Here is a 57,671-nt window from a genome sequence, read left to right on the forward strand (position 1 = left end):
TCGACGGGGCTCCGTTATTCCATACGGGCGGTATCGTTGGACAACGCAGCTTCTCCGCAGGCGACATGCTTATGCCGGACGAGATTACGGCGATTTTACGTCAAGGCGAAGTCGTGCTTACTCCGCAGCAAATTGCGGGTATTGTCGGAGGTCGCGGCGGCGGGACAACGGTTAATATCGAAAAACTCGTCGGCGTGGAAATGAACGATACAACGCTAGAAGACGAAATCGATGTACGTGCGATCGGACGGACTGGCGTCGATATGGCTACGGAAATGGCACGGAATCAATTTATGGGAGGTGGCGGATAGTGTCTATCGATACAACTTACGGCTTTACGTATAAAGGACGGCATTGCTCGGAGTTAGGCGTCCGCCTCCTCCGGTATACCGTTAATAGTCCGAACTTGCGAGAGTACGAGGATGAGCCAGCCGGAACGCCCGGCGTGATAGACTACGGGACCGAACTCGGTAAGCGCGAAATCGAGATAACGGTCGATATCGTCCCTGACTCTCGTATGTTTAAACGGAGGCAATCCGAGATATTATCGTGGCTTAAGCCGACAACAGCGGCGGGTATGCTCGTTTTTGACGATGTGCCTGACCGCTTTTTTACCGCCAAATTATCGGGCAACTTGACGCCGGAGCAGATTGGTAAATACGGCGAGCTACGTTTTGCGATGAAGTGTACGGACCCGTATTCCCGGTCGGCTACGTTGTCCGATAACGTTATACTAGATTCTACTATCGTACTAGACACGGAAATCCGTTTAGATGATACGTGGAGTTACCGTATTGACGGGACGCAAACCGTTGAGGTAAACAATTGGGGATACGAAGACGTTACGCCTACGATTACCATTACAGGGAGCTGCGCAAACCTCTCCATTTCCGCAGGCGACAAAACGTTCGTGTACAGCGGTACGTTAAACAACGAAACCTTAATCGTTGACGGCGAACGAATGACCGTCAAAAAGGGCGGGTCGAGTACGCTTCAATATTCGGACGTTGAGTTTATAACGCTAGAACCCGGCATTAATTACGTGACTATACAAGGGACGACGCTTAATTGCGATGTCTCTTTTTCATTTCGCGCAAAATATTTATAAGGAGGTACGTCCTTGGCTGATTTACAACCTATTGATGGCTCGATGACTCTCGAAGAGGCGTGGCCCAAACTTCGCGATAATGATACCGCTGTAAACGTTGAAATAGTGGAGCATAAAGCATCCGAGCGGGCGCATTCCGCCGAACATATCACGTACGAAGGAGATATTGCGGCAGAAACCGTCAGTCATGCGCTAGACGCCATAAACCAACGTGTGGAGAATATCGTAGCGGAGGCTGGCGACAGTAATACGGAAATAGTAGACGCGAGACAACCAGAAGGCGGAGCCGCATATTCAACGCTAAAAGGTCGATTAGATGCGGCCGATGGTGTCGTAACTGAGGGTGGACTAGATCGCGTTGGAGCTACGTCAAAGTTTGTATCGACGATGCTTTCATGGATCGGGATCGTTAATACGAAATTTTCCGATAACGCGACGCGGTTTTACGTCTTAGCAAAAAGCAAAGTTACGACAGGTGTCGGCGGATGTATAAAGCTATTTGCGGATGCCTATCATTTGGGCCAAGCCTATCGTGACCTCGGAATCTACTTTCACGCGGATCAAGAGGGCGATAAAGGGTATCACGGCAACGGTGTGTTTTGGGTTAATGGTAAAGTTCTCGAAGGTAGCGAATATGACAATAAAAATCCTGATATCGGATTCTCTTTCCAAGACGGGAGAATTATTGGTGGCCGCTGGGTCGCCTTGTTTAATTCTATTGCACGTGCCGTACTTATGATCGGACCGGGATTACCGAAACATGCGCCGTCAAATCCGGAGATCGGACTGGAATCGTCGAAGTCAATCGCGTTACAACATGGTCAAATGCTTTACATGTATTCAGATGATGGAGTATACGCGAACAGCGTCCGAACTCAGGGAAGAAAATACTTATGGTCGATCGCACCGAATGGCGGAGAGGAAAAGTATATAGGAGGCGTTAAGAAGTATGAACTCGATGACGCTAAATTTGAAGTCACAAACGCGTTTGTGACAGCTAGTAGGCGTAATATCCAAAGTAATACGTCAACAATCGACGCAACCGCCGTCAATCGAGTTGTCATGAATCAGCCGGACGCTAATACAATTACGTCCATTACGGGTATTGACGGCCAGGTAGTTACGATACTTAACGTTGCTGGTAACGCCAGCCCGCAGAAAACGACGATTGCCAATAACGCAACTATCGTATTGAAGGGCGGGGCAAATTTACCGTTGGCGTACAATCAGACGTTAAAACTCGAAAAGATCGGCGCATCGTGGTACGAGGTATAGGCCAACAAAACGGTGTGTCCTCGCGACATGCCGTTTTTATTTTGCGCGAAAGGAGGTATGCGACATTACGACGAAGTTTAGAAGCCGATTACAGCTACGGGCGATAGTCGGCGAAAACGCCGTGCATTATCTTCCGGCCGCAGCCGAAGTAACCGTAAAGGAGTCGCTGAATGGTCCGTTTTACGTGACGTTCACATATCCGAAATTGTCGGACGATAACGAACGTTATGCCGCGATAATCGAACGTAATGAGGTCCGGTTTCCCAGCGATCTACCTGACGTCGGGCTCGCCGGGCAGATATTCGTTATTAAACGAGTGGACGAGGAACGGCGCGGCCTCCGGATTTATAAACGTGTCGAGGCGCATCACGTCGCGTTTGAACTTAACCGTTACTATCTCGATTATTACGTAGACTTTACGGCTAACGTGCCGCCTACCTATCAGCTCGGACTTATCGGAAATAATACGCCCTTCGCCTTCGCGGTGGAGGGTTCTTTTAATTCAGCGGATGTATTCGAGTTCGGGGAGAAGCGGAAACACGAACTCCTTAACGACGTCCGGACGTTGTATAACGGCGACTTATCGTATGACAACACGGCCATTACGTTAGCCACTCGCAAAGGGGCGAACAACGGCGTCGTAATCCGCTATCGTAAAAACCTTACGGGGATCGTACGTAAGAGTCACGACATGGAACGTATTACGCGGCTGTACGGTTACGGGAAGAACGGGCTTACAATCGAAGGTTTGCCGGGCCACTCCGTTAAGTATATCGATAGTCAATATATTGACGTCAACCATATATTCGAAGGGTCTATCGACTTCCCGGAAATCGAGGATCAAAGCCGTTTGTTGGCGGAGATGCAACGATATATCACAACGGTTGAGCTACCGAAGGTGTCATACGAAATCGATTTCGTGGAACTCGAAAAAGTTGACCCCGAATTTAAGTCCGAAGCAACCCGCGAGGTAGGCGACACGATAACGGTCATTGACGAGTCGATGGGATACCGGTTTGACGCGAGGATAACGGAGTACGAACGATATCCGTTTGAACCGAAACGCGGCCGTGTAGTATTGGCCAACTTCCGCGAGATGAAAACGTCAGACTACATCTTCCAAGCAACGGTCGGCTCACGGAAGGCAATGGTGTATACGTCTGAAAACGCCGTACTGAAGGGCATCAAATACGACGACTCTATAACGTTAGTCGACGGTATGGGTATGCGGGTAGCTGACGCGCAGGACCGGACAATGGTGCGGCTTGGACAGACGGCACCGGGCGAGTACGGGTTAGCGTTGTTTAATAAGTCTGGCGTACGGACAATATGGCAGGATTCGGCGACAGGTAACGCGTACTTTTCGGGGACGTTGCAAGCGGCGGTTGTTAACGGCTCGGTAATCAACGGTAGTACGATTAATGCCGGTACAATCAACGGTACCACGGTTACAGGATCATTAATTCAGACAATCGCTTCCGGTAATTATCCACGTGCGGAGATGTCGAATACATCAAGTATGTTCAAGGTAGAAGCTTCAAACGCCGCTCGAATAGAGATGCGATCGTACGGAAGTACCTCGCCCTCGCCGAGTTTAGAGTTCAGTAATGGCGGCAGTCTTGTATCGATGACGCCCACAAATGACCCGGCTACGGGACTTTACATCAATGGACCAGCACTTCATGCTGAATTGAACCGTATTACGTTACGCGGATACAATGGCGTCTACTTTTTGAATTGGGCTAGCATTCGTAGTGAGGGACTTGGGGGAGGGGTATCTCAATCTCTACAACAAGCGCTTGATGCAAAGGCAACGTGGTCTTATGTTCAAATCTTAGAAACGCGAGTCTCCGCTCTCGAATCTGCATAGTTAACGTCATTATACTTCCGTGGTATAATGTTCCAAAACAAACGGAGGTATAAACCTATGAAAAAATTACTGATATTTATTGCGGGGGCTATCGTAGGCGCGGTAATAATGACGGCCGGTTCCGCAATGGCTGGCGGATTCAAAGCGCTGGTTAACGAAAAAGTAGGCAGCGTATGGGAATTATACGTTGATAATAAGTCCGTCGGGGATGTACCGATCATCAAGGGCAGCAGTTACGGTCCGATTCGTCAAATAGCGGAGATTGCTGGTATGGACGTAGACTTCGAGCCCGGCAAAGTGTATTTATCGACTAAGGAGGAGTCTGTTATCGAGAAGGACGCAGAGTTCTTAAACCTTCAAATAGCACACACGAAAAGACTGCGAGATGCCCTCGTAAATGTTCGTAACGAGGACAAGGCACGTCTTCAGGAAATGCCCACTGAAGAGGCAAGAAAAAGTTTAGAAGAGGCGATCGCTATTAAAGAAGAAGGTATCGCCGCATACGAAGCGGAAATCACCGCACTCGAAGCCGAACTCGCTGCGTTAGAGTCCGCTAAGAAATAACCCGAATAAACAACGTAAGCCCTAGCCGTAAATGGCCGGGGCTTTTTTGCGTTCAAATTTAATCACACGGAGGTATCACGTTACATGGCGAAAGTCACGCACAAACTCGAATTTCTCGTTAACGCAGCCGAACCGGTTCCGGAAATAAACAACGTCATCCTAGCGTTCCTACAGCTTCATCCCGGTAAGGAGTCGCGGATTCTAACGGAGTTGCAAACGGAAATCGGCAAGGCTCTTGTTCACTATAATGCAGACGGTGATCCGGCTGTGACGGCAATTAAACATTATTCCACGGAGGCGGATGCGCAATGAATCTCGTAACTATTAACGGTATAACAGGGTCGGTAGCAAGCGCGGCCGGAGCGGTCATTGCGTATGCGTTCGGACATTGGACGGAGGCTCTTTCGTTTCTACTTGTCGCGTTCGCTATCGATATCGTAACGGGCGTTTACGCAAGCAGAGCGGAGGGGCGCGGCTTATCGTCATCGGTCGCAAGTATTGGCGCGGGCAAAAAAGGGCTGGCGCTACTCGTTATCATCCTGGCGCACCGAATCGATATCCTACTCGAACTCGAAGCCATTGTAATGACGGCGGCCGTCTACTTCTACATCGCGAATGAACTCGTCAGCATTACGGAGAATCTCGGCCGGTCCGGGATGAAGCTGCCGGGTAAATTGCGTGACGTAATCGACGTACTGAAAACGAAGGGGAACGATAAATAATGACGTATATAGTCGATCATATTCCGAAGTCTACTCCGTGTAATCGGCGTCCGGGAATCGTAATGGTTCCGACATATATTACGATCCACAATACTGGAAATCCGACGTCGACAGCACGCAATGAGCGTAATTGGCTGACGAACCCAGGGAACACCGCGACAGCTTCCTATCACATCGCAATAGATGAGCGCGAGACAATCGAATGCCTACCGCTCAACGAGGTCGGTTGGCATGCGGGAGACGGCGGTAGCGGCCCGGGGAATCGTTCGTCTATCGGAATTGAGATTTGCGAATCCGGTGATTACGCGAAGACACTCGATCGGGCAGCGGAGCTAGTGGCGAGTCTGTTACGGGAACGCGGTTGGGGAATCGATAAGCTGCGGCGTCACTACGATTGGAGCCGTAAGAATTGTCCGCGTCTTATGAACAAGGACGGAAAGTGGACGGGGTGGACCGAATTTAAAACGATGGTTTCCGCCAAACTTGCGCCAAAACCAACAGAACCGGTTAAACCGACCAAACCAACGGAGCCGTCGTTGCCTTCCGTTCCGATTACAACGAAGACATCCACGTTATCGCCCGTAAACGTCATCGTCAATGGTACGAAGCTAAACGACGGTCATATTACGAATAGTACAACGTACGTTCCCGCCCGGGAAATTGCGGCGGCGATCGGCGGTATGTGCGGCGTGGACGTTAAGGTGACGTGGGAGGCCGCGACGAGGACCGTAAGTATTGATAAATGACGGAGGTGGGCGTGTGACACTAGCGGAGTATAGTACGAAGGAATTAACGGAAGAATTAGCGAAACGTGAGGGCGTGCGAACAACGGTAGTCGAACCGTACGAGGACGTGAAAATCAGCGTAAACGGTCCGGCTATTGTTGTTGTTAACGTCGATTAGCGAACTAAAGTAAGTACGTTGGGCGTAGTTGATTGCGGAAATAATCCGTTGTCATCTGCGCCCTTTTTTCGTTTGAAATCGGCCTGTAACTCCGTTAAAATAGGTGTACGTGGAGTTATCGCAAAAACCGTGCGCCCTCGCTGAGTGTCCGAACATAGATACGATGCGGCTTACGGCCCTTATACGTCCGGTTAACGTTTCCTAAACGTGGTGTCGGATGTTCGATTCATCTCGGGGCCGCCAGTGTTGCCGTATACTACAAGAATAAAGTTAAGGGGTTGGCCATAATTCGGCCAACCCCTTTTGATAGGTTTTATGCTTCTACTGTAACGGAGCCGACAGATACGGATGCTTCCAACCGAGGTCCTTTCGAGCCGATTGTGCCCGTTATTTCTCGTTTGGTATTCGCGGTGTATTCAATCGTCTCCAAATTGCTGGTAACGTTGCCGACCTCGCTCTTCAGGCTTACGTTAGCTGCAGCGGGAGATTCATTCAATTGAACACGAATGGATCCTACCTCCGTCTTGGCAGTAAGGTCGTTATTCAGGCTAACACCATCGATTTGAATATCGCCGGTAGCTGTTTCGAGATGCATCGCCCCTACAATGCTGCTCAATCGGATTGAGCCTACATCGTTTTTAACTTTAAGCGAATTCACATGCAGCTGCGAACCCTCAATCGCACCGAAGTTATTGTTGATAGTAACCTTGTCATACTGTTTCTCAGGCAGCGAGATAATCAACCGGCGCTCTCCGCGATTATCACCGATGATTTTGCTGTTCTTTTCCTTTGTTTCAATTTCGAGCACGTCATTTTTGATCGCGACATTAAAGGTAATATCCTTCTCCACCTTGCTGTCAGCCATCAATTCAACTTCAGCTTGCTCGGATTTGCTGCGCACGATATCAATTAACATGGCTTCTGTAGCGACTTTTATGTTCTCAAATTCATTAGCTTCAAATGTATGTTTGCCCTTGGAGACGACTTCCCCTGAGCCAGATCCTTCACCAATAACGACTTTATCCGTAAGCTTGTTAACAGTGCCGCTGCAAGCGGTCAGAGCAATGGCCAGCATGGTAGCCGTAACTAGCAGACTTATTTTTTGATAACTTTTCATAATAGATCCCCATTTCCACTCTAATTGTTTATAACCACTACGAGGGCTTGCTCGCCCCCAACGTATCCATAATTTAACTCATGCTATTTATTATAGAGAAAAGCATCCTCCAGCAAAACAGACCTCCGTCGGTGAATGGTACTAGACTTAAGGCTTGGTTATGAAGAAAAAGTAGAAATTATTTGACGCGGTTAAAGCTCGTTTAGAAATGAGGGGATTCTAACCGCCATAAGTCGACAACCACCCTCCCAGAAGGTATCATGGAAGAGGACTAAATGCCTTATGAAAAGGCATAGTTTTCCTTTGCTGTCGGTATAGTAGGGGAATAGGTTCGCCTATGGTAAAATGGTATGGATATGAACATAGAGGTGAAATAATATGTGCGGTTTTGTCGGATATATAAAAGGAAAAAATACAATTGATCATTCATCTGTAATGGAACATATGCTTGAAACAATTATCCATCGCGGGCCGGACAGCGGCGGCGTGCATGAGGATGAAGGCGTCGTGCTCGGCTTCCGCAGACTGAGCATTATTGACCTGTCTACGGCTGCGAACCAGCCTCTGTATAGCGAAGACGGCAATATTGTGCTCGTCTTCAATGGAGAGATCTACAACTTCCAGGAACTTCGCGAGGAATTGAAGGCGCAAGGCTACAACTTCCGTACATCCTCGGATAGCGAAGTGCTTATATATAGCTATCTCGCTTACGGTACAGAGATGATGCAGCGTCTGCGCGGCATGTTCGCATTCTGTATATGGGATAAGCGCAACGATACGACGTTTATTGCACGCGACGGGTTCGGTATCAAGCCGCTTTACTATACGCGTCATACCGTGGATAATACCTTTATCTTCGGTTCGGAGATTAAGTCGTTCCTGCCGCATCCTTCCTTCGTGAAGGAACTGAACAAGGACGCGCTTCGGCCGTACCTGACATTCCAATATTCATCGATGGACGAGACGTTCTTCAAGGGCGTGTACAAGCTGCCGCCAGCTCACTATATGATCATCAAGAACGACGAGATCAAGATCGAGAAGTATTGGGACAAGGCGTTCCACGAGGAAGAGAATACGCTGGAGCATTACGTAGAGGAAATCCACGAGACGATGAAGGAATCGGTAGCGACGCATAAAATTAGCGACGTGAAAGTCGGCTCCTTCCTGTCTGGCGGTATCGACTCCAGCTATATTACATCGCTGCTTCGTCCGAACAAGTCGTTCTCCGTCGGCTTCGCCGACTATGAAGCGATGTTCAATGAGACGAATCTGGCCAAGGACTTGTCCGAACAACTGAATGTACAGAATGAGCGTAAGATGGTGACGGCGGAGGAATGCTTTAACGCGCTGCCGACGATCCAATATCATATGGATGAGCCTCACTCGAACCTGTCGTCTCTTCCGCTCTACTTCTTGGCGGAGCTGGCGCGCAAGGACGTTACGGTCGTGCTGTCGGGTGAGGGCGCTGATGAGATATTCGGCGGTTACCCATGGTATCAGAATTCGCCGAAGATGGAGAAGTACGAGAAGCTGCCGTACGGCATCCGCCGTGCAGCTCACCATCTCGGGAGGAAGCTCCCGAAAAACCGGATTACTGAATTCATGGTCAAGGGTGGCCAGAAGGTGGAGGAGCGATTCATCGGCGAAGCGGTTATCTTCAGCGAAGAGGATGCGCTGGGCGTCTTGACGCCGGAGTTCCGCAAAGGACCTTCTGTATCCAGCATTACCGGCAAGGTGTACAACCGGGTGAAGGGCGCGGACGACGTGACGAAGATGCAGTATCTCGATCTTCATCTGTGGCTGCCGGGCGATATTTTGCTTAAGGCGGACAAAATGAGCATGGCCCACTCCATCGAGCTGCGGGTGCCATTCCTGGACAAACGGGTGATGGAGCTCGGCAAGAAGCTGCCGTCACGCTACCGGGTCAATGCAATCGATACGAAGTATGCGCTTCGTCAGGCAGCGCTCAAGGATCTGCCGGAGGAATGGGCGAATCGTCCGAAGCTGGGTTTCCCGGTGCCGGTCCGTCACTGGCTGCGCGAGGAGCGGTACTACAACCTGGTGAAGGAAACCTTCTCTTCGGAATATGCCAAGGCATTCTTTAATACCGAAGTATTGATCGGCTATCTGGATGACCATTATCATGGCCGCAAGAACCGTGCTCGTTATGTGTGGACGACATATGTATTTTTGGTATGGTATAAGCGATTTTTCATTGATATGTAGGAAATGGGGGTTGATCTCGTGGCAAAGCAGGATTTCATCCCGGTAATTTTGGGCACAGATATTAACGCGTACGGGATGGCGCGTTCCTTCCATATGGAATACGGCGTTACGAGTCGCTGCATCGGCAAGGGTCGTCTATTCATGACGAACTTCTCCGATATTACGACGATTAAGGTCGTCGAGAACTTGGATGAGCCGGACGTATTCGCGGATGCGATGATCGACTTTGCAAGCGAGCTGAAGCAAGAGGCGGAGAAGCTTGTGCTGATCGCCAGCAGCGACAGCTACGCAGAGCTGGTCATCCGCAATCAGGACAAGCTGGCCGCCCATTACGAGCTGCCGTTCGTCGCGGAGAAGTGGATTGATGAGTTGCTCTACAAGGACCGTTTTTACGCGATGTGTGAACAGTACGGTCTCGACTTCCCGGCTACGTACCTAGTAACGAAAGACAACAAGGATAAGGTGGAGCTGCCGTTCGGCTTCCCGGTTGCCTTGAAGCCAGCAGACAGCATCGCTTACCTGGAAGCATCCTTCGAAGGAAAGAAGAAGGCTTATATTATTAAAGACCAAGCTGAGCTGGAACGCACGCTGAAGTCGATCTACAGTTCGTCGTATACGGGAACGATGATTGTACAGGACTTTATTCCGGGCGATGATTCTCATATGCGCGTATTGAACGCCTATTCGGATCAGAATGGCAAAGTTCGCCTCATGTGTCTCGGCAGACCGCTGCTGGAGGATTGCACGCCATCACTGGTAGGCAACTACGTGGCCATTGTCAACGAATACAACGAGGACATCTACAAGCAGTACCAGCAGTTCCTGGAAGCCATCGGTTATACGGGGCTAGCCAACTTTGACATGAAGTATGATGCGCGAGACGGCAAGTACAAAATCTTCGAGATTAACCTTCGCCAAGGCCGGAGCAGCTTCTTCACAACAGGAAGCGGGTACAATCTGGCCAAGTTTATCGTAGACAGCCTGGTCTATGGCAAGGATGAGCCGGCTGTGTATGCGCAGACTGAGCATCTGTGGCTTGGCGTGCCGAAGGAAGTAGCGCTGACGTATACGGAGGACAAGGAAGCAGTCGCCTATATGAAACGGCTGATCAAGGAGAAGAAGTACTGCATGACGCTTCAGTACGATGCCGATAAAGCCATTAAGCGCTGGTGGCATGTGCGCAAGTATTACAAAAGCTACGAGGACAGATACAAACAATTTTACGAGCAGAAAGGAAATTTGTAATGCCAATCGTAGACATCACGAATGAAGCGGATTTGTCACGTTATGAGCACTTCGTGCGCACATCTCCATTCGCGACAACCACACAGGATACAGGCTGGTCCGAGGTCAAAAACAACTGGATTCCGCTATACGTCTACCTGGAGGAAGCGGGAGAGATTATCGCTGCGATGTCAGTGCTGATGGTGAATGCGGTAGGCGAGCAGAAGTTAGCTTATTGCTGCAAAGGGCCTGTATGTGACCCGAGAGACACGGCGCTCGTAGACCGTCTGATTCAGGAAGCCGAGGCAGCCGCACGCGATCATCAAGCCTTTGTGCTGCGAATCGATCCAGAGACTGCTTATGATGAAGAACTGCATAAGCAATATGCGGAGCTCGGCTATGTGCTGCGCAACCGGAATGTATCCTCCAAGGATACGACTCAGCCGCGCTACAACATGGTGCTGGATCTATTGGGCAAGACGGAGCAGGAGCTGCTGGAGAGCTTCCATTCCAAAACACGCTACAATATCCGTCTGTCGGAACGCAAGGGTGTGACGACCCGTTATAGCGCCGAGACTTCCGATCTGGAGCTGTTCCATCAGCTGTATGTGGTCATGAGCAACCGTCATGGCATCTCGTATCGTCCGTATAACTATTTTGCTAGAATGCTTGAGGCGTACAAGGATTACACCCGCGTCTATCTGGCTGAGCATGAAGGGGATACGATTGCCGCTGCCGTTGCGATCAGTTATGGCGACAAGACCTGGTATATTTATGGTGCCAGCGCGAATGAAAAACGCAATCTGATGGCTCCTCATTTGCTGCAATGGGAAATGATCAAGTGGGCGGTGGAGCAAGGCAAGCAGCGTTATGACTTTGGCGGTGTATTCAAGCTCGATCAATCAGACGGGCTGTACCGGTTCAAGGAAGGCTTCTGCTACCCGGATCGTTACTCCGAGTATATGGGCGAGATTGATCGTGTGCTGGATGAGGAAGCTTACCGGACGTTTATTAGCAAGTAGAGCTTATCCAAACAATATAGACAGAAGCATGGAGGTACAGACGATTGAAGAGGCTTTTATTGATTGCTATGACGGCAGGATTGGTGGCGCTGGTCGTTCTGATTGGGAAGAGCGGGTTCCAATGGGGGAGCGATGGAGCCAGCAAACCAGGCACAAATGACGGCAAGCAAGCGGAGAGCACTCCGGCAGTTGTCGAGAAGGTGAAGCAGGGGGTCATCACGATCTTGCATACCGACAGCACAACGACCCTGCCGATCAAAGGCACGGAATTTACGATTGTGAACGGCACGACGGATGCTGTCATCGAGAAGGTGACGACAGATGCAGATGGAAGAGCCGTATCTTCCAAGCTGAATTACGGGACTAATTATTTGATCAAGCAAAGTAATATTATGGAGCCGTTCGAGCTGGACAACCAGGCGGTGGGCGGCGCTGTTAATCAGGAGAATCGGGAAGTCACCTTCTCCAGCACGATACCGGCTTATGTAAAAGGCTATGAGTGGACGGAGAATGGAGAGCTGGATGTATCCGAGATCTACATCGACGTTCCACTGGTGATGCAGAAGCCTGAGCTGCCGAACGGCTGCGAGATTACATCGCTGACCAGCGTGCTGAACGGCATGGGCTACGATCTGACGAAAGAAGTGATGGCGGACGAGTATTTGCCAAAAGAACCTTTCTATCGCAAGGACGGCAAGCTGTTCGGAGCCAATCCGTACAAGGCTTATGCCGGCAATCCGCGTGATCAGATCGCATGGTTCTCGTATGCGCCGCCGATCATCGATGCGGCCAACAAAGTATTCGATGAATTCGGAGGCGATCATACGCCTGTCGATATTAGCGGCAGTACGCGGGAAGAGATCTACGCCGAGCTCGATCGCGGTAATCCGGTTGTCATCTGGGTGACGCTTGATCTGTCGCCGCCGAAGATTACGTCGTCCTGGTTTTTCAGCGACACAGGCGAGCTGTTCAAGGCGCCGGTCAATCTGCATTGCGTTGTATTGAACGGCTACGGACCGGGCAATCGGGTTCATGTTATGAATCCGCTGGAAGGCCAAGTAACGTACGACGCGGACGAGTTTTTTGCTTCCTATGATGCACTAGGCACTCATGCTTTGGTTATTCATTAATACCGGCTATCATTTCGAGCTTATTCGAATAAGTTGAGAGTTAGAAAACCCTATGTAATCTGTTTTCATAGGGGACGGACCTCACGTAAGATAAATCAAAACACCTTCAAGGGAACGTCCCCATGTCGCAAGATATGGAGGACAACTTGGAGGTGTTTTTGATTGGGCATCAAGAGTGAGTGGCCTGCTTCCATTGCGCTACCACAATACCCGCAATAATCAATCCCACCCCGATCCATTGCAGCCCGGATACCTTCTCGGCAAGCACCGTCGCTGCCATAAAAACCGATACCGGCAGCTGGGATGATCCCAGCACGGTCGTCAATCCGGCGCTGAGCGGCGGCGTGCCGAACATGAGGCAGAGCGTCGGCACGAGCATGCCGAGAATGCCAAGCAAAGCGGCCAGCGGCCAGAACCCGTTCCAATCGGCTTCTTGGAGAAGATCTACAGGCGGATAGAGAAGCAAAATTATTGCCAGTCCGCCCGTCGCCATGATCGGCCCGCGCAGCCAAGAGCTGACTTCTATTGCAGCTCTCCCGCTTGTATATAACGTGCCTGCATAGGAGAAAGCCGCCCCGAGGCCAAGTAATATCCCCATAGGCGGAATCTGAAGTAGCTGCCCGTGAAACACATTGGCGGCGAGCAAGGCCCCAATGATCGAGATCATAATGGAAACAAGCATCTTGCCGTCAGGCGCCACACGGCGGAAGATCCACTCGTACAATACGCCGATCCATACAAATTGAAACAGAAGAACGATAGCGATGGAAGCCGGCAAGAGCTGAATGGCCGCATTGAAAAAGGCGGTGGTCATCCCCATAAACGTACCGACCGCGAGCAGCTTCAATACCGCCTGAGACGACGGCTTACGCCACTGCCTGCGTTTCCATATGGCAGTTCCCCAGAGCAGAATCGTCCCGACGATGAACTGTACGCCATTAATCTGGCCCACACTCATTCCGCCCGCTAATCCTGTTCTCGTTAAGGTTGCCAGCAATCCATAACATACAGACGCGATTATGACCAGTGTTATCGCGGAATTCCGAGCCACCGTTTCCCTCCTATCTAACGCAAAAGGCAGGGTTTCCGCCGTAAACCAACGAAACCCTGCCTTTCCATTCAAGAGCTATGATTAACCGTCCAGCCCGTTCCTCGGCAAGTCGGTCGGCAGCGCGGCTGGTTGCTTGCAGCTGCTCTCAACAGTGTAATGCATGCCCCGCTCTGATGACAGATGGAAGCCGTGCATCAGTTCAAGCACATGGTAAGCCATCTCGCCGTTTGCACGATGCTCTCTCCCGTTTCGGATCGCGTAAGCCATATCCATAAGGCCGAGTCCGCGGCTGTTCTCCGTGAAGTCGTGTGTCAGCGGAATCGCCGAAAACTCGGTTTGGTTGTGGCGTTTCACATAGACCGGTCCTTCAAACGTGTTCGGATCGGGAACAACCAAGGTACCCTTCGATCCGTAAATTTCCATATGCGGCAGCTTGGAGCCCCACACGTCCACGCTCGTAATGATCGTGCCGACGGCACCGTTCTCGAAATCCAACGTTCCGGCGATATGGGTCGGCACTTCGACCGGAATTTTTTTGCCGTAATCGATGTCATTTGTGATTGTCCGTTCCGGATACGTCATCTGTGCCGATCCCGATACACGGCGCACCGGTCCGATCAAGTTGATCAGCGCTGTCAAATAATAAGGCCCCATGTCGAACATCGGTCCTGCGCCGACTTCATATAGAAATCCCGGGTTCGGATGCCAGCTCTCCGGTCCCGAACCCATCATGAACGCGGTTGCGGCGATCGGCTTGCCGATCCAGCCATCGTCGATCAGCTTGCGGCAGGTTTGGATGCCGCCGCCAAGAAAGGTGTCCGGCGCAGAGCCGACAAGCAGGTTCTTCTCCATGGCAAGCTCCAGAATGCGCTGTCCGTCTTCCATCGTGACCGCAAGCGGCTTCTCCCCATACGTATGCTTACCCGCTTCGAGCGCCCGCATATGAATCTCCGCATGAGCATGAGGAATCGTCAGGTTCACAACGATCTCGATTTCCGGGTCGGCCAGCAGCTCGTCGACCGTACATGCTTTTGGCACGCTGAATTGCTCCGCCTGCTCTACCGCTTTCGCAAGATCAAGATCCGCGCAGGCTGCAATCTCGATAATGTCGAATTTGCTCCCCGCTTCGAAATAAATCGAGCTGATGTTACCGCAACCAATGATGCCAACCTTCACCTTTTTCATGTTTCTCTCCTCCTAGCCGCTTAAACTTCAAACAACTTTGAAATGTTTCGATAGCTGATTTCTACGCTTTCCAGCTGGTTACGGGTAGTAAGATCTTGCTCGACGAATATATACTTCGCCGCTCCGATCTCTCGTACAGTGCTAATGATTCCCGCGATATCAAGCGATCCTTCGCCCACTTCTGAGAAGTGATCGACATTCTTCAGCTCCAGGAACCGCTCGAACGTAATGTCGGCGTCTTCGCCCGTCACTTCCAGCAAATTTTTCGGAGCTACCGATGCAGGCAAGTCTTTCTGATGAACGAGACCGCAGCGATCGCCCAGCTTCTTCAGATAAGCGATCGGATCGACGCCGCCGCGGACAGCCCAATACGTGTCTAGCTCAACTTTGACCAGATCTTTGTCCGTATTGTCCAGAATGATGTCCATGACGTATTCGCCGTCGAACTTCTGGAACTCTTGGAAGTGGTTATGATAGTAGAAATCTAACCCGCCTTTTTTATAAGCCTCGCCGTGACGGTTCAGCAGCTCGCAGCATTCGAGCACTTCGCGTTTGTTCTTGAAGAAAGCGATGCCGAGTCCGATGGACGTGCTGCCAAGCTCTTTATTGTACGCAATGATTTCCTCGTAACGATCAAGAGGCTGAATATGACTCGATACCACTCTCATGCCCAGATCATCCAACCGTTTGCGGAGCTCCGTCGCATTCGGCTCCAGGCCCGCATCCGCATTATGAATGGCAATTTCCAAATTACGATAGCCGATGGCGGCCAGCTTTTCCAGCGTTCCCCAGTAATCCTTCTTCAGTTCGTCCCTTACGGAATATAATTGCAGTCCAAATTGTAAGCTCATTGAAATTCCTCCTAATAAAAAGTTATAAGTTTCGGTTTACTTTCTGGATTTCATCTTATCCCAAGCGGATTGGAACTCGCTCAGCATCGCGGCGGCATCTATTTTGCCGGAAACATACTTCTGCATTGAAGCGCCGAATTCAGGCGCCGCCCCGTTCGGATATTTGGACCAGTGCCAGCCAAGGACTTTGCCTTCTTCGATATATTCCAGCACTCCGGCTCCGATAGCGCCGAGATCCGCCGGGTCCGGCTTAATATTCGTGAACGCAGGAATAAACTTAAATTCCTTGGTCAAATATTTCTGTCCGGTTTCCGAAGAGACCAGCCAGTTCAAGAATGCCTTCGCTTCCTCTTTGACCGGTGAATTCTTATAGATCACCCAGTTGTTGGCTGGACCCACGAACAGCCTGTCGTTCAAGTCGCCGTTCTCGTTGATCGGCATTGGGAGGATGCCCACATTCATCCCCGGGTTCAGCTTATCGATAACGGGCTGAAGCCAGTTGCCGCCCATATTCATCGCTGCTTTACCGGTGGCGAACAAGGTGGATTGCGTATTGTAATCCGTTGTCAATGCGTTTTTGTTGCCGTATTGGATGACGACATCGAACAGCTTCGTCCAATCCTGGAAGATGGCGTTGTCAGCAATCGACGCCGTTCCGTCATCCAGCCCTCTGATGAAAGCATTGGGGTCCGACTGCTTGGCAAACGCGTTGTTCAAATTATGGAAGCCAAGGCCGAACCACGTATCGAAATGATTGACGAACGGCTCTATGTCTGCCGCTTGAAGCTTCTGTGCAGCGGTTTCAAGCTCCGACAGCGTCTTGGGCAGCTCGGTAATGCCCGCTTCGGCAAACAAATCCTTGTTGTACAGGAAGCCTAGTCCTTCCAGACCAACCGGCATGCCGTACACCTTGCCATCTCGCAGCGTCGGTTCTTTGGCAATAGCGACTTCATGCTCGACCCAAGGCTGATCGGACAAATCCTCCAAATATTCAAGCCAATCATCCATCACATTGTAGCCTTCGTTGTTGAATATATCTGGCATTTCACCCGAGGCGAATCGCGCTTTCAGTTGCGTGTTGTAATCGTCTCCGCCTAAGAGGGTATCGATTTGAAGCTTGATGCCGGGATGCTCTTTCTCATACTCTTCCTTCAGCTTGTTGAACTGTTCGGCGATCTCGACTTTATAGTTCATGATCTTGATCGTCACTTCTTTGCCCGCCGGCTGCTTGTTGTTGCTCGTGCCCGTTCCGGGCTCTTCGCCGCCGCAGCCGGCCAGCAAGGAGCCTGTCAGCATGATCGCGCTTATAACCGTTAACCATTTTTTCATCCTGTCTGCCTCCCCTTTATCGTTTGTTTGGTTACAAGCTCATTGTAGTTCAGCTGTCCATGGCTTCAACACTCATCGCATTGACTGTTTAGGTGGACAAATTTGCTCTGCCCGGCTTAAGCCCCGTCATCCCTTCACGGCTCCGGCAGTAATGCCTTGAATGACATGCTTCTGCAACACAAGGAAAAAAGTCAAAATCGGTACGATGCCCATAACCAGTGCCGCAAGCGCCAAGTCCCACTGCTTCAGGTATTGTCCGAACAACGTATTCGTTGCGAGCTGAATCGTCTGAAGCTCCGGCTTTTGCAGAACAAGCAGCGGAAGCAGGAAGTCGTTCCACATCCATAAGCTTTGCAGCACAATCACCGTAATCGTCATCGGCTTCAGCAGCGGGAATACAATTCGCCAGAAGATGCCGTACGGGTTGCATCCGTCCATGACGGCCGCCTCTTCCACCTCCAGCGGAATCGACTTCATGAAGCCGTGATACAGGAAGATCGAGAACGAAACGCCCAGTCCGGTATAACAAAAAATAATGCCTGGAATGCTGTTCAAGAAATTAAGCCAGTTGCCGACCTGTACAAGCGGAATCATGATGGCCTGGAACGGAACGACCATCGCCGCTACAAACAAGGAGAACAATATCCGATTCATTCGGGATGGATGCCTCAGTAAGCGGTATGCTGCCATCGACGCTGCGACGACCATGCACAGAGCGCTGAACAGAGTGATGAGCAGCGAGTTGAGAAAGGCGCGCGGGAAATGAAGCACTTCCCATGCTCTTGTGTAGTTGTCCCAGCTCAGGCTCTTCGGCAAGCCGGATGTATCCACCAGCAGCTCGGCGAAGCCTTTGAACGAATTCGTCAGCACGAAGTAAAAGGGAGCAAGGAACAACAGTCCCACAAGGATGACGACGACTTCGACCGAAAGCCACTTTATTCCGTATGATTGTTTGTTCATTACATCTCCACCTCCTTCTTCTTCGTAATCGAGACTTGAATCATTGTAATAATGGTCACAATAATGAAGAAAATAACCGCTTTTGCTGTGCCGAGGCCATATCGGTTGCTCTTAAACGCCTCATAATAAATGTTCATGGCCACCGATTCGGTCGACTTATAGGGTCCGCCCTGAGTAAGTGAGAAATTCAGGTCGAATGACTTAAATGCCCAGGAAATGCTAAGGAACAAACAGATCGTCACCGCTGGCATGATGAGAGGAAGCACAATATGACGCAAAACTTGCAGTCCCGACGCGCCGTCAATTGTTGCTGCCTCCATCAGATCGCTCGGCACGTTCGTGAGTCCGGCGATATAGATGACCATCAGATAACCGGCACCTTGCCACACGCTGACAATGACGAGCCCCCAGAAGGCCGTAGACTCCGTTCCGAGCCAGAACAAATTAAAAAATCCGATGTCGGTTGCTTGTCCGATAGCAGAGAAGCTTCGGGTGAAAATAAACTGCCATATGAAACCTAACAGCAAACCGCCAAGCACGTTCGGCATAAAAAAGATCGTGCGCAGCACATTGCGTGATTTCAGCGGCTTCGATAATACATAGGCAATAAGAAATCCGATTACATTGCTTAGAAGCACGACGGTAACGGTAAAGCGGGCTGTGAACCAGAGGGAGCGGCCAAAGTCGGGATCGTCCGTCAATATGGTCTTATAATTTTGCAGGCCGACCCCATTAATTTGGCTGGATACGCCGTTCCAATCGGAGAACGAATAATAGATTCCGAGCAGAAACGGCAGTATCATGATGATGGCGTATACCAACAGGGCAGGACCTAAGAACACCGATTGCTGCATCGGCTGAGAGGTCAACCATCTTTTCATAGCTAGTTCCTCCTATCTAGGATGTGTGAAGTACCTTCATTGTATAGAGGGCATGTAACGATTCCCACTCCCTAATTTGAGAACATAGGTGGACGATTTTGACCCGGCGGTGTTAGAATATGAAAACGCTAACATTGGGGGCGTTCACAACAGCTTAGAATGGGAGGGCAGACAAATCCATGCGATTGCTGACTACAAGCGTGCGTTACAAGCTCATCGCTCTTATGCTCATTTCCATCGTAGTTCCCATTGTCGCTTCCATCATCGTTACCCATGTCTATACAAAGGAATCGGTGAAAAAACGGTCGATTGTGGAGAATACTCGTCTGCTTTCCGAAGGAACAACGAATATCTCCAATAACTTAGACGTCGTGAACAACGCTTCGCTTATTCTGTATTCCAATACGACGATGGAAAGAATCCTGGTAAAAGGTGTAACGGACAATAAGGATCAATCCTACGTCTATACGGCGCTCCAGCTCGTATCGAATGCGGCAAACAACATCTATCAAGTCTATTTGTACCTCGATAAAGGACAAAGCGGCTTCTTGATGAACGCCAACAATTTCGCCTATGGACAGGTAGAAGCACCGCCGATCGCAACGGATATTCCCCCCTACGCTTCCGTCACTCTGCCAACTCATTTAAGCAATAATTACGGCGTTCGTGCGATTCGGGCGAATAAACCGGAGCTCGTATTTTCTATTTATCGTCCGCTGTATAAGGTTCCAACTGCAGAGCGGCTCGGGCTGCTCGCCATTGATGTGCAAGTAGACGCTCTTCGCGAGATGACGGCGCAGCTGTACGATCCGGAGCAAGAAGACATCTACATCATGGATGGCAGCGGCACCATCATCTTCGCCTCTGACGAGCAAGATATCGGCGACCGGCCGGAACATGCGTGGATCGACAGCATATTGGAAGGGACGTCGCCTTCCGGCAGCATGGAAAAAAATAAATCTGGATATGACGGCATTATTTTGTATGATCGGATCCAAAAGCCTTATTTGAACTGGACGATCGTTAAGCGTATTCCCGACCAGTACCTCTATATCGAGGCGCATAAGCTGACAATGATCAACACCGTCATTGCTGTACTGTTCCTGTCCGTGGCGACGGTCGCCGTACTCATTGTGTCGATTCGGTTCACGAATCCGATCAAGCAATTGATCCGAAGCATTAACAAAATCCAATCCGGTCAGTTGGAAGAGCCGATCGACATTGTCCGGAACGATGAATTCGGCATCTTGGCCACGCGGTTCCGTACGATGATGCATACGATTAATGATCTGATCTTCCGGGAGTACAAGCTGAATCTCGCCAATAAGACGACGCAGCTCAAAATGCTGCAAGCGCAGATCAATCCGCATTTCATTAACAATGCGCTGCAATCCATTGGCGCCTCCGCCTTGGACAACGACGCTCCGGAAGTATACGGGCTTGTGTCTTCACTCGGGCAGATGATGCATTACAGCATGAATACGAAGGAAATGATTGTTCCCTTATCTCAGGAGCTCGACTACGTCCATCATTATTTGCTGCTTCAGCAGCAGCGGTTCGACGAGAAATTAAAGATTGAATATGATCTGGATGAAGGCGCGGGAGAGATTCCTATTCCGAAGATGATTATTCAGCCGCTCGTCGAGAACTACTTTAAGCATGGTTTTCATATCTCACAAAATACCGGCATAGTGAACATCACCACAGCCGTTGCGGACGGTAAGCTGCGCATCTCGGTTGCAGATAACGGCATCGGCATCTCCGACGATCGGCTTGCAGCCATCCAGACTGATCTGTCGGGCATTCGGCACGAGGCTGCCGCCGACAGCGGCGACCGGATCGGCTTAATGAACGTCATGTACCGTCTTCACTTGTACTATGGCGAACAAGCCGCTCTCCAACTTTCGCAAAACGAACCTCGCGGACTCAAAATTACGATGACGTTGCCAATTCCTAAGCAGGAGGACATGACACCATGAAAGCATTGATCGTTGACGATGAAAAGCATGTTCGCAATACGGTTCTGAAGTTGGTCGATTGGGAAGGATTCGGTTTCCGGACGGTGCTGGAAGCCGAAGACGGCGCCGAGGCTGCCGTGTTAATCGAGGAGCATCGCCCCGAGCTCGTCATTACGGATATGATGATGCCTATTAAATCGGGGATCGAGCTTATGGAGTGGATGGAAAAAAACGCATTCGATTGCAAAAAAATCGTGATCAGCGGCTTCAACGACTTTGAGTTCGTGCGTCATACCGTCAAATTCGGAGGCATCGACTACTTGCTGAAGCCGATTGACCGCAAGCAGCTGCAAGAAGCCGTAAGCAAAGCAGTAGCCAGCTGGAATGAAACGAAACGGGAGCGGCTCCAGTATCACGAGAAGAACAAAGAAGTGAACGAGCTAAAGCCCCTATATCGGGACAAGCTGTTGTCGGGGTTGCTTACGGATGCGGCTTCTGGGAACGCCCCGGCTGCCGGAGAGTCTTATTTGCGCGAATTTCCGTATCTGACCGGCGTCGATTCGTGCCGGGTTGCCGTGTTCGATCTTCATACGCTGCAGCAGCCCATCCGCGACAAATACGCGGCCAGCCTGGATTTGCTTTTCTTTACTCTGCTTAATATTTGCAACGAGTTTCTTCAGCCAGCCGAGCGAGGCCTCGCTTTCCGCAATTGGAATCGGCCATATGAAATCGTCGTACTTCTCTGCAACGATCCCGATGAGGCTTCGGATTGGCTGCGGAAGATCGCAGCGGGGATCAACCGGACGCTGAGAGGCTCGGTGGAATTCGGCTTAAGCACCTCCGGCGCATTCCCGGACGGGCTTCACAAGGCGTATATGGAAGCCGCAGATGCACTGTATAAACGCAATTTGCTCGAACCGAGCAAGACCATTCACGAATACAGTCAGGTGTCCGGACGAGTCAGCACCATTCGCTTCGGCAAATATGAAGAGAAGGCCCGTGTGGCTGTCCGAAGCGGCAATCCGGAACAAATCCGGCATGCTCTAAGCGATTGGTTCCGAGTCATCGACGAGATGAATCATATCTCATTGGAGCAATTAAAGATGTGGTGGGACGAATATAATGCGGCGAGAGCCGGCTGGGTTGAGGAGTTTTTCCGCGAGAACGACGGGTCGCAGCAGCACCCATTAGAGAATTGTCCGTTTATCGTTCCCTTGGATGAGTCCGGACGGTTGTCCCTGCCCGAGATGCAGCGGCTGCTTACGGACAACCTGGTCGAGCTGTCCAAAACGTTCATCTCCATGCAGACACTGAGCATCAGCCCTATGCGCGAAATTGCCCGCTATATCGAGGCGCATTATACGCAGGACATTAGGCTGCAGGATATTTCGGCGAGCTTCCATTTGAACCGGGAGTACATCTCCCGCAAGTTCAAAATGGAATTTGGGGAGACATTGATCGATTACGTTAATCGCATCCGGGTTGAGAAAGCTATGATCCTGCTCTTAAACCCGCATCTTCGCATGACGCAAATCGCCCAGATGATTGGTTACCACGACGAGAAGTATTTCAGCCGCGTATTCAAGAAGCTGACCCATACGACGCCGAACGACTACCGAAAGGAAAAGATGGGTAAGGAGGGGGAGTAGCCGACGGCTCTGGAAGGTTAGGCCGGTAATGATCCCTGACCTCACTTACAGGGACGTCTGTTAATCTCATTTCAGTGGCTTTCATCTTTGTTTTCACCGGGCAATTCACTCTTGTTGGTAACGCAAAAAACACCTTCAAGTTATCCTCCATAGCTTACGACATGGGGGCGTTCTTTGAAGGTGTTGAAGACAGATTGCAGAGGCTGTGCCTCCGTATGAATTAATTCGCTGATTTAGGAGTACGACCGGATAATACAATGGAGCGCTCGACGAGCACTTGCATCGCGTCGACTACGCCCTCTGCATAATCAGGGCCAAGCTCAATGCAAGAGAGCTCCGTGCAGGCCAGAATGACGCAAGCACAGCCATGCTCCGTACGCAGCTCGTCAATCTGCGCCTGAAGCTCCTCCGGTGAGAAGTCCATGTCGCGTTTGACGTTGGAGTAAATAATCTTCATCGTCTGCGCTTGCATCGCTTCATTCGGGATATGCAGATCGAGGCCGTATTTCTGACAGGCCTTGGCATAGACTCCGGTCTTCATGGTGCCGGATGTCGCCAGTACACCGACCTTAATGCCAGCTCCGTACCGATCACGAATCAAACGGAGCGTCTCGTCCACCATATTGATGATCGGGATCGTGGTCATGGCCTGCATATCGTCGTAGAAATAATGGGACGTATTGCACGGAATGGCGATATGCGCCACGCCCGCATGCTCCATCAGCTTCAAATCCTTGGCGACCTCCGTAAGGAATCGTTGTTCTGTACCCTCCATAATGACCGTGGTGCGGTCCGGAATGGTCGCGTGATTCAGTATCAACATATCGACATGCTCTTGATCGCACTGCGCGACGGTATTTTCGATGACCTTATCGAAGAAGACCGCCGTCGCTTTTGGACCCATGCCGCCGATTACGCCTAAGCTTTTCTGATCCATGATCAAACCTTCTTTGAAGTTGAATTAGTATGTTCAGTCATAATCTCGCGTACGATCTCGCCTTCATTGAACGGGATCTCCGTCTTGCCGATGATTTGCGTCGTCTCATGGCCTTTGCCCGCAATCAGAATGACATCGTCCTTCCCACTCATCTCAATGGCATAGCGGATCGCTTCTTTACGGTCTACAATGCCGGTATACGGCCCTCCAGCGGCTTTCACCGCGGCGGATACTTCTGCGATGATCGCATCAGGGTCCTGGTCCTTCGGATTATCGGTTGTCACAACGCAGAAGTCGGCGTGTTCGGCGGCAATCTTGCCCATCGACTCGCGCTTGCCGCTGCCAAGCTGGCCAGGGGCTGCGTAGACGCCAAATACGAGGATCAGGCGTCCCTTGGTGAACGGGCGGAGTGTAGACAATGCCTTCTCCAGACTGTCTTCCGTATGCGCGAAGTCTACGATGATCTTCCGGTCCTCATCCTGATAGACGACTTCCAGCCGCCCTTTGATGCTCTCCACGGCGCGAATGCCTGCAGCAGCCTGCTCCAAGTCGATACCGCTGCAATACGCGCAGGCTACGGCTGCTAAGCTGTTATAGACATAGATAAGCCCCGGCAGATTCACACGTATATCGACGCGGCCTGCAGGCGTATGGGCGACATAGGTTGTAGAGTCAGGACCATAACGGATGTCTGCCGCATAGATTGTAGCTTCATCTGTTACTCCGTATGTCACGAGCTGGGTGTCATATCCGGCTACCTTTCTGGCGAGTTTGCGTCCGAATTCGTCATCCAGATTAATGATGTTATAGTCGGTCGTCAGATCGAAGAGCATCGATTTGGCTTCAAAATATTCTTCCATTGTCCGGTGAAGCTCCAGATGATCAGGCGTCAGATTCGTGAAGACGCCAATCTTGAACCTGGAGGCCGTAGCGCGATGCAGGCTAAGCGCATGAGAGGATACCTCCATGACACAATCCTGTACGCCCAGCTCCACCATATCTGCGAACATATGCTGAAGATGAAGCGATTCTGGCGTTGTCGGCGTCGTAGATTTTGTCTTGAGCGATTGATTGCCGGCCATAGCGCCAATCGTACCGATGACGCCAGTTGTATGTCCGGTTTGCTCCAGAATGGATTTAATGAAATAAGTAGTGGACGTCTTGCCATTGGTTCCAGTAATGCCAATCAGGTTCAGCTTCTCGGATGGATGGCCGTAGAATCGGGACGAGAGCAGCGCCAGCGCCTTGCGGGTGTCTGCTGTCTTCAGTACGGTTACCGAGCCTGCAGCCGCGACATCCTTCTCCACGAGAACTGCGGCGGCTCCAAGCTCAATGGCTTTTTGTATATAGTGATGCCCGTCTTGCGTAAAACCGGTCACGGCAACGAACAGACTGCCCGTCGTCACTTCCCGCGAGTCAAACGCAATGTCGGTAATATCGAGATGCAAGTCGCCTTGCAGGGTGGTGCAATCAAGTTTTTCTATCAAGGAAGCCAGCAGCATGCTATCCGCCCCATTCTTATAAACTATCTTCTTCGAAATCTGCTCCACAGCTTGCCCAGCGTCATCGACGCGAAGGCCAGACCCGGCCTGGGATCGCTCCAGGACCAGATCGCATAAGCTTTTGGCCTCAGCAGCGACCGGAGTACTTGCCATATGGTTAATTGTTTGCTTCTTATATAGTCACGAATAGCCAGCATATCCTCATAGCCGTACCAGAAGACCCGGTTCATATCCTTCGTAACGGCATGCGGTTCTACGGGGGTGCCTGTCAGCTCCCGATAAGTCACATAAGGGAAGTTGATGCCGACTTGCCGCAACAGCTCGTTCAGGTTAGTCATCCGCACATTCACTTCAATTAAGTAAAAGGCGCCGGTGTGGGCATCCTTCTTGAATTCAATTTCCGCAAAGCCCTTCCAGCCGATATTCTCCAGAAACGCTCCGCCAGTTTGTCGAAGCTCTGGCACATATTTTTGACCGGTGTAGACCGATGCGCCGAAGTTAATGGGGAATTGCCGATATTTCTGACAGGTGACCCAGTGAGTTATTTTGGACTCCTGATTCAGATAAGCGTCAAAGGTATACATATGATCATCGAATCCGGGTATAATCCGTTGCACGACGACCTCAAGTTCGGCCTCTTGTACCTTGGACAGCGCCTCTTGCAGCTCAGCCTGGTTATTCACCTTAAATATCTTGCGGCGGAATACAGCGACAAAAGATGGCGAATCCGTCGGCTTGACGATGCAAGGGTATCCCAGCTCGGACTCGACTCGCTCTAGAAAGCGGTCGTCGCTTGGACTCAGAGTCTCCGGAACTCTCACGCCATACTGCTGCGCCATACGGTGAAGTGACTCTTTGTTCATTACTTTCGTATACAGACCTTGCTCGGTCTGAGGAATCCGATATAGCTCGCGAAGCTCCTCCAGATGTTCGTCAATGACCTCTACATAGGAGTCGTGACAAGGAATAAGGACAGGAGGCTCTTGCTGCCTGCGGCCATAATCCTTCAAAAAAGTAAGGAAGGCATCTTTCTCCTTCTTATAATGCGGTGCAATCAAGCGTTCCGACGTATATTTGGACAGCGCGCCATAGGCGCGTTCCTCTGAATAATCTACAGCTACGGTATGTATGCCGAATTGGCCCAAACAGCGGAGGGCACTTAAGCCGATATAATAATTGCACCCAAGAATAACTGCTTTCGCGCACATAATAATCATCCCGCTATTCTATAGTGGTATGAAGTCATTTTACTGTATCGCTTTCTAGATTACAATTGGAAGCCAGCTGGTGAAAGAGGGCTTGCACCACCACTGGGACTACAGTACTATAAAATGGAACCATTAGCCTTTATTTGTCGAATAATGCCTAAAAATTGTAGTCATCCGTCGACATGTTTTTACAAACACTTCGATTTTCGCGGAGTATAATGGAACTATTGCCACATGATTACTAGATAAGGAGTGTGCCTCGAAGCGACCATGGATAAAAATCACTTGCTTAGACAGTTGCAATCGCTTCGGCAAAAGCTTCATGAGATCGCCGAAGTGCGAGGCAGTTTGACCGATCCGGCCGTCCTGGCGATCAGCGAGGAAGCAGATCAGCTAATTGTTGCGCTCCAACATATTCAGCGGACAGAATTCGAATTAACTGCCGCACATCGAGAAAAACATAGATAAGCGTTATCGGCCGCGGAGTCGACGAAAGAACTGGGTAAGCAGCCCAGCGCATTCCGATTGAAGGACGCCGCTTGTGAGCTCCGTTTCGTGATTGAAACGGGGCTCTTGTAGTAGGTTCATGAGCGTTCCGGCACACCCTGCCTTGGGGTCTGTCGTGCCATATACGACCCGTTTCACCCGAGACTGTACGATTGCTCCGGCGCACATAGGACAAGGCTCCAAGGTGACATAGAGGGTGCAATCCAGCAGGCGCCAGGCTTCGATCCGGTCACAGGCATCTCTGATGGCTACCAGCTCGGCATGCGCGGTAGGATCAAGACGGGTTTCGCGCAAATTATGGCCGCGGCCAATGATCTCATCGCCGCGTACAATGACGGCTCCAATCGGTACTTCTCCAATCTGTTCGGCTTTCCTGGCTTCGGCGATCGCTTCCAGCATCCAACGACGATCTTCTTCTTCTCTCTTCATGATGAACTAGACTCCTTGTTCTATCTTTGTGATTTATTCAACGAACAAATATTCCGTTGTTAACATACTGTTGATAAAATTGTGGATAACTTTTTCGATATTCACATAATTACTCACAATTCATCCACTGTTGTGTATAACTTCTGTTGACTGTGTGTATGGAATGTGAATAGTCATTTGGATCTATGTCCAACCGATCATCTCGCCAAAAGGGTGTGTCGTTCATTGTCGATTAAGACGAAGCTGTCCCTTGTTATTTCGCTCATGTTGTTCGCTGTAGTCATTCTATACCATCTATTAAGCGAATATTCGATGGTCAATGGAATAAAGAGCTTGATGGTCGATTCCATGGAGAGTACGTCTGTCCAGGCTGCCGAGTATATTTTGACTTACGAGGAATCGGGAGCCGAGAATGTGAGCGGCTCGTCGCATGCGCCGGCATTCCTCTTCCATATGCTTCATACCATCAATCCCTATATTAAGGAAACTACAGTATTCGACAAGGAAACCGGAGAGGTTGTCTACGGTTCTTATATGTATCTTGATGCTAACAATGATCAGCAGTATGTGCAAGCATCGGAGCCGGGCAGTTATGCCCTGCGTGATTTGACGTTCGAAGGACATGAATATTTAAGAAGCTTCTATATGAGTGAGAAGCTAAGCAATTATGTGGTGAGCATCATATATGATCGCGCCAGCATTACGACCTTGGTCGAGATGAAGCGGGACTATACGCTTATGTACACCGGCCTCTTCCTGCTGCTGATGATTGTGGTGATCTACTGGCTGGTCGGCATCATGATTCGTCCGCTGAAAGATATTTTGTGGAAAGTTAATGAGGTTTCATCCGTACGTTTCCATAAGCCGATCCAGATTAAGCGCAAGGACGAGTTCGGCTTGCTTGCACTTAAGATTAACGCCATGTCGCAGAACCTGAGCATCTATATGAACAAGCTGCGCAAGGCCTTTGAAGAAAACCGCAGAATGAAGGAGCACTTGGAATCCTTCATTAACCATTCGAACGATGCTATTCATCTGATGGATCTGGAAGGCAAGGTTATTCAGGTCAATCGTGCGTTCGAGCAGTTGTTCGGCTACGAGGAGGCCGAGGTGCTGGGGAAGAAGTATCCGACGATCCCCGAGACGCATCGCATGGAGAAGCGTCAGATGATTGGTTTGCTGCTGGCAGGTAAGAAGCTTCCGGCGCAAGAGACAGTCCGCGTGACAAGAACGGGCGAAATCCTCCCTGTCAGCGTAACCGTATCGCCTATCCGGGATTCGGACGGTACGATCCGAGCCTTTGCCAGCACCTGCAGGGATATGCGCAGCCGTAACCGCATGGAAGAGCTGCTCAGACGCTCTGAGAAGCTGACGACAGTCGGGCAGCTGGCTGCCGGTGTCGCCCATGAAATTCGCAATCCGCTCACGACGCTTAGAGGTTTTCTGCAGCTGCAGCTCCAGAGCAAGTCATTGAACTTATCCCATGTTACTCTGATGCTGTCGGAGCTGGATCGAATTAATCTGATCGTAGGCGAGTTTCTCATATTGGCCAAGCCGCAGGCGACCAAATTCGTAACGAAGGATGTACGGGACGTGCTTCAGGATGTGCTGCGCTTCCTGGATAGCGAGGCTCATCTGCATAATATCGTGTTCCGTACCGTGATTACCGAAGAGCACTGCTTAATCTCCTGCGAGGAGAACCAGTTGAAGCAAGTGTTTATCAATCTATTGAAGAACGGTATAGAAGCGATGCCTCAGGGAGGGCCGATCCATATCTCGATACAGAAGAAAGGCGGCAGCATTGCCATCTCGATTACGGATGAAGGTGTCGGCATACCGGAGGAGATGATCTCGAAGATCGGCGATCCATTTTTTACGGGCAAGGAGACAGGAACGGGACTCGGCATTATGGTGAGCCAGAGGATCATTAGCAGCCATCAAGGCACGCTTGATATTCAGAGCCAGGTCAATGTAGGCACCTCTGTAAAAGTTACATTGCCAGCTTTGAAAGGGGAAGGGAAGGGAGATATACTGGAGTGAGACACTTACCGTGAGGGGAGCTGAGAAGAGCGAGTGGAACGAAGAGCAGTCATCGCAGGCGCGACGGGCTTGGTGGGAGGAGAATTGGTCAAGCTGCTGCTGGGCCGCGAGGATTATAGCTGCGTAACCGTGCTGGTCCGGCGCAAGCTGCCGATGGAGCATGAGCGACTGGAGCAGCTGGTTGTGGATTATGAACGGCTGGAAGAGCTGCCGAATCATCTGTTTGAGAACAGCGATGTGTATTGCGCGCTTGGGACGACGAGGAAGAAAGCTGGCTCCAAGGAGCAGTTCGAGAGGGTGGACTATGGTTACCCGATGGCGCTAGGACGCTTGGCGAAGCGTTATAATGCAGACCGGATGCTGATCGTAACGGCCATGGGCTCGGACGAAGCTTCCATCTTCTTTTACAGCAAGGTCAAAGGAAAAGTGGAGAAGGAATTGCAGCAGTTGCAGTTGCGCCGATTGCATATCTTCAGGCCGTCACTTATTCTGGGAGACAGGCAGGAGCATCGTTTCGGAGAAGCGGCTGCTGCTAAGCTGTATGCCAAGTTTCCTTTCTTGTTCGGGGGGACAAAGAGCAAATATAGGCCCATAACTGCACGTGAGATAGCCGAGGGGATGCTGAGTATGGCGTTAGCTGAAGATGCGTCAGAGCGCATCATTCCGTCGCATATCATCGCAGAGAAGGCTAGACGGTTGCGCGAAAGAACTTGATCATGTAGGATACGCTACAGCGGGGTGAGTCACAATTGAGAATCAATAAGTTTATAAGCGAGACGGGGTATTGCTCCCGGCGAGAAGCCGATAAGCTTGTCGAGAGCGGTAAAGTTACGATTAACGGCGTTAGAGCCGAGTTGGGCAGCCAGGCTGAGCAGGGTGATGATGTCCGGGTGAACGGCAAACGCATTGGCGCACATAAACGGCATGTGTACATTGCTCTTCACAAGCCAGTAGGCATAACCAGTACAACTGAGCGTCATATTAGAGGGAATATCGTCGATTTCGTAGGGCATGCGGAGCGGATCTTTCCTATTGGCCGGTTGGACAAGGATTCGGAAGGGCTGATTCTGCTGACGAATGACGGCGATGTCGTGAATCCGATCCTGCGTTCCGAGGGAAAGCATGAGAAAGAATATATTGTAACGGTAGACAAGCCGCTTACGGAAGCTTTTGTGAGGGGAATGTCCCAAGGGGTTAAGATATTAGGCAGCATGACGCTCCCGTGCAAAGTGACTAGAGTGGCGGAGAGAACATTCCGGATTATCCTGACGGAGGGACGCAACCGGCAAATTCGCAGAATGTGCGAGACGCTCGGCTTTCATGTCCGCCGTCTGAAGCGAATTCGTGTCATGAACATTCGATTGGATGAGCTGCCGGTCGGCAAGTGGCGGGATTTGACGGAAGGCGAGCGCCGAGAACTGTTCGATACGCTTCAATATACGCCGCAATAGTACGTTTAACGTGTCGTACAAAAGAGAGAAGCCGCCGGGGGATTAAGCCCGGCGGCTTTCTGTATGGATGCGAAGTGTGTCTGACTTCGCTATTCGACCTTCAACTGCTGCGGATTTGAAGCATTCACATAGGTGTGAATAATGGAAACTTCGACGCGGCGGTTTTTGGCTTTGTTTTCGGTCGATGTATTCTCCGCAACCGGATGGTACTCGCCATAACCGATGGCGCTGAATCGCTTCGGCTCCAGCTCTTTGTTCTCCAGCATAATATCCATGAAGCGAACGGCGCGCATGGAGCTTAGATCCCAGTTGGAACGGAATTCGGCACGGTTCACCGGCGTGTCGTCCGTATGGCCGGCCACAACGATATCATACTTCGGATACTGCTGAAGCATCGTTGCGATCGCTGTCGCCAGTTCCTTCGCTTCCGGCTTGACCGTTGCTTGACCTGGCGCGAACAGCGCGTTGTCGCTAATCGTAATCAGCAGCTGAGACATATTGAGCTTGGTCTCCAGATCGCTCATAAGGCCATTTTTATCGATATAGTCATCGATCTTCTTCTTCAGATCCTCAAGCTCTGCTTCCTCGTGCTTAATGAGCTCTTGAAGCTCTGCTTCGGAGAGCTTGCCTTCATCTTCTTTGTTCTGCTCGTTTTCCTTCTCGTCCGCGTCCTTATCGCTCTTGTCCGGATCGGTTCCTTGCTCGGTGACGGCAGGCATATCCAGAACGCCGCTTCCCGTGCTCAGCGCAATGCTGAAGGCCCGGGACATATCCTCGAACTTCTTCACGTCCACGGAGTTCATGGAATACAGAACGATGAACAAAGCGAGCAGAAGGGTCAGCAGGTCGGCGTAAGGAATCAGCCAGGATTCGTCTACATGCTCTTCATGTTCCTCATGCTTGCGCTTTTTGCTCAACGGCCCCTTCCTCCTTCTCTCTCAGCTTCTTCCGCTCTGTCGGTGTTAGGAAGACGGACAGCTTCTGGTTAATGGCGATTGTAGAGACGCCAGACTGGATGGACAATAAGCCCTCCAGCATCATGAGACGGATTTGAATCTCTTGCTTGGAAATTCGTTTTAGCTTATTGGCAATCGGATGCCACAGAACATAACCTGTAAAGATACCAAGCAGCGTCGCGATGAATGCGCCGGCAATGGCGTGAGCCAGCTTCTCCATCTCGCTCATGTCGGACAATGCAGCTACGAGACCTACTACGGCACCAAGTACACCGAGGGTAGGTGCGTATGTACCAGCTTGAGTGAAGATCAGGGCGCCTGCTTTATGGCGTTCTTCTGTTGCGGCAATATCCTCCAGCAGTACATCACGGACCAGATCCTGGTCGTTGCCGTCAATAATCATGCGCATACCGTTGCGCAGGAAGGAATCTTCGATTTCTTCGACACGGGCTTCAAGCGCCAGCAAGCCTTCACGGCGTGTAATGGAGGCCCATTCCATAAATTTGCTAATGAGCTCCTCTCGCGATGTCAGCTTCTGTTCGGAGAATACAATTTTGAACAGAGACCCAAGCTTCTTCAGCTCTTCCATCGGGAACGCAATCAAAACCGAGGCGACCGTACCGAGAATAATGATCATAAAGGCTGCGGGATTTAACAAAGATGTCAGACTTGCGCCCTTGATTACCATCCCGCCAAGCACAGCGATTAGACCTACCACGATACCAATAATAGTTGAGTTCTTCATCATACACCCCGTCCATGTTATCAATAGTTTATGGTATAAGCAGACATTAGCACGAAGCGTATGCCCGTCTCATATTCATTCGTTGTGCGAAAACGATATTGCTAGTAGAAATAGCTCAGCCGTTTACGCTTGTCTACTTCTATTTATATCGTCAAAAGGGTATTCTGAGATTATAGTAAACAAAAGTGTTCACTAAATTTAAGGAGCTGTTTGTCAAATGGGAGTTCGTCACGCGCGCGAATATGCAGATATATTGAAGGAATTGACAGTTGCTGTGGGTGAAATCGAAAATAGTTATTCGTTCTTCGAGATGGAGCCGGAGGAATGGGAGGCGCTGGCTGCGGAGGAACGTCAAGAGGTGTTAGAGGCCCTGGCCGACGATGTGTTTTTTGGCCTGGGTGAAGATCCCGTTATTGCCATCGGAGGCGGAGCGATTACGTATAATAGCAAACACCATGTTATTGAAGTGTCGCAAGGCGACAATGTGATTCAAATTATTAGGCTCATCTGATTCCAAGGTGAGATCACTACAAGGCCGGACACCTCCAGCTCAATGAGAGCAAATGGACGCCAGTGATTTGGATACGCATATGACACGGAGAAAAGCGCCTGTTTTCAGCCGATTACTGTACTGAATACGAGACGCATTCGTGGGGTATGAAGTCTTGGACGAAAGGTCGAGAGCGGCCCCTTCCGAAGTTTGGGGCCGTTCTTCGTATCCTGGATGAGGAGATCCGAATGAGCAGAGCTAGTCTTGCTCATCGGACAAACCGTCTGGATGGAATACCATGCAATGGCATTCAACTTCACCGCTTGGAGCGGGACGTAGATACGTATCTTCGATTCGGAAGCCGGCACGCTCGTATGCGCGGATAGCGCGTGTATTCCAACTCGCAACCTCCAGATCAATCTCGTGCTCCGGCCAGCGGCGGAGCGCTTCTCTGGCCAGAGTGTGGGCGAAGCGAGCGCCTAATCCTTTGCCAATTCGTTCAGGATGCAGTCCAAGGCCCAATCGGGTTACATGACCCATCGGGAAAAATTGCACGAAGCCGATAAGAGACTGCTGTTCGTCCATTACAACAGCATATTGGGAGGCACGGAGGACGGGATCGCCGAATTCGATTCCGTCCTTTTTCATGTTTTCCCATGCAGGCCAGTTGTAGCTGTCCCAAGGCGGCACATAGTGCCAATCGCATAGGGAGCGGGCGTGCTCCTCGGACATGGCTTGAATGGTCATTAACGACTGGTTTGGTTTATAATAGAAGGTGTTGTGGTTATCGTATATCATAAACTTGATTATAGCAGATGGCGTCGATCGGGCGTAAGGACAGGGAGTCGGTTAGAATGAAGAAGCTGCTGTGGATGGGCTGCCTCTCATATTTGGTTATTGGCATTGCGCATGTGGTCGGCGGAGCGTTGCTGGAGCAATTGATTGCCCATTACGGCATTACCTATAAAGACGGCGGGCAATGGATCATGAATCAATTCATCGGATTTCTGTTCGGTGTACTGCTGGCGCCGGCTCTGACCAGCCGGATCGGGAAGCGGGGGGCTGTTCTGATCGCCATGGCGCTGCTTACCTTAAGTGAGGCGGCATACAGCCTGCTGCTGCCATGGGGCTGGATGCTTGCCTTTGCCCCGATTGCCGGCATTGGCTTCGGGATGACGGAAGCGATTGTTGGGGCGACCATTATCGATCATATGAAGGGTAAGGCTTCGGCGATGAGCAGGCTGGAGACCTTCTTCGGCATTGGGGCGCTGCTCATTCCGATTACGGCGGCGTTCCTTATACAGCAGCATGTATGGCAGCTTTCCTTTCCGATTCTATCCGCGATGGCGGGCATTACCTTTGTGCTGTGGCTGACGATGTCGTTCGGCAGCTTGGATGACAGCTTAAGTCCGCCGCAGCGTTCTGTCCCTGGACAGGGGGAAGAGCGTCAGCAAGCGTCGGTATTAAAGAGGAATAAGAACCATGCTAGCTGGCTCGGATATGCGCCAAAGTCGATTCCTTTTCTCGCGCTGAGCGCGGCTTTTTTCATGATCTATGTAGGCATGGAGATGAGCTTTTCGAACTATTTGCCTTCGATTCTCATATCGCGGACAGGCATGTCCGATTCAACAGCTACGGCTGCGCTAAGCTTATTCTGGGGAACGATGGTGCTGGGAAGGCTGTTCGCGGGCATTATCGCGGACCGTATCGGCTATGCAAGCTATTTGTTCATCACGACTGCGGCTGCAGCTGTCGTATTTATCGGAATGATCGTCTTCCAGCAGCAAGGTCTGCTGCTTATCTTGATTGCCCTAAGCGGACTATGCTTCTCCGGTGTGTTCGGCATTGCGCTCGTGTATGCGAATGGCTTGCTGCCAGGCATGACGGAACGGACAACAAGCTTGCTGGTTGCACTTGGCGGAGTCGGAGGGGCTGTATTCCCTCGGGTGACAGGCTGGTTCATGGATCGCTATTCGACGGGAACGACGCTCTACTATCTCTCGGCTTTGGTGATTGCACTTATTGCCGTATTAATCGTGCTCATGATGGCAGGACGCAAGCAGTCGAATCGAATGAACGAAAAAGAGGTTGCCCCCTCCTAGGGGCAACCTCTTTATTCTAATCATTACTTCTCAGCAGCAACGATAAATTTCTCAAATTGCGACTCGTCCAGTACGCGTGCAGCCGTTACGTAGCGCGGCTTGTAGTAGGAAGAATCCAGCTTCTCGATAATTACGCCTTTGCTTGTGGAAGCGTGAGCGAAGTTACCGTCTCCAACGTAGATGCCTACATGGGAGATTCCGCCGTTGTTTTTACCGCTAGTGTCGAAGAACACCAGATCGCCTGGTTGAAGGTCGGTTTTTGCGACTTTCGTGCCGGCGCCTGCTTGATCGGACGATCTGCGCGGCAGATCGATGCCCATCTTGTTGAACACGTAGCTCGTAAATCCAGAGCAATCAAATCCTTTAGTTGTTGTTCCGCCGTAGGAATAACGTGTTCCGATCAATTCATCAATGATGCCGTCCATCTTGGATGCGCTGGCGAATGCGCTTCCAGCCTGGAAAGCGAGCATAAGAACAAGGCCCGCCAAGATGATGCTGACTTTCTTCTTCAACTTGGTGAAGCTCCTTCCGGTGCCGACGAGGTTAGCTGTGGGGTTCGGTTGAAGGTTCCCTATGATCTCTCAGGCGCCCGGCGTGCCGTGCGTCAAGATCAATTCACCCAAAGTGGTTCCCCCGTTTCCCGAGCGGGAATTAGGCAATTTTTGTTTAAACATCTTTAACCAATATAATAAATGGAAAGTGTAGATTCGTGTTGAAAATGAGTAGATTTTAATAATACAAATCGAGATATACACATTCGCTTATTGGGCATAGACAAATATATAGAGATAAACATCATTTCAGCCAAGCTATGACACCTAAACTTGAGTGTATTTTCAATGGAATTTGTGTATTATAAATAGAAAACTATTTAACGGGAAAGGTTGGTCGCGATGGAGAGCGCTGTGGATAATAAGACATCATCCTCGAACTTTATTAAAAATATCGTTGTAGAAGATTTGAAGAGCGGCCGCGTGCAGGAAGTCATTACTCGCTTCCCGCCTGAGCCGAACGGTTATTTGCATATCGGGCACGCCAAGTCGATCTGCCTGAATTTCGAGCTCGCCGACGAGTTCAAGGGCAAGACGAATCTGCGGTTCGACGACACGAATCCGGCGAAGGAAGACACGGAATATGTAGATGCAATTAAGGAAGATGTGCAATGGCTCGGATTCGAGTGGGATGAGCTGAGATTTGCTTCGGATTATTTCGAAGAATTGTATAATCGCGCCGTCCTTCTAATTAAAAAAGGAAAAGCGTACGTATGCGATCTGACAGCCGAACAAACTCGCGAGCTGAGAGGAACGCTGACGGAGCCTGGCAAGGACAGCCCGTACCGCAATCGCAGTGTCGAGGAGAACCTGGATTTGTTCGCGCGCATGCGCGCTGGCGAATTCAAGGAAGGCGAGCGCGTGCTGCGTGCGAAGATTGATATGGCGTCTGCGAATATTACGATGCGCGACCCTGTCCTGTACCGGATCTCCCATGCCCACCATCATCGCACGGGCAGCGAGTGGCATATTTATCCGATGTACGATTACGCGCATCCGCTGAGCGATGCAATTGAAGGTGTCTCGCATTCGATTTGTACGCTTGAATTCGAAGATCACCGGCCGCTATACGATTGGGCAATCGCGGAATGCGAGATGGAGTCGCAGCCGCGCCAATATGAGTTTGCCCGTCTGAATATAACGAATACCGTGATGAGCAAGCGTTATTTGAAGCAGCTCGTAGACGAAGGCGTCGTAGAGGGCTGGGATGATCCGCGCATGCCTACGATCAGCGGCATGCGCCGCAAAGGCTTTACGGCAGAAGCGATCCGTACGTTCTGCCGCGAGATCGGCATTGCGAAGAGCAACAGCGTTGTAGATGAGCGGAACCTGGAGCATTTTATCCGGGAGGATCTGAAGCTGAAGGCGCTTCGTACGATGGCGGTACTACGTCCGCTTAAGGTGGTCATTACGAATTATCCGGAGGGCCAGACGGAACTTCTGGATGCGGAGAATAATGCGGAGAACGAGGAGATGGGCGTTCGCCAAATCCCGTTCTCGCGTGAAATTTATATCGAGCGCGACGACTTTATGGAGAACCCGCCCAGCAAGTACTTCCGTTTGTTCCCTGGCAACGAAGTGCGCCTGAAGCATGCATACTTCATTACTTGCCAAGACGTAATCAAGGACGGGAACGGCGAGGTCGTGGAGCTGCATTGCACGTATGATCCGGAAACAAAGAGCGGCAGCGGCTTTAATGCACGCAAGGTGAAGGGGACGATTCACTGGGTGGAAGCTTCGCAAGCGATTCCTGCCGACTTCCGCTTGTTCGAACCGCTTATCCTGGACGAGTCCAATGAAGTGGATACCTCATTCCTGGAGCGGATTAATCCGAACTCCCTGCAAGTGGAGCAAGGCTTTGTAGAACCGAACATGAACGAGGCGAAGGGCGGCGACAAATTCCAGTTTTTCCGTCATGGCTACTTCAATGTCGATCCGAAGGATTCCACATCCCAGAAGTTGATTTTCAACCGTATCGTTTCATTGAAAAGCTCATTTGATCCTGCCAAGGCTTAGAGGAATTCGCTTCGGTTAGGCGGGCAGCCTGTCAAGCATTCCGCTTGGCAGGCTGTTGTTCGTTAAGAGGGGGTTCGAGAGATGCCAGATAAGCTCCGCAACAGTATCGTGCTGGCAGGCGGTCGAAGCAGCCGGATGGGGCAGGACAAGGCACTTCTAATCATAGAAGGAGAACCTCTGCTTAGGCGTTTGGTCCGCCAATTGTCGGAGATATCGGAACGCGTGATGATAGCATCTGGCTCCGAAGCACAGATGGATAGATATCGCGCTGTCCTACAGGACTTGCCGTTCGCGACGGATATTCAGTTCGCAGTAGATCGTTATCCCGGGGAGGGCCCTTTGGCAGGATTGCACGCAGGAATTTGCGAGATTCGGGAAGAAGGTTATGTCTTGGTGACGGCCTGTGATATGCCCGATATCTCCCCTTCCTTGCTCCAGAGGCTGCTTGATGGCAGAACGGGCGGTCCTGACGTGATCTATGCGCAGGGGCAACCGTTCCATGCCCTCTATCACACCAGCGTGACTGCTGTGTTGGAAGAAGCCCTGCAGCAGAGGAGCCTGCGGGTTATGGATTTCATTGGCAGGTTGAATAGTAGCGTTCTTCCGCCAGAGAGCGATTCAGCTAAGATTGCGACGGGGCTTTCCAATTTAAATACGCAAGAGGATTACCAAAATTATTTGAATAGAATGCGGAGAGATGGATCATGAGCACACCTACTTATGACATTCGCGATGCCAGGCTAGATGACTTGGAGCGGATTGTGGACATCTATAATTCAACGATAGCAAGCCGTACGGTAACGGCGGATCTGGAACCTGTAACATCCGAGAGCCGCCGGGCATGGTTCGATGCGCATTCGCCGGAGAAGCATCCGATCTGGGTCGTGCGGATGGAGGATGGGACTATTGGCGCGTGGATGAGCTTCCAATCCTTCTATGGCCGTCCTGCTTATCAGGCTACCGCGGAGATTAGCATCTATATCGCGGAGGAACAGCGTGCCAAGGGGCTGGGCTCCTTTCTCTTGGAGCAAGCGCTCGCGGAGTGCCCGAGACTTGGTCTAACCACGCTGCTCGGATTTGTCTTCGGCCATAATGAGCCAAGTTTGCGGTTGCTTCGCAAATACGGATTCCTGCAATATGGGCTCCTGCCTCGGGTGGCGACACTTGACGACGTTGAACGGGATCTCGTCATTATGGGACGACGAATAGACGCTGTGTAACGACCCGGGTGGCGAACGGAAGGGGTGATCGACGTAAAGCTCTATCAAAAGGCTTTCAGCAAGCATACCGGCTTTAATGTGGCGGTGACGCTACTTGCTGTCATCTACGCATTGATCATGCTGAACTTGTTGTTTTTACGTGACCGGTCCATGATGGACGGCTATGCGTACAATTTCGTACCGTTCGATACGATTCAACGTTATGTGGTGCATCGCGATCATTTTAATTTCGATACTTGGTTCAAAAACCTGTTCGGCAATCTGGTATTATTTATTCCGATCGGCATGTTCCTTCCGCTGTTGAATACGCGCTTTCGGAGCAGTCTGATGCTGATTGCGGCTACCGTCATCATTATTGGCTTCATGGAGACGGCCCAGATGCTGCTTCGGGTAGGCAGCTTTGATATTGATGATATTATATTGAACACGGCCGGAGCCTGGATGGGGTTACTGCTGACCCGGCCATTCATGAGGAGAGAGAAGCGATGAGTAAATATTGGAGTCCGCTGGCAGGATCGCTAGAGCCCTATGTGCCGGGCGAGCAACCGAAGGACAAGTCGTATATCAAGTTGAATACAAATGAGAATCCATACCCGCCTTCACCCAAGGCGATCGAAGCGATCAGATCTGCTGCGGACAGCGATCTCAGGCTGTACCCTGATCCCACTTGCGATATTCTGGTGAAGGAAGCGGCCCGTTATTACGGACTGACAGAGAAGCAAGTGTTTGTGGGCAACGGCTCCGATGAAGTGCTGGCATTCGCGTTTGCCGCATTCTTCGATCCGGCGAAACCGGTCTTATTCCCTGACATTACATACAGCTTCTACAAGGTTTATGCCAAAATGTACGGCTTGCAGCCTAAGCTTATTCCAGTAGATGAAGACTTCTCAATTCCGCTGGAGCAATTCGCGGGCAATGAGGAGCATACCGGCATTATTCTGCCGAATCCGAATGCGCCTACAGCCAAGCTGCTGCCGCTGTCCGACCTGGCATCGCTATTGGAGCGCAATCCCGATCGCGTCGTCATTATCGACGAGGCTTATATTGACTTTGGCGGGGAGTCCGCAGTGAAGCTGATCCCGCTTTATCCGAACCTGCTCGTCATCCAGACGCTGTCCAAGTCCAGGTCGCTTGCGGGCTTGCGCGTAGGCATGGCCTTTGGCTCCGAGGAACTAATTGAAGGCTTGGACCGAATCAAAAATTCATTCAACTCCTATACGCTGGACCGACTGGCCCTCTATGGAGCAGTTGCCTCCCTTCAAGATGAGGCGTACTTCCGCGAGACGACCGACAAGGTCATTCAGACGCGTGAGCGAGTGGCAGGGGAGGTTGCCCGCTTAGGGTTCAAGCTGACCGATTCCAAAGCGAATTTCCTCTTTATCTCGCACCCGGCTATTGCGGCTAAGGAGCTGTTCCTGCGACTTCGCGAGAAGGGCGTATTGGTTCGTTATTTTGCCTCCCCGCGTATTGACCAGTATCTTCGTGTGAGTATTGGAACCGACGAGGAAATGGATGCTTTCTTGACGGCGTTGGAGGAAAGTGTCAGAGAGCTGTCCTAATCGCTGTCTAACTTGAAAAGGGTGCCGCTACAGCCAGACAACTGGCTAAGCGGCACCCTTTCTTTCATAGGCTTGCGTTATTCGTATACAACACCTGCATAATATTCAATGACATCGCGAAGCACGATGAAAAATTCCCCGTTCGTCATCGCAGTCTGATCCGTAATCTGATTGATCGTCTCCTGCTTCAGCCAGCCGTTATTTAAGAACTCGTCCAGCGTTAGCGTTTTGGCTTGTTCGTTATCCATCGCATTGGCAATAGTTTTGACCGCTTGGTCGAGAGACAGCTTCTGCTCGGCCGGCGTATCCACTCCGGCAATGGCTACAGAAGGATCACCATGGAAATAGTCTGAATGCTGCTTCTTCACGCGGTTCATGCTGTAGACAATGCGCTGCATATTGGACTTGCCATCGAGATCATACGCCATATTATCGTGATTGCCGCTAGTCATAAGCATGCTGACAGCTGCCACAAGACCCTTGTACGCTTTATGGTTCATATAATAAGGCGTCTCGAAAGCATTCATCGTCAGCTCCATGCCTTGCTTGGTCAATCTGTCGCGCAGCTCCGCAATCAGCTCACTCGACTTCGACAGCTCGCGGAAGGTTATATTGTTCTCTGACGCCATCTTGGCCGCCAGTCCCGCTGCTTCTGCGGTTGCCATTCCGAGCGGAATGACGCGCGCGCTGCCATGCGGCAGCGAGTCGAAGCTGGCTGCGCGTCCTACCACAAGCAGGCCGTCTACCTTCTGCGGCACTAAGGTACGGAACGGGACACCATATTGAAGCGGTGAATAAAGAACAAAGCCGGTATCTGCATTACTGGTCGCTTGAATATCGACATCATAAGAGCCATAGGCTACGGCATCCCAATGATCGCGATTCGCCATCAGGTCTGCCATGGTCAGGCGGTATTCCCCTTGAATATGTCTCGTCTCGCGCACGTACAGCTCATCGAATGTATAGGCGAGCTCCAAATTCTTGAACTCCGGGTATGTATCCTTCAAATATTGAGCGATACGCGGTGCCTCGGTGCGTCCAAGCTCCATCGCAGATTGCAGGCTTTGCGGATCGAGAGGGTCAATTCCGAACAGATGCATGGCATTAATCAGCATCGTATCATCGTTCTGCCGTCCGACATTCAGGCCGCGAAGCTTGACCCGTTCAGGGTCGCTGGAAACATAATTGGCGGCATCGTGGAAGCCCCATGCACTCATCGAATCAATACCGGTGTTCGGAATTTTGCCGAATGAGTCCCATATCTCTTGCGTAACGCCCTTCAAGGCAAAAACAAGCGTAACCGCCATCTGGGCTTCCGGATCACCGATATCTGAGCGTCCTTGCGTGAACGGAGCTCCGGCTGCGGCTGCAAGATCGCCATCCTGCGTGGCATCGATGACAGATGGGGCGGAAACATCAAGGCTTGTCCCGTCTTCTTTCACAATGCGAAGGCCCTTAACGACTCCATTGCCGTCTGTCCCGGGTTCCACAATAGGCTCCATAGATTGCGTCTTCATCAGCAGATCAATATTGTCTTCAGCCTTGACCATACTATAGAAAGCATTGGCAGCGGTATTCACATCGAATGAAGTACCTTCGACTTTGTTGTACCATTCCTGAAAGATGCTTTTGTTCAGGAAGTTGTGCTTGCCCGGAACGGAAGACTTCTTCGGCGAGTAGTTCAGATCGAGCGTATTCAGCCCGCCGACCGTCATGAGACCGCCTAGAATTTCCCGGTTCTTGCCATCGACGAGAAGAACGCTGAGGCCATTCCGTGCAGCGGATATAGCCGCGGCGATGCCTTCGGGATCCGTCCCGGCCACAATGACATCGTAACTGTCTTGAATCTCTTCAATATATTGAACTTGGGTAAGCTCCTGTCTCTTGTTGGTGTTGACCGTATCATTGGAGCGCAGCCAAGCATAGCCAGCTGCAGCAGCTACGCCAAGGACAAGCACGAGAGATGTGGCAGCAATGATTGTTTTCTTCTTGGAAGCAGCCGGTGCTTCATCTGGAAGCTGCAGCCCTTTGCGCGGCACATTGCCGAACAGCACCCACGAAAACGGCACAAAGCGCGAAACTATCGCAACGGTGAACCACGAAGCTACCAGCATAACGACCCAGCTGCCGAAGTAGCTGAGATGCTCCATCCATGCCGAGCCGAAGCTTGGCATATAACGATCGTACAGCATCAGGAACAGAAGATGGATCAAATAAATACCGAACGACAGCTGTCCCATTCTGTACAGGACCTTCGAGATCCATCTTGGCATATGCCGGAAGATGAAGAACGACAGGCTAATGACGACCAGCGCGGCGAAGAAGGAATGGAAATTCCATAAGAACTCGTAGAGCATCCCGTGATAACGGGTGCCGTAAGCGCGCGCGTTAAAATAGACGTGTACATGGTACAGCGAAACGCCGAGCCAAGCGCCTATAAGCACCACCCAGAAAAGCACCCGGCTGATCGACACATTTTCTTTCGTCATCGCAAGCCAGCGCTTGATTTTCGGGTAGAAGACGCCCATAAAGGCTCCTGCGAAGAAAAACGAGAAATACGATGGCGCGAGGCTGCCTTTGTTGTCCAGCTGCCAGTCGTAGAAATTGAAATAGACGAAAATCCATTGCAGGATGAAGCCTGCCGGCACAAAGCCGTATACGATACGCGGCCAGCGCTTGGCTGCCCATAAGATCAATGGGAACAGCAGATAGAACTGAATGCTGATATAGACAAAATATAAATGAGAATATACTTTGCCGTTCACAAGCTTATCGAGAAATTCTTGCAATGCCTCGAGATTCCATAGCGGAAGATTATTGGCCCATTTAATATAGATAAAATAAATAACCGAAAAAATAATATAAGGGACGATGATGTAGAGCAGCCGCTTCTTATAGAAGCTTGCGATGAGCTTGCTGTCCAGCGGCCGGTTGTAATAGCTGTAGAACAGGACAAAGCTGCTTAGCAAAATAAAGGTCGGTGTACCGTATTTCATGAAGATATTAATGAAATTATAGAAGAAGAAATAGGCCGATTCCTTCATGTAGACGGTGGCTGCTGCACTTGCATGCACAGACAGCACGCCGATAATCGCAATGGCTCTTACCAGTTGCAATTCGGGGATATGCTCTTTTTTCAAGTTCGGTTGATTGGTCATGATCCTACCTTTCCTCTTACCGGTATTGGGGGCCAAATCGTTTAAATGGTATCACTATCCTATAGGAATATGCAAGATGACGAGGTAGCAAAAATAGGAACGTCATCGAAAGCTAGAGCGTTACATCTTTACAATAAAATAACGGCGGACGCCATCAAGGGCGCCGCCGCCTTGCAACTTACTTATCTGTTATTGTTCCTTATCGAAAGTCTCAATCAGCTCCCTTGCCCGTTCGATCTCTTTCTTCGGTACATGAATCCGTTTCAGCGTATTTCCTTCAAAGGTAATTTTGGACTTGATGCCATGGCTCTTGAACAACGCCTGAAGCCGATCGATCACATCGGCCCTAGAGCCGGTTTCCGTGCGCACCGCTACCCAGCGATTGCCGAACAAACCCACCGTTTTCACCTCCTATTCCGCGCGTATCCCGCACTTGATTGGAGACTCCCTTCATATATATTCGGGGTCATGATTCGCTCATGACTGCGATGGGTAAAATTATAAGAGGCTTGCGATCGTGTACGGTGCATAAGCGGACTCCGTCTTTCGCAACCTAATCAGGGAACGGGCCGTATTGCGCTTGACAACATCAACTGTAACGGATATTATTACAGTATAAAGCAGGGAGGCCCGCTTACCGTGAACAGTGAATTTACAATTGCCGTACACAGTCTCGTCTACTTGGCTTATTTGCCGGAGAAGATGGCAAGCAGCGACATGATCTCCGATAACGTGCGTACGCATTCCGCCCGTGTCCGCAAGGTGATGAGCGCATTGCGCAAAGGCGGCTTTGTCGAAACCCGGGAAGGCTCGGGAGGCGGCTATCGTCTAACGCTTGATCCGGATTCTGTTACGCTGGCAGATATCTATCGTGTCATGGCGCAAGGCTCGCTTATACCGAGCTGGTGCTCCGGCAATCCAGAGATGGATTGCGTCGTGGGCTCTAATATGAACCAGGTCATGTTCGGTATCTTTTGTCAGGCAGAGAGACAACTTGAGGATCACTTCAGAGGCATTACGATCAGCGATGTCCTGAAGCAAATCCATGCCTGCTAACAGAGGTTGTTCAAAATTCGTCTATTGATCACGAAGCATGTCCAAGATGCCCATTCGACATCGAATCTTGCGTTCACCTTCTCGGTGCTGAACACGAACACACAGCTTATCTTTGGTGAGACGGGACTTCCCTTTATCATAAATCATGTCTTAGAGAGGATGATTGACAATGGCAGCAGTAGCATTGACAAAAGATAACTTTACACAAAGCGTAGAGAGCGGCGTATCCTTGGTAGACTTCTGGGCTCCTTGGTGCGGACCTTGCAAAATGCAGCTTCCTATCGTAGAAGAGCTTGCTGGCGAACTTTCCGGCCAAGCGACAATCGCAAAAATCAACGTGGATGAAGAGCCTGAACTTGCTTCCCAATTCGGCGTCATGAGCATTCCGACGCTGATTCTGTTCAAAGACGGCCAGCCTGTAGACAAAATGGTCGGTCTGCAAAGCAAAGACGCCCTGAAAAACAAAATCTCCAACCAATTGTAAGAATAACGTCCTCCTTTCTTGGAGGACTGAAACGCTACCGTACTTGCAGCGCATAGCTGCTTGCGACGGTGGCGTTTTTTATTTTCCATTTTCTCATTCATTCTGCAACCGATTGACAATCCGCTTCGTTATAAATATGAATAAATTTACAATTGGTCAGGAGGAACGAAGTTGAGCGTACGAATCAGGAAAGCGGTGGCGTTAAGTCTCGCGGCTGCGATGCTGGCAAGCCTTTGCAGCGTGCCCGTGGCATCCGCCGATAATACGGCTGCCAAAGCGGCGACTGAAAATGTGGCTTCCGGCAATACAGCTTCGAACGATGCAGACAACAAGGATCGTGCATCCGCAAAGGGTTCCATAGATAAGGCTCAGGCAGAAAAGCTCCTTAGGCAATACATAAACATTCCAAGCGACTACAAGCTTCAGAGCGCGAGCAGTTCATCTATAAAGAAGCAAAAAGGTTCAATCCCCGTATGGGGCATGGAATTTGTAAAGACAGTGAGCGGCAAACGTCTGGGATCGATCTATGCCTCGCTTCATGCCGACAGCGGCCAGCTGCTTAGCTTTGAATCGTATACGGATCAGACGAATGCAAAGCCTGTTTATCCGCTTAAAGTGAATCGCGAGGCGGCCCAAAAGCTGGCTGCGGATTTCATTAGCGAGATCGCCGCGGACTATGTGTCCCAAGTGAAATTTAATTCGGATGCCGGGGTCCAAATCTTGCCTCCTCTGTCGGGAGAGGTGCGTCATGAGCTTCGTTATGACCGGATTGTGAATGGGATATCTTATATCGACAATTACATACAGCTATCGATCGACAGCGAGGGCCATGTTCTTCAGTTCAGATTGGAGTGGGATGATACAATTGTTTTCCCTGCTTCGGTCAAGCCGATCTCTCAAGAAGCAGCAACCGCCAGCATCCGTAAGCATGCTGAGCCGGAGCTGGCTTACTTCATTCCCTATTCGGGACAGAAGAAAGAACCTGTCTTATATTATGGTGTGCAGCCAGTCGTCATTCAGGCGGAGACAGGCGAGCCGCTGCCTGGAAACGGGTATTCGGCGTACATTCGCCAAGAGGTGTCGAAGGAGCCATTGTCGGCAGAGCCGCTTGCCAAGCCTCCTGTGCCGGTCACTCTCACCCAAGAAGAGGCGGCAGCCGCCGTGGAGAAAGCATTTGCGTTGCCGCAGGAATACAAGCTGCAGAACGCCAGCTTCAATGAATATGTCGATGAGGCAGACAAGTCGAGCACTAGATGGAGTTTGGAGTGGAGCGCGAAGAAAGACGGTAAGGATACCGGCTTCGCCCATGCCAGCGTTGACGGCCATACAGGAACAATCTCGGAATATTATAGCTATCAAAACGGAAAAGGCGGCCAAGCAGCGGAAGGCGGCATCACGCTTGATAAAGCGGTCGAGCGCGCAATCGATGTCGTGAAGAAGCTGCTGCCGTGGAAGACACATGAGATTTATCTCCAGAAGCCTTCGGAGGATCGCTATAAGGATCGTACTCCGGAGGAAATCGGCGCCTATTATATGACATTTGTCCGCAAGGTTCATGGCGCTACAGTGACGTATGATCATATCTCGGTCGCCATTAATGCGGTAACGGGTGCGGTGGAGAATTATAGCGCGTATCTGTCTGATTTTGCGTACCCGGGGCAAGCTCCCAAGACGATCGATAGAAGCACGGTTTTGGATCGGTTCGAGCAGTATTACAACATTGGGCTGACCTACCGGCTGTTCTCCGAATACCGCTTGAACGGCGAGCCGATTCCCGTCGAGAAATACCAGACCTTGCTTGCGGCCGGTCTGGACGACTCCGAAGAGATTACACAGCAATCAAAAGTAGAGCTTGTCTATCAGCAGATGCCCAAGCCTCGTCCTGAAAACGTTGTGCTGGATGCGTTGACCGGAGAGTGGCGCAGCAACGAGACCGGCGAGCCGACTCAATTGGAAATCCCAAAGCCAACGGATGCGGAGGGGCATTGGGCGGAAGAGTCTCTGGGTCTCATGGTTGCCTATAAGGCTTTAGACCTAGTTGACGGCAAAGTGCGACCGAACGAGACGATCACCCGCGGCGAACTGATTAAGATGCTGGTATTGGCCAGAAGCGGCGGCCGACAGTTTGCCTACGATACGGCTTCAATCGCTGGTTTGAGCAAGGCATCCTTTAATGATGTGGCAGCTGGTTCTGCTTACTTCGCCTACGTAGAGAGCGCCCTGCAGCAGAACCTGATTGATATCGGAGACGGCTCGTTCAATCCCGCCGCCAAGGTCTCCCGTGACGAGATGGCAGAGCTGATCGTCAGGGCGCTGGGCTATAATTCGCTGGCCAACTATGACCATATCTTCAAAGCAAACTTCAAAGACAGCAAAGATATAGCAAATACGGGGCAAGCAGCGATTGTTGTCGGTCTCCGTATCATGAATTTAGCAGACGGAAAGTTCCTGCCGAAGAAGCAGGTGACAAGGGCTGAGGCCTCAATTGCGTTCTTCCGTTACTTGCAAAAACGGGCAGAATTGCAGGAAGCGCCGCTTCGGATGTAAGCAGAATACAGGCGGGAGAGAAGGCGATTCGCAAGAAGCGGATCGCCTCTTTTTATGCGACATAAATTTTCCCCCTATTTTAGAGAAATGTACCCCTGAAGGCCATAGGAATGTCCCCCCCGTTATTAGAGGAATGTCCCCCCGAAAACGCCCTCCAAGCCGTTGACGACCCAGTAGATATGTCCTAACATTTTGAGTGTAGGGCAAACGAATTCCGGTCTAATGATCCGGCTGAGGTCCTAATAACACTAAGGGGGATTTTCGAAGTGAAGAAATCAGCATTGACTATCGTAAGCTTGCTTCTCGTGATGACAATGTTCCTTGCTGCTTGTGGCGGCAATAAGAACAACTCTACAGGCGGTGCAAGCAACACGCCTTCGAGCACGCCATCTGAAACAACAGAACCATCCAAAGCACCAGACCCTGTTAACCTTCGTGTATTCTCCACATTCGGCGGTACTGACGCAGCTCGCGAAGCTTTCCAAAAAGCGCTTGACGAGTTCACAGCAGCTAACCCGCATGTGAAAATCGAAAACGACACTATGTCCGCAAACGATGACGGCTTTAGAACAAAAGTAAATACAGACATGACAAGCGGCAACGAGCCGGACCTTCTGTTCTACTTCATCGGTACTGACGCTTCTGAAATTATCAAATCCGAAAAAGTTGTTCCTTTGGACGAGGTTCTGGATGCTGACCCAGAGTGGAAAAACGGTTTCGCTCCAGCAGCTCTTGAATTCGCTAAACATGAAGATGGCAAAACATACGCAATTCCTTTGACAGGTTTCTTTGAAGGTCTGCTTGTTAACAAAAAGATCTTCGCTGACAACGGCCTTGAGCTTCCTACTGATTGGGACAAAATGAAAGCAGCTGTTTCTGGCCTGAAAGCAAAAGGCATCATTCCTTTGTCCGGTCCATTCGACCAATCACACTACCTGCTTGAGCACTTCATTCTGGCAGCTGCTGGTACTGAAAGCCAAAACAAAGGTCTGAAAGAAGCAGTAGATCCAAACTGGGCAAAAGGCCTGGAAGCTATGAAAGAACTGTATGACCTTGGCGCATTCCCAGAGGACGCTGCAACAATCGATCTTGGTATGGCAGCGAACTACTACTCCGAAGGTCTGGCAGCTATGGTCCTTGAAGGATCGTGGGCAATCGGCGGTCTATCCGACGAGACTAAAGCGAACACAACTGTTCTTCCTTTCCCTGCAATCCCAGGCGGAGCAGGCACTGGCAAAGACGTAGTAGGCGGCTTCGGTACTGGTTTCTACGTATCCAAAGCAACTTATGACGACGCTGCTAAGAAAGAAGCTTCAATCGCATTGCTGAAACACCTGACTTCACCATCTACAATTAAAAACATTGCTGAAGCTAACGGCGGTACGCCTGCAGCTGCTGGTGTTGAGCCAGAAGGCGTGACACAAGCTGTTCTTGACGGATTCAAAATGGTATCGGAAGCAACTTCCGTTAACTCGCCAATTGACTCCAAAGTTACGCAAGAAACTTTCTCCGAGCTTCGTGCTAACGTTCAGCCTGTCGTAACAGGCAAGAAAACAGCAGCTGAAGCAATTGATGCGGCTAAGAAAATCGAAGACGCAGCTAAGTAAGAACGTTTCTAACGAGTCATTCGCGCAAGGACAAAATGATAGCCGCCGCCCCTCTGATTCATGGGCGGCGTCATCATTTCCGAACCTTGCGGCAGAAAATAAACATCAAAGGTGATAAATGATGAAGGGCGATCGTAAGTATATCGTGATGTTTCTGTTGCCGGCGGCAGCATTTATGTCAGTGTTTTTGTACTATCCGTTCTTTAAAAGCTTGTTCCTTAGCTTCTTCAGAACAAAAGGGTTTACGACAAGAACGTATGTCGGCTTCGATAACTATATCCGCATGTTCTCAGACAATTTGCTTGGCGCCGCCACCCTTCATACATTGGAATTAATGTTTTATGTTATTGTGTTCCAAGTGGGTATCGCGCTGTTTCTGGCAGTCTTAGTTGACAATATTACTTGGGGCAAGAGCTTTTTCAGAACCGTATTTTTCTTCCCGGTTGTGATATCGGGTACAGCTATTGCATTGCTGTTTGTATTGTTCTACAACTTCCAATTCGGATTGCTCAACACGATTTTGCAAAACCTTGGTTTCTCGAAAATCAATTGGCTTAGCGAAAGCATGGCCCTCAAAGCAGTTGGTATTCCAACCGTATGGCATTATGTAGGTTTTTATTTCGTACTATTCCTAACCGCGATGTCCAAGATTCCATCCGACTTTTATGAAGCGGCGAAGCTGGAAGGGATAACGGGCGTTAAGAAAACGTTCCTGCTAACCATTCCGCTGATCATGAGCGATATCAAGGTAGTCATCACGCTGGCGATTACGGGCACGCTGAAAGTGTTCGAATTCATCTACGTGTTGACAAGAGGCCAGAACGGAACGGAAGTACTCGGTACTTACATGTATAAGAAAGCAATGGTAGACCAGAACTTCGGTTATGGCTCGACAATTGCTATCTATATCGTAGTCTTCGGCGTACTCTTGTCTCTGCTCGCCAACCGACTTCTGAAAAGAGATGAAATCACATACTAAGCTGGTATTAGGGGTGTACGTTTATGCAACAATTAGCAAGAGGAGAACAAAAAGTCTATAAACGAAAAAAGATTAACTTTAGTATAGGCCAATTCTTTTCATACCTCGTATTGTTCGCTTGGTCGATGTCGACTATTTACGCCATGTTCTGGATCGTGAACAACTCGTTCAAGGTATCCCGTGACGTCATGAACAACTCGTTTAAAATCGCATTTGATCCTGTAATGGTTAACTATACAAATGCATTCGACCGTATCAATATTGGCAAAGGGTATTTGAACAGCTTGATCATGTCCGGCGGTACAGTATTGCTCGTGCTTTTTTTCGGCGGACTTGCGGCGTACGTTCTGTCCCGATTCAATTTCCGAGGACGGAAAGCATTGTTCTCTATTCTTTATGCAAGCTTGCTTATTCCGGCATTCGCGACAGTCGTTCCCGTCTACGAATTGCTGATCAAAACGCAATTGGTCAACACGTACTTTGGTCTCATGTTCCCGCAGACGGCTGGCAACCTGACTTTTGCTATTCTGGTTCTGGCGGGTTATATGGCCACGATTCCGAAGGAGCTTGAGGAAGCCGCCTTTATTGACGGATGTAATCGATTCTCGTTATTTACCAAGATCTTGTTGCCGATCTCAAGACCAGCATTTGCATCCGCAGCGATCTTTGTATTCCTGTGGTCATATAATGACTTGTTCTCAGCTCTGATCTTTGTTAACAAAGAAGCGGTTCGCCCAATCGTATTACTGCTGAGTGAGATCAGCTCCCAGTACGGTACGGACTTCGGTCTGATGGCAACTGCCGTCTCGCTTACCGTTGTGCCGGTATTGATCGTGTACTTGTTTATTTCGAAGTATATCGAGAAAGGCCTGACAGAAGGTGCAGTGAAAGGTTAATTCTTTCCTGCTGGAATCGGATAAGTGGAGTGACTCTGCAGCCACGCAGTGGCCGGTATGGACCGGCTGCAGCGTGGCTGTATGAGTTTGCGGCTTCTCGACTAGAGGAGAGATCATGAAGAGGTTAGTCTGTTTTTTTGTTGGTAGAAGAGAAGTTGGTTACAGACTTGGCGTCCTCTACGGTATCGTTCACGAAAGCCATGTCCTGATTTTTGGCTTTCATCTTCGTGGTTCCTTTGTAGTTGCCTTTATGCGATTGATTTTCCATTGTCTTCACCTCCTGCTGTTCCTTAGTATGGCCTTCGCAGAGAGGAGCATTCCGGTGCAGGTTACTATTTTTTTCTAGCAATGAAGTATTTTTGACGTGGAATAAAGGTACTGCGACGAAAACGGCTCCAACTCCATAACCGTTAATCACGGTCTGGATTTACGACCGTCAATTTATGGTATACAGGTCACACCAAGAGGGTATCTGGCTGACCTATCGTTTGGATGCTGACTGCCGGCATTAATAAATGACCTTTGGTATAAATACATCAGGCAATCTGGGAGAAAGTATCGCATTTTCTTGGCAAGCAGAAGTGTAGTAGATTGTATTTAATAGATAACTATCGAATTATGTTAAAGTATCAACAAAAAGCCGGTAAAGTATGGTATAGTTTTGAAATACTTTAAAGGCAGGTTTAAAAATGAGAAAACAAAACGTCACTATACAAGGACTCCGCGGTTTACTTGCGCTATTAGTTGTTATATTTCATAGTTATTCGGGGCTGGAATCTATAAGTTTGATAGCTCCCTTACAAGGTCCATTACAATGGATTGGGTCTATGGGGTCAGTATCGGTTAATTTGTTTTTTGTTATTAGTGGATATTTAATATTACAAAGTCTCACCCGACATCAAAATTTGAAAAAGTTTTTTATAGATAGGATCTTGAGAATATATCCTGTTTTTGTCGTAATTCATCTTTTAATCTTTATGGCAGGACCTATTATAAATTATGATTGGATGAGTGGAATATCAATTAAAGATTACGTAATCCATTTTTTTTCAAACTTATTGTTATTACCAGGGATTTTTCCTTCGCTTCCAGAAGCACAGCTTGTCGCTTGGTCCATAAGCTACGAGTTTTTATTTTATCTACTTGTCGGTTTAGTATTCGGTGCGTCGATAAATCGAAGTTCTAGTAAGAGTTCTCTAATTATAATTGTAGCTTTAATTATTTCAGTGCTTTTCATTTATTTTCACCCTAGGGCATTGTTTTTTATTGTCGGCATCATTCTTTTTAAATTAATCGATAAAATAAACGAGAAAGTTACGTACAGACCTTGGTTTTATTTTAATGGAGTTATATTATTAGGAGTAATATTAGTAACTTATAACGCTTTGCATATTAGTATTTCGTTGTTGTTTAGTTTCTTGTTTTTTAAAACGGTAATAAATGAAGAAGGTCTTCTATCGCGTGTTCTACGAACTAAAGTTTTTAAATTTCTTGGAGATATCAGCTATAGCCTTTATTTATGGCATACGTTCGTAATGTTTCCTTTGAAAATAGTAATATTAAAAATTTCCAATATCACCCAGATTCCTTTTATCCTGTTATTAATTTTTACGGTACTTTCGATAAGTATTTCAGTATTAGTATCTCATTTATCGTACCATTGGATTGAACAGCGATTTACGAAATATATTAAATCAAGGATTTATCGTGTTCGAGATTCAAGAACACCACTTCAAAGGACGTTATAACGTAGTTGGTCCATACTGTAATAAAACGGAGCGCCACATCGGTGCTCTTTTCATTTTTAGAAAGGTGGAAATATATGAAACGGCTAGAGGGTGGTCTGTTACGTATTAAGCTCGGCGCAGCGCACCAACGGCGGTGCGACAATAACCTACCAATGCGAGCACGTATTGGCGACGCTGACGGACGATGTACTGTTCCAGTTTCACACGGTCGGCAATCTTGGGGTCTATACAGCGGATGTCATATCGTATGTGTTGTAAGCGCAGGAAACAATCCGTTGGCAACTCGGAACGCCCAGCTTCTCTCGGCAGTTTGAGTATAACTGAGAGAGCGCAAGCCTTTTAGCCGCGCTGTACTGTGCCCCTAAGCCATTCGCACAAGAGTTCATGTGGATGTGGGATACAACTGCCTATTCGTGGAATATCAATCTTGTAGAGCCTCCTAGCGGGCACACAGGCGTGTATCCGGTACGGGGTAAATATGCAGGGGATTACAAACAGAAAACAACAGTCAGTGTCATTGTAAAATTAGACAGAGGAACATAAAAGTTTCAGATTCTATCGTTTTCTTTCGGATTCTCATTTTTAATGACGAAATAAGCCCCCAAATCCATTGTCACTACTGGATTCCTGGAGTTTTGTATGTCATCAGTCTTATTCTTTCATATACCAATGGCGTCGCAGGAGGGATTCGAAGGTTGGCAATTCCCCAGTGATCCTTTTATTGTGGGGACTCATCAGTTATAATGTCCAAAGATATAGTGACTAGGAGATGATTTAATATGCCACTTTCTTGTGGGATTGTAGGTCTGCCGAACGTGGGCAAGTCGACCTTGTTTAATGCGATTACGCAAGCGGGAGCGGAGTCTGCGAACTACCCGTTCTGTACGATTGATCCTAACGTAGGGGTAGTAGAGGTGCCGGATGACCGTCTGGACAAGCTCGTGGAGCTGGTTGTGCCTAAGAGCATTGTGCCTACCGCATTCGAATTTGTGGATATTGCGGGTCTTGTTGCCGGCGCGAGCAAAGGCGAAGGTTTAGGCAATAAGTTCCTTGCGCATATCCGTGAAGTTGACGCGATCGTGCATGTCGTGCGCTGCTTCCAGGATGAGAACATTACGCACGTGGCTGGCAAAGTCGATCCGATCAGCGATATTACCACGATTAATCTGGAGCTGATTTTGGCGGACCTGGATACGGTGGAGAAGCGGATCGAGCGTTCGCGTAAAAACTTGAAGGGCGGAGACAAGAAGGTCGCTCAGGAAGTGGAAGTATTGGAGCGCCTGAAGGAATCGCTATTCAACGATAAGCCGGCGCGCAGTCTGGAGCTTACGGACGATGAGAAGCTGCTGGTACGCGATCTGCATCTATTGACGATGAAGCCGGTCTTGTATGCGACGAACGTCAGTGAAGCAGAGGCAGGCGGTACTGACGACAATGAGTACGTACAAATCGTACGCAAGTTCGCTGCCGAGCAAGGCGCAGAAGTGGTGCCAATCAGTGCGAAAGTGGAATCGGAGATTGCCGAGCTGGAAGGCGAAGACAAGGAGATGTTCCTGCAGGAGCTGGGTATGGCGGAATCGGGACTTAACCGGTTGATTCGTGCGGCATACAAGCTGCTTGGATTGTACACATACTTCACGGCAGGTGTGCAGGAAGTACGTGCGTGGACGATTCGTCAAGGCACGAAAGCGCCTCAAGCGGCAGGCGTCATTCATACCGACTTCGAGCGCGGCTTTATCCGTGCAGAGGTCGTGTCGTTCGATGACTTGGCAGCGGCAGGTTCTATGGGCGTGGCTCGCGAGAGAGGACAGCTTCGTCTGGAGGGCAAGGAATATGTGGTGCGCGACGGAGACGTTATGCACTTCCGCTTCAATGTATAGAGCAAGACGGGGATCATAACGGGCCGAATAGAGAAGAGCATTCGGCCGTGTAATGAAGCGCGTGAGGCTGTCCTGGACAAGGGCACTCGCGCGCTTTATTTGAATAAAATAAATGCGATGTGGACAAGATGTGCACAGTGTGTGGATGAATTGTGGATAAAAAAGATGCAGTGGTTAAAACCTCATATCGATACACCCTTCGGGATGTGCTATAATATTGATATTGTATATCTTAATGGAATAAAACAGAGGTGAATAAACGTGTTTGACCGATTACAAGCACTCGCCGACCGATATGAGAAGCTAAGCGAGCTTCTATGCGATCCGGACGTAGCCAGCGATCCGAAGCGGCTTAGAGATCTGTCCAAGGAGCAATCCGATCTACAAGAGGCGCATGACGCCTATACGGAATATAAGCAGGTTACGGAGCAATTGGAAGACGCCAAGCTGATGCAGGGCGAGAAGATGGACGATGAAATGCGCGAAATGGTCAAGATGGAGATTGATGAGCTGTCCACGCGCAAGAACGAGCTGGAAGAGACGATGCGTATTCTGCTCCTGCCGAAGGACCCGAACGATGACAAAAACGTTATCGTGGAAATTCGCGGAGCGGCAGGTGGTGACGAAGCGGCCTTATTCGCTTACGAACTGTATCGCATGTATACGAAATTCGCGGATTCCCAAGGCTGGCGTGTAGAGCTGATGGAATTCACAGAGAATGATCTCGGCGGCTTCAAAGAGGTAATCTTCTCCATTAACGGCAAAGGTGCGTACAGCAAGCTGAAGTATGAGAGCGGCGCGCACCGCGTACAGCGTATTCCGGTAACGGAGTCTGGCGGACGTATTCATACGTCCACGTCGACGGTAGCGGTAATGCCGGAAGTGGAAGAGGTCGAAGTTGAAATTCTGGACAAGGATATTCGGATCGATACGTTCTGCTCCAGCGGCGCAGGCGGACAATCCGTCAATACGACCAAGTCAGCGGTACGCGTTCTACACGTACCGACAGGCATCATGGCAACTTGCCAAGACGGCAAATCGCAGAATGACAACAAAGCGAAGGCGCTTCAAGTGCTTCGCGCACGGATCTACGATATCCGCCGTCAGGAAGAGGAAGCCAAGTATGCGGGCGAGCGCAAGAGCAAAGTGGGAACAGGCGACCGGAGCGAACGGATTCGCACGTACAACTTCCCGCAAAGCCGTGTGACGGACCATCGCATTAACCTGACGCTGCATCGTCTGGATTCGGTGATGAACGGCGATATTGCGGACATTATTTCCTCGCTCACGATTGCGGAGCAAGCGGAAATAATGGAGCGCGAGTCGATGTAAGCGAATGAAACGATAGAGACATGCATTTGCTTGTCACATAGATGCCGGATTGCCGCGCACATTGCCTAGTGCAAGCGAGGGCAATTCGGCTTCTTTGTTATAGGGGCTGGACCAAAGGAGGACTTTGATATGACTGTTGAGCAAGCGCCGGAGAAGAGCTGGCACAGCTTGCCGATGTCGCTTCGGGAAGCGCGAGATCGCGCCGGGGCATGGCTGGAGCAGCAGGGCGTGGAAGATGGACGCAGCCATGCAGAGCGGCTGCTTCTGCATATTCTGGGTATCGATCGTGCTGCGCTGCTGATGGCGTGGCATGATGCTTTCCCCGAGAGCGGGCTGCCCGTGTGGGAGTCGCTGGTACGCCGCAGGGCGACTGGAGAGCCGCTGCAATATGTGATCGGGGAGGAATGGTTCTACGGGCGTCCGTTCGCGGTGACGCCCGCCGTCCTTATTCCGCGCCCCGAGACGGAGCTGCTCGTGGAAGCGGTACTGGCCGCTGCCGATCGCCTCTGGCCTCCGACAGCCGAAGATGGCGCCGCCGCGCCGACAGTCGTCGACGTCGGCACCGGCAGCGGCGCCATTGCCGTGACGCTATCAGCTGAGCGTCACGGCTGGCGCGTATGCGCGTCCGACCTGTCGCCGGACGCGCTGGAAGTCGCCCGCGCGAATGCGGCCCGCCACGAGGCATCGGGCCGCATCGCCTTTGCGCCGGGCGACTTGCTCGCGCCCTTCATCGCTTCAGGGCGCGGGGGCACAGCCGTCGATGGCGGCAAGCGCATCGACGTGCTCGTGAGCAATCCGCCGTACATACCGGCGGCGGATATGCCGGGCTTGCAGCGCGAGGTGCGGGATTACGAGCCGCATCTCGCGCTGGAGGGCGGAGCGGACGGGCTCGATCCGTACCGCCGCATGCTGGAGCAGCTGCCGCTGCTCCCGGCCATGCCGCGCATCGTCGCCTTCGAGCTCGGCATGGGCCAGCCTGCCATCGTCGCGGAGCTGATGCGCGCGATGGACGTCTGGGACGATATTCGCATCATTACTGATTACAACGGAATTGATCGGCATATTGTAGCGGTCAGAACTGCTCAATAGAATGGCGTTGCCGATATCGGGATGATGAAAAGATGGACGGAACGGACGCTGCTGATTGGCTATGCCAATCAGCAGCGTCCGTTCCGTTTTTTTGCGGCAGGGCATGGTTGAAGGGAATCTTGTCAGCATACACTACAGTGACAACAACAAGCGGAAT

General features: G+C 50.3%; 54 protein-coding genes and 1 riboswitch. Of the genes, 36 read left to right on the top strand and 18 right to left on the bottom strand.

From position 1 onward, the window contains the following. The 9 genes from ACFVSO_RS23770 to ACFVSO_RS23810 all read left to right on the top strand — a co-directional run. Window positions 1-311 (top strand): hypothetical protein (locus ACFVSO_RS23770; protein WP_387478448.1); only part of this gene is annotated, 311 nt, incomplete at its 5' end. Then, a complete protein-coding gene (locus ACFVSO_RS23775; protein WP_387478451.1) occupies window positions 311-1,108 on the top strand; it encodes a distal tail protein Dit in 798 nt (265 codons plus the stop codon). The genes ACFVSO_RS23770 and ACFVSO_RS23775, both read left to right, overlap by 1 nt. A 12-nt stretch (window positions 1,109-1,120) precedes the next feature. Further along, on the top strand, window positions 1,121-2,383 hold the full coding sequence (locus tag ACFVSO_RS23780) for a hypothetical protein (RefSeq protein ID WP_387478453.1): 1,263 nt from the start codon (window positions 1,121-1,123) through the stop codon (window positions 2,381-2,383). 121 nt (window positions 2,384-2,504) lie between these two features. Next, window positions 2,505-4,253: a phage tail spike protein gene (locus ACFVSO_RS23785; RefSeq protein WP_387478456.1), complete on the top strand. Its 1,749-nt coding sequence runs from the start codon at window positions 2,505-2,507 to the stop codon at window positions 4,251-4,253. A 57-nt stretch (window positions 4,254-4,310) separates the two neighbouring features. Continuing rightward, entirely contained in the window at window positions 4,311-4,817 is a 507-nt protein-coding gene (locus ACFVSO_RS23790; protein ID WP_387478459.1) for a hypothetical protein, read from the top strand. 84 nt (window positions 4,818-4,901) lie between these two features. Then, window positions 4,902-5,129 (top strand): hypothetical protein, encoded by a 228-nt coding sequence (locus ACFVSO_RS23795; protein ID WP_387478462.1) that lies wholly within the window; start codon window positions 4,902-4,904, stop codon window positions 5,127-5,129. Beyond that, window positions 5,126-5,539 carry a phage holin family protein gene (locus ACFVSO_RS23800; RefSeq protein ID WP_387478465.1) on the top strand — a complete coding sequence of 138 codons (414 nt, stop codon included), beginning with the start codon at window positions 5,126-5,128 and terminating at the stop codon, window positions 5,537-5,539. The genes ACFVSO_RS23795 and ACFVSO_RS23800 overlap by 4 nt, the downstream gene beginning before the upstream one ends. Continuing rightward, the gene (locus ACFVSO_RS23805; protein ID WP_387478468.1) at window positions 5,539-6,285 is read left to right on the top strand and encodes an N-acetylmuramoyl-L-alanine amidase; all 747 of its coding nucleotides are present in this window, start codon (window positions 5,539-5,541) and stop codon (window positions 6,283-6,285) included. The genes ACFVSO_RS23800 and ACFVSO_RS23805 overlap by 1 nt, the downstream gene beginning before the upstream one ends. A gap of 13 nt (window positions 6,286-6,298) precedes the next feature. Then, entirely contained in the window at window positions 6,299-6,442 is a 144-nt protein-coding gene (locus tag ACFVSO_RS23810) for a BC1881 family protein (protein ID WP_387478470.1), read from the top strand. Window positions 6,443-6,755: 313 nt separating this feature from the next. On the opposite strand, the gene ACFVSO_RS23815 is transcribed toward ACFVSO_RS23810, so the two are convergent. Next, window positions 6,756-7,559 (bottom strand): DUF4097 family beta strand repeat-containing protein, encoded by an 804-nt coding sequence (locus ACFVSO_RS23815; protein ID WP_387478472.1) that lies wholly within the window; start codon window positions 7,557-7,559, stop codon window positions 6,756-6,758. 378 nt (window positions 7,560-7,937) lie between these two features. Between ACFVSO_RS23815 and asnB the strand changes: the two genes are divergently transcribed. The 4 genes from asnB to ACFVSO_RS23835 are packed head-to-tail and all read left to right on the top strand — an operon-like array spanning window position 7,938 to window position 13,161. Beyond that, window positions 7,938-9,785, top strand: coding sequence for an asparagine synthase (glutamine-hydrolyzing) (gene asnB, locus ACFVSO_RS23820; protein ID WP_387478474.1), 1,848 nt, complete (start codon window positions 7,938-7,940; stop codon window positions 9,783-9,785). Between the two features lie 18 nt (window positions 9,786-9,803). Continuing rightward, complete coding sequence (locus tag ACFVSO_RS23825) at window positions 9,804-11,030, top strand: carboxylate--amine ligase (RefSeq protein ID WP_387478477.1); 1,227 nt, start codon at window positions 9,804-9,806, stop codon at window positions 11,028-11,030. Next, on the top strand, window positions 11,030-12,031 hold the full coding sequence (locus tag ACFVSO_RS23830; RefSeq protein WP_387478480.1) for a lipid II:glycine glycyltransferase FemX: 1,002 nt from the start codon (window positions 11,030-11,032) through the stop codon (window positions 12,029-12,031). The genes ACFVSO_RS23825 and ACFVSO_RS23830 overlap by 1 nt, the downstream gene beginning before the upstream one ends. Before the next feature lie 44 nt (window positions 12,032-12,075). Next, window positions 12,076-13,161, top strand: coding sequence for a C39 family peptidase (locus tag ACFVSO_RS23835; protein ID WP_387478483.1), 1,086 nt, complete (start codon window positions 12,076-12,078; stop codon window positions 13,159-13,161). 169 nt (window positions 13,162-13,330) lie between these two features. On the opposite strand, the gene ACFVSO_RS23840 is transcribed toward ACFVSO_RS23835, so the two are convergent. The 6 genes from ACFVSO_RS23840 to ACFVSO_RS23865 form a co-directional block, all read right to left on the bottom strand. Continuing rightward, entirely contained in the window at window positions 13,331-14,212 is an 882-nt protein-coding gene (locus ACFVSO_RS23840) for an EamA family transporter (RefSeq protein WP_387478486.1), read from the bottom strand. 81 nt (window positions 14,213-14,293) lie between these two features. Beyond that, a complete protein-coding gene (locus ACFVSO_RS23845) occupies window positions 14,294-15,397 on the bottom strand; it encodes a Gfo/Idh/MocA family protein (RefSeq protein ID WP_387478489.1) in 1,104 nt (367 codons plus the stop codon). Between the two features lie 20 nt (window positions 15,398-15,417). After that, complete coding sequence (locus ACFVSO_RS23850; protein ID WP_387478492.1) at window positions 15,418-16,248, bottom strand: sugar phosphate isomerase/epimerase family protein; 831 nt, start codon at window positions 16,246-16,248, stop codon at window positions 15,418-15,420. A 36-nt stretch (window positions 16,249-16,284) separates the two neighbouring features. After that, a complete protein-coding gene (locus tag ACFVSO_RS23855; protein WP_387478494.1) occupies window positions 16,285-17,577 on the bottom strand; it encodes an ABC transporter substrate-binding protein in 1,293 nt (430 codons plus the stop codon). Between the two features lie 126 nt (window positions 17,578-17,703). Next, window positions 17,704-18,537, bottom strand: a complete 834-nt coding sequence (locus ACFVSO_RS23860; protein WP_387478496.1) for a carbohydrate ABC transporter permease — start codon at window positions 18,535-18,537, stop codon at window positions 17,704-17,706. Next, the gene (locus ACFVSO_RS23865) at window positions 18,537-19,418 is read right to left on the bottom strand and encodes a carbohydrate ABC transporter permease (protein WP_387478498.1); all 882 of its coding nucleotides are present in this window, start codon (window positions 19,416-19,418) and stop codon (window positions 18,537-18,539) included. The genes ACFVSO_RS23860 and ACFVSO_RS23865 overlap by 1 nt, the downstream gene beginning before the upstream one ends. Window positions 19,419-19,597: 179 nt before the next feature. Here ACFVSO_RS23865 and ACFVSO_RS23870 point away from each other — a divergent pair, with 179 nt between their 5' ends. Together ACFVSO_RS23870 and ACFVSO_RS23875 are read left to right on the top strand one after the other, a co-directional pair. Continuing rightward, on the top strand, window positions 19,598-21,397 hold the full coding sequence (locus ACFVSO_RS23870) for a cache domain-containing sensor histidine kinase (RefSeq protein ID WP_387478500.1): 1,800 nt from the start codon (window positions 19,598-19,600) through the stop codon (window positions 21,395-21,397). Then, entirely contained in the window at window positions 21,394-23,025 is a 1,632-nt protein-coding gene (locus ACFVSO_RS23875) for a response regulator (protein ID WP_387478503.1), read from the top strand. The genes ACFVSO_RS23870 and ACFVSO_RS23875 overlap by 4 nt, the downstream gene beginning before the upstream one ends. 220 nt (window positions 23,026-23,245) lie before the next feature. Here the strand turns inward: ACFVSO_RS23875 and cuyB are convergent, their stop codons facing one another. From cuyB to ACFVSO_RS23890, 3 genes are read right to left on the bottom strand one after another with little or no spacing between them, the layout of a single operon-like run. Then, entirely contained in the window at window positions 23,246-23,962 is a 717-nt protein-coding gene (gene cuyB, locus ACFVSO_RS23880; RefSeq protein WP_387478505.1) for a cysteate racemase, read from the bottom strand. A gap of 2 nt (window positions 23,963-23,964) precedes the next feature. Then, complete coding sequence (locus ACFVSO_RS23885) at window positions 23,965-25,464, bottom strand: UDP-N-acetylmuramoyl-L-alanyl-D-glutamate--2,6-diaminopimelate ligase (RefSeq protein WP_387478886.1); 1,500 nt, start codon at window positions 25,462-25,464, stop codon at window positions 23,965-23,967. Between the two features lie 23 nt (window positions 25,465-25,487). After that, window positions 25,488-26,672: a carboxylate--amine ligase gene (locus ACFVSO_RS23890; protein WP_387478507.1), complete on the bottom strand. Its 1,185-nt coding sequence runs from the start codon at window positions 26,670-26,672 to the stop codon at window positions 25,488-25,490. 285 nt (window positions 26,673-26,957) lie between these two features. Between ACFVSO_RS23890 and ACFVSO_RS23895 the strand changes: the two genes are divergently transcribed. Further along, window positions 26,958-27,140: a Spo0E family sporulation regulatory protein-aspartic acid phosphatase gene (locus ACFVSO_RS23895; RefSeq protein ID WP_387478509.1), complete on the top strand. Its 183-nt coding sequence runs from the start codon at window positions 26,958-26,960 to the stop codon at window positions 27,138-27,140. A gap of 3 nt (window positions 27,141-27,143) precedes the next feature. Here ACFVSO_RS23895 and tadA read toward each other — a convergent pair whose 3' ends face one another. After that, window positions 27,144-27,608, bottom strand: coding sequence for a tRNA adenosine(34) deaminase TadA (gene tadA / locus ACFVSO_RS23900; RefSeq protein ID WP_387478512.1), 465 nt, complete (start codon window positions 27,606-27,608; stop codon window positions 27,144-27,146). A 225-nt stretch (window positions 27,609-27,833) separates the two neighbouring features. Here tadA and ACFVSO_RS23905 point away from each other — a divergent pair, with 225 nt between their 5' ends. Genes ACFVSO_RS23905 through rluF form a run of 3 tightly spaced genes read left to right on the top strand, consistent with a single transcriptional unit; the run spans window position 27,834 to window position 31,099 of the window. Next, window positions 27,834-29,648 (top strand): PAS domain S-box protein, encoded by a 1,815-nt coding sequence (locus ACFVSO_RS23905; RefSeq protein WP_387478515.1) that lies wholly within the window; start codon window positions 27,834-27,836, stop codon window positions 29,646-29,648. A gap of 33 nt (window positions 29,649-29,681) precedes the next feature. Continuing rightward, entirely contained in the window at window positions 29,682-30,362 is a 681-nt protein-coding gene (locus ACFVSO_RS23910) for an NAD(P)H-binding protein (protein ID WP_387478518.1), read from the top strand. 35 nt (window positions 30,363-30,397) lie between these two features. Next, on the top strand, window positions 30,398-31,099 hold the full coding sequence (gene rluF / locus ACFVSO_RS23915; protein WP_387478521.1) for a 23S rRNA pseudouridine(2604) synthase RluF: 702 nt from the start codon (window positions 30,398-30,400) through the stop codon (window positions 31,097-31,099). A gap of 89 nt (window positions 31,100-31,188) precedes the next feature. Here the strand turns inward: rluF and ACFVSO_RS23920 are convergent, their stop codons facing one another. Further along, complete coding sequence (locus ACFVSO_RS23920; RefSeq protein WP_387478524.1) at window positions 31,189-32,016, bottom strand: flagellar motor protein MotB; 828 nt, start codon at window positions 32,014-32,016, stop codon at window positions 31,189-31,191. Beyond that, on the bottom strand, window positions 31,994-32,800 hold the full coding sequence (motA, locus tag ACFVSO_RS23925) for a flagellar motor stator protein MotA (protein WP_387478889.1): 807 nt from the start codon (window positions 32,798-32,800) through the stop codon (window positions 31,994-31,996). The genes ACFVSO_RS23920 and motA overlap by 23 nt, the downstream gene beginning before the upstream one ends. Window positions 32,801-33,017: 217 nt before the next feature. On the opposite strand from motA, the gene ACFVSO_RS23930 reads away from it, so the two are divergent. Then, window positions 33,018-33,311 (top strand): hypothetical protein, encoded by a 294-nt coding sequence (locus ACFVSO_RS23930; protein ID WP_387478527.1) that lies wholly within the window; start codon window positions 33,018-33,020, stop codon window positions 33,309-33,311. A gap of 237 nt (window positions 33,312-33,548) precedes the next feature. On the opposite strand, the gene ACFVSO_RS23935 is transcribed toward ACFVSO_RS23930, so the two are convergent. Further along, window positions 33,549-34,037, bottom strand: a complete 489-nt coding sequence (locus ACFVSO_RS23935; RefSeq protein WP_387478529.1) for a GNAT family N-acetyltransferase — start codon at window positions 34,035-34,037, stop codon at window positions 33,549-33,551. A 107-nt stretch (window positions 34,038-34,144) separates the two neighbouring features. On the opposite strand from ACFVSO_RS23935, the gene ACFVSO_RS23940 reads away from it, so the two are divergent. After that, window positions 34,145-35,392, top strand: a complete 1,248-nt coding sequence (locus ACFVSO_RS23940) for an MFS transporter (protein WP_387478532.1) — start codon at window positions 34,145-34,147, stop codon at window positions 35,390-35,392. 23 nt (window positions 35,393-35,415) lie between these two features. Here ACFVSO_RS23940 and ACFVSO_RS23945 read toward each other — a convergent pair whose 3' ends face one another. Beyond that, entirely contained in the window at window positions 35,416-35,904 is a 489-nt protein-coding gene (locus ACFVSO_RS23945) for a C40 family peptidase (RefSeq protein ID WP_387478535.1), read from the bottom strand. A gap of 5 nt (window positions 35,905-35,909) precedes the next feature. Continuing rightward, a riboswitch (cyclic di-AMP (ydaO/yuaA leader) is annotated at window positions 35,910-36,060 on the bottom strand. A gap of 225 nt (window positions 36,061-36,285) precedes the next feature. Here ACFVSO_RS23945 and ACFVSO_RS23950 point away from each other — a divergent pair. The 5 genes from ACFVSO_RS23950 (at window position 36,286) to hisC (ending at window position 40,738) form a co-directional block, all read left to right on the top strand. Beyond that, a complete protein-coding gene (locus ACFVSO_RS23950; RefSeq protein WP_387478538.1) occupies window positions 36,286-37,959 on the top strand; it encodes a glutamine--tRNA ligase/YqeY domain fusion protein in 1,674 nt (557 codons plus the stop codon). Window positions 37,960-38,040: 81 nt separating this feature from the next. Continuing rightward, window positions 38,041-38,667 (top strand): molybdenum cofactor guanylyltransferase, encoded by a 627-nt coding sequence (gene mobA / locus ACFVSO_RS23955; protein ID WP_387478541.1) that lies wholly within the window; start codon window positions 38,041-38,043, stop codon window positions 38,665-38,667. Then, on the top strand, window positions 38,664-39,179 hold the full coding sequence (locus ACFVSO_RS23960; protein ID WP_387478544.1) for a GNAT family N-acetyltransferase: 516 nt from the start codon (window positions 38,664-38,666) through the stop codon (window positions 39,177-39,179). Before mobA ends, ACFVSO_RS23960 begins: the two co-directional genes overlap by 4 nt. A gap of 24 nt (window positions 39,180-39,203) precedes the next feature. Then, entirely contained in the window at window positions 39,204-39,668 is a 465-nt protein-coding gene (locus tag ACFVSO_RS23965) for a VanZ family protein (protein WP_387478547.1), read from the top strand. Next, window positions 39,665-40,738 carry a histidinol-phosphate transaminase gene (hisC, locus tag ACFVSO_RS23970; protein ID WP_387478550.1) on the top strand — a complete coding sequence of 358 codons (1,074 nt, stop codon included), beginning with the start codon at window positions 39,665-39,667 and terminating at the stop codon, window positions 40,736-40,738. Before ACFVSO_RS23965 ends, hisC begins: the two co-directional genes overlap by 4 nt. Window positions 40,739-40,815: 77 nt before the next feature. On the opposite strand, the gene ACFVSO_RS23975 is transcribed toward hisC, so the two are convergent. Both ACFVSO_RS23975 and ACFVSO_RS23980 read right to left on the bottom strand, forming a co-directional pair. Continuing rightward, complete coding sequence (locus ACFVSO_RS23975) at window positions 40,816-43,896, bottom strand: FAD-dependent oxidoreductase (RefSeq protein WP_387478553.1); 3,081 nt, start codon at window positions 43,894-43,896, stop codon at window positions 40,816-40,818. A 189-nt stretch (window positions 43,897-44,085) separates the two neighbouring features. After that, on the bottom strand, window positions 44,086-44,295 hold the full coding sequence (locus tag ACFVSO_RS23980; protein ID WP_387478556.1) for a hypothetical protein: 210 nt from the start codon (window positions 44,293-44,295) through the stop codon (window positions 44,086-44,088). Window positions 44,296-44,535: 240 nt separating this feature from the next. Between ACFVSO_RS23980 and ACFVSO_RS23985 the strand changes: the two genes are divergently transcribed. The 6 genes from ACFVSO_RS23985 to ACFVSO_RS24010 all read left to right on the top strand — a co-directional run bounded on the left by ACFVSO_RS23985 (window position 44,536) and on the right by ACFVSO_RS24010 (window position 51,465). Further along, window positions 44,536-44,952, top strand: a complete 417-nt coding sequence (locus ACFVSO_RS23985) for an RrF2 family transcriptional regulator (RefSeq protein ID WP_387478559.1) — start codon at window positions 44,536-44,538, stop codon at window positions 44,950-44,952. A 169-nt stretch (window positions 44,953-45,121) separates the two neighbouring features. Beyond that, the gene (gene trxA / locus ACFVSO_RS23990) at window positions 45,122-45,436 is read left to right on the top strand and encodes a thioredoxin (RefSeq protein ID WP_119802096.1); all 315 of its coding nucleotides are present in this window, start codon (window positions 45,122-45,124) and stop codon (window positions 45,434-45,436) included. A 171-nt stretch (window positions 45,437-45,607) separates the two neighbouring features. Beyond that, window positions 45,608-47,983: an S-layer homology domain-containing protein gene (locus tag ACFVSO_RS23995; RefSeq protein ID WP_387478562.1), complete on the top strand. Its 2,376-nt coding sequence runs from the start codon at window positions 45,608-45,610 to the stop codon at window positions 47,981-47,983. Window positions 47,984-48,249: 266 nt separating this feature from the next. Next, window positions 48,250-49,590 (top strand): ABC transporter substrate-binding protein, encoded by a 1,341-nt coding sequence (locus ACFVSO_RS24000; protein ID WP_387478565.1) that lies wholly within the window; start codon window positions 48,250-48,252, stop codon window positions 49,588-49,590. 118 nt (window positions 49,591-49,708) lie between these two features. Further along, a complete protein-coding gene (locus ACFVSO_RS24005) occupies window positions 49,709-50,569 on the top strand; it encodes a carbohydrate ABC transporter permease (protein ID WP_387478568.1) in 861 nt (286 codons plus the stop codon). Between the two features lie 23 nt (window positions 50,570-50,592). Further along, entirely contained in the window at window positions 50,593-51,465 is an 873-nt protein-coding gene (locus ACFVSO_RS24010; RefSeq protein WP_387478571.1) for a carbohydrate ABC transporter permease, read from the top strand. A 124-nt stretch (window positions 51,466-51,589) separates the two neighbouring features. Here ACFVSO_RS24010 and ACFVSO_RS24015 read toward each other — a convergent pair whose 3' ends face one another. Further along, complete coding sequence (locus tag ACFVSO_RS24015; RefSeq protein ID WP_387478574.1) at window positions 51,590-51,733, bottom strand: hypothetical protein; 144 nt, start codon at window positions 51,731-51,733, stop codon at window positions 51,590-51,592. 421 nt (window positions 51,734-52,154) lie between these two features. Here ACFVSO_RS24015 and ACFVSO_RS24020 point away from each other — a divergent pair, with 421 nt between their 5' ends. The 4 genes from ACFVSO_RS24020 to prmC all read left to right on the top strand — a co-directional run bounded on the left by ACFVSO_RS24020 (window position 52,155) and on the right by prmC (window position 57,514). Further along, window positions 52,155-53,213, top strand: coding sequence for an acyltransferase family protein (locus ACFVSO_RS24020; protein ID WP_387478577.1), 1,059 nt, complete (start codon window positions 52,155-52,157; stop codon window positions 53,211-53,213). Window positions 53,214-53,992: 779 nt separating this feature from the next. Continuing rightward, window positions 53,993-55,093: a redox-regulated ATPase YchF gene (ychF, locus tag ACFVSO_RS24025; RefSeq protein ID WP_387478580.1), complete on the top strand. Its 1,101-nt coding sequence runs from the start codon at window positions 53,993-53,995 to the stop codon at window positions 55,091-55,093. A gap of 261 nt (window positions 55,094-55,354) precedes the next feature. Then, a complete protein-coding gene (gene prfA / locus ACFVSO_RS24030) occupies window positions 55,355-56,425 on the top strand; it encodes a peptide chain release factor 1 (RefSeq protein WP_387478583.1) in 1,071 nt (356 codons plus the stop codon). Between the two features lie 129 nt (window positions 56,426-56,554). Beyond that, window positions 56,555-57,514 carry a peptide chain release factor N(5)-glutamine methyltransferase gene (gene prmC / locus ACFVSO_RS24035; RefSeq protein ID WP_387478586.1) on the top strand — a complete coding sequence of 320 codons (960 nt, stop codon included), beginning with the start codon at window positions 56,555-56,557 and terminating at the stop codon, window positions 57,512-57,514. Window positions 57,515-57,671 lie beyond the last annotated feature (157 nt).

The organism is Paenibacillus sp. NPDC057967, from assembly GCF_042887015.1.
GTDB lineage: Bacteria > Bacillota > Bacilli > Paenibacillales > Paenibacillaceae > Pristimantibacillus.

Bases quoted from the DNA above. Each gene is read 5' to 3' on its own strand.
- prmC (WP_387478586.1), top strand. From the start codon at position 56,555: ATGACTGTTGAGCAAGCGCCGGAGAAGAGCTGGCACAGCTTGCCGATG.
- ACFVSO_RS23865 (WP_387478498.1), bottom strand. From the start codon at position 19,418: ATGAAAAGATGGTTGACCTCTCAGCCGATGCAGCAATCGGTGTTCTTA.
- ACFVSO_RS23960 (WP_387478544.1), top strand. From the start codon at position 38,664: ATGAGCACACCTACTTATGACATTCGCGATGCCAGGCTAGATGACTTG.
- ACFVSO_RS23930 (WP_387478527.1), top strand. From the start codon at position 33,018: ATGGGAGTTCGTCACGCGCGCGAATATGCAGATATATTGAAGGAATTG.
- ACFVSO_RS23800 (WP_387478465.1), top strand. From the start codon at position 5,126: ATGAATCTCGTAACTATTAACGGTATAACAGGGTCGGTAGCAAGCGCG.
- ACFVSO_RS24010 (WP_387478571.1), top strand. From the start codon at position 50,593: ATGCAACAATTAGCAAGAGGAGAACAAAAAGTCTATAAACGAAAAAAG.
- asnB (WP_387478474.1), top strand. From the start codon at position 7,938: ATGTGCGGTTTTGTCGGATATATAAAAGGAAAAAATACAATTGATCAT.
- ychF (WP_387478580.1), top strand. From the start codon at position 53,993: ATGCCACTTTCTTGTGGGATTGTAGGTCTGCCGAACGTGGGCAAGTCG.
- ACFVSO_RS23860 (WP_387478496.1), bottom strand. From the start codon at position 18,537: ATGAACAAACAATCATACGGAATAAAGTGGCTTTCGGTCGAAGTCGTC.
- ACFVSO_RS23940 (WP_387478532.1), top strand. From the start codon at position 34,145: ATGAAGAAGCTGCTGTGGATGGGCTGCCTCTCATATTTGGTTATTGGC.
- motA (WP_387478889.1), bottom strand. From the start codon at position 32,800: ATGAAGAACTCAACTATTATTGGTATCGTGGTAGGTCTAATCGCTGTG.
- ACFVSO_RS23935 (WP_387478529.1), bottom strand. From the start codon at position 34,037: ATGACCATTCAAGCCATGTCCGAGGAGCACGCCCGCTCCCTATGCGAT.
- hisC (WP_387478550.1), top strand. From the start codon at position 39,665: ATGAGTAAATATTGGAGTCCGCTGGCAGGATCGCTAGAGCCCTATGTG.
- ACFVSO_RS23795 (WP_387478462.1), top strand. From the start codon at position 4,902: ATGGCGAAAGTCACGCACAAACTCGAATTTCTCGTTAACGCAGCCGAA.
- mobA (WP_387478541.1), top strand. From the start codon at position 38,041: ATGCCAGATAAGCTCCGCAACAGTATCGTGCTGGCAGGCGGTCGAAGC.
- ACFVSO_RS23885 (WP_387478886.1), bottom strand. From the start codon at position 25,464: ATGCTGCTGGCTTCCTTGATAGAAAAACTTGATTGCACCACCCTGCAA.
- trxA (WP_119802096.1), top strand. From the start codon at position 45,122: ATGGCAGCAGTAGCATTGACAAAAGATAACTTTACACAAAGCGTAGAG.
- ACFVSO_RS24005 (WP_387478568.1), top strand. From the start codon at position 49,709: ATGATGAAGGGCGATCGTAAGTATATCGTGATGTTTCTGTTGCCGGCG.
- ACFVSO_RS23790 (WP_387478459.1), top strand. From the start codon at position 4,311: ATGAAAAAATTACTGATATTTATTGCGGGGGCTATCGTAGGCGCGGTA.
- ACFVSO_RS23815 (WP_387478472.1), bottom strand. From the start codon at position 7,559: ATGAAAAGTTATCAAAAAATAAGTCTGCTAGTTACGGCTACCATGCTG.
- ACFVSO_RS23890 (WP_387478507.1), bottom strand. From the start codon at position 26,672: ATGTGCGCGAAAGCAGTTATTCTTGGGTGCAATTATTATATCGGCTTA.
- ACFVSO_RS23975 (WP_387478553.1), bottom strand. From the start codon at position 43,896: ATGACCAATCAACCGAACTTGAAAAAAGAGCATATCCCCGAATTGCAA.
- ACFVSO_RS24020 (WP_387478577.1), top strand. From the start codon at position 52,155: ATGAGAAAACAAAACGTCACTATACAAGGACTCCGCGGTTTACTTGCG.
- tadA (WP_387478512.1), bottom strand. From the start codon at position 27,608: ATGAAGAGAGAAGAAGAAGATCGTCGTTGGATGCTGGAAGCGATCGCC.
- ACFVSO_RS23875 (WP_387478503.1), top strand. From the start codon at position 21,394: ATGAAAGCATTGATCGTTGACGATGAAAAGCATGTTCGCAATACGGTT.
- ACFVSO_RS23870 (WP_387478500.1), top strand. From the start codon at position 19,598: ATGCGATTGCTGACTACAAGCGTGCGTTACAAGCTCATCGCTCTTATG.
- cuyB (WP_387478505.1), bottom strand. From the start codon at position 23,962: ATGGATCAGAAAAGCTTAGGCGTAATCGGCGGCATGGGTCCAAAAGCG.
- ACFVSO_RS24015 (WP_387478574.1), bottom strand. From the start codon at position 51,733: ATGGAAAATCAATCGCATAAAGGCAACTACAAAGGAACCACGAAGATG.
- ACFVSO_RS23805 (WP_387478468.1), top strand. From the start codon at position 5,539: ATGACGTATATAGTCGATCATATTCCGAAGTCTACTCCGTGTAATCGG.
- ACFVSO_RS23845 (WP_387478489.1), bottom strand. From the start codon at position 15,397: ATGAAAAAGGTGAAGGTTGGCATCATTGGTTGCGGTAACATCAGCTCG.
- ACFVSO_RS23830 (WP_387478480.1), top strand. From the start codon at position 11,030: ATGCCAATCGTAGACATCACGAATGAAGCGGATTTGTCACGTTATGAG.
- ACFVSO_RS23950 (WP_387478538.1), top strand. From the start codon at position 36,286: ATGGAGAGCGCTGTGGATAATAAGACATCATCCTCGAACTTTATTAAA.
- ACFVSO_RS23850 (WP_387478492.1), bottom strand. From the start codon at position 16,248: ATGAGCTTACAATTTGGACTGCAATTATATTCCGTAAGGGACGAACTG.
- ACFVSO_RS23855 (WP_387478494.1), bottom strand. From the start codon at position 17,577: ATGAAAAAATGGTTAACGGTTATAAGCGCGATCATGCTGACAGGCTCC.